Raw genomic sequence first — 56,808 nt, 5'->3', positions numbered from 1 at the left:
TGCCGACTGGCTGGCGGACACCTGGGGACCTGCGTCCCTCCTCGTTGGGCACTCACTGGGGGGCGCCGCCGTCATCGCCGCCGAGGCGCGCATCCCGTCCGTGCAGGCTGTGGCGACCCTGGGCGCTCCGGCCGATACGGCCCATGTGACGCGCCTGCTGAGCGGCGGGATACCTGACGAGGACAGCCTGCTCACAGTCGACATCGGCGGTCGACCCTTCACAGTGAGCCGGCAGTTCCTGGACGATGTCGCGACGCAGCCACAGGCTGCCCGCCTGCGGGCGCTGCGCGGTGCGCTGCTGGTGCTGCACTCCCCCGACGACGACGTTGTCGGGGTGGAGAACGCGAGGACGATCTTCGACCAGGCACGGCACCCCAAGTCCTTCGTCAGTCTCGACGGAGCCGACCACCTGCTCTCCCGCCGGGAGGACTCGCACTTCGCCGCCTCGATGATCGCCGCCTGGGCGCATCGGCACCTGCCTCTGGTCGGCGGGGATGCGACCGGGAAGGGGCAGCTGGTCGCGGACGACGCGCCGAGCCCGCTGGTGACGGTTCGAGAGCAAAGCGAGCAGGGCATGGTGCATGTGGCGAGCATCGGTCGGCACTCGTGGCTGATCGACGAGCCGGTGTCGGCTGGTGGTGAGGACCTGGGCGGTACGCCTTATGACGTCCTGCTGTCGGCACTGGGTGCGTGCACCTCCATGACGATGCGCATGTATGCGCACAGGAAGGGCTGGGAGTACTCGCCGGCCACTGTGACGTTGAGGCACCGGCGCGTCCACGCCATGGACTGCGCCACCTGTGAGACCACGCAGGGGATGGTCGACCAGATCGACCGAGAGATCACGCTCGATCCCCGGCTCAGCGCGGAGCAGCAAGAGGCGCTGCTCGCCATCGCCGACAAATGCCCGGTGCACCGCACCCTCAGCCGAGAGGTCGTCGTCATGACACAGCTGGCAGGCGAGACCTCCCAACCGCAACCAGGACCCGATACGGCCGTCGACCTCGCTGCCTCGTGACCCCCGGACACCCCGACCCGGCCCCGGCTGTCCGGGTGAGGCTCGTCACGGCTCCGGCCACTCTCGGACCGACCCGGTCGACGACGACCTCGATCACCAGCTGCCGGACCACGAACGAGGACGATGACCACCTGCCCGCGTGACGACGCGGAGAGCGAGCCGGGCGCGTCCCGGGGCCTGATGGTCCGAGCTGCGCTCCTGGTCGTGCTGCTTGCAGCGGCAGCAGCGGCGGCGTGGACCGTGGGCAGCCCGGACGTCGCTCGGCTGCGGGCGCAGGTGGACGCAGCCGGCCTATGGGCACCCGCTGTCTTCGTCGCCGGCTACGCCCTGTGGTCCCTGCTGCCAGTGCCCAAGAACGTCGTCACCGTGCTCGCCGGGGGTCTCTTCGGGTTCCTGTCAGGAGCGATGCTGGCCTGGCTGGGAGCCATGCTCGGCGCTGTCGCAGCCTTCGGGGTCGCCCGATGGTTGGGCCGTGATGGCGTCGACGCCCTTCTGCGCGGTCGGCTGCGCCAGGTCGACGCCAGGCTGCGCGACCGTGGGCTGGTCGCTCTGCTCACGGTGCGGCTCGTGCCCGTGCTGCCGTTCACCGTCATCAACTACGGGGCCGGTGTCACCGGGGTCACCCTCCGCGACTATGTCCTCGGCACCGCACTGGGCATGCTGCCCGGGACTCTGGCGTACGCGGCGATCGGCGCCTTCGGGGTGACCCGGCCTTGGGCGGTGTGGGTGGCGGCCGGGGTCCTGGTGGTCCTCGTGGTGGTCGGTGGCGGACTGGCCCGGCGCGGCGCCGGCCGCGCCAGCTCTGCTCCCACAGGGCCGTCCGGTCCGGAGCGCGACGATGTGTGACGCGGCGCTGAGACCTTTGCTCCGGCCGGCCCGAGGTCACGGGGGTGTACGGGCTGGACCTACCGCCACCCGCAAGCACAAAGGGAGAGACGACGACCAGATCTCAGGCCGCGGCGTCGCTGAGGGCGTCGCTGGTCATCGCTGCTCGTCCTCGACGAGGCTGTCGACGAACGACTGCAGCCGCTGCACGGCGGCGTCGTCGTCCACCACGGCACCGGACCACCGGGACAGGGCCTTGTGCAGGATCCGGTGCTCCTCGGCGACCTTGGCGCACGTGTCGCAGATCGCCAGGTGCGCCTCGAGACGGGCGACCTCGCCCGGAGCCAGCGGAGCCGAGGGGTCGGCGTCGAGGTAGCGCTGGATGCGCCGCGCTGACCAGTGGCAGGTGATCATCTGCCGCAGTGACTGCTTCATGCGAACCTTCCAGGGGTGAGAGCCGACGGGCCTAGTCGTCGGCGTATCCGGTCACGGGCCCTGCTCAGCCTGGACATCACGGTGCCCACGGGCACGCCCAGCACCGCCGCTGCATCCGCATAGCTGAGGTCGTGGACATCGACGAGGATGAGCGTGGCGCGGAACTTAGGGTCCAGCGCGGCCACCGCGTCCGCGAGCGGGGGGTTGAGGGTCGAGTCGATCCACGCGTCCTCGGCGCTGGGGTGCTCAGCGGCGCCGAAGGCCGGCCTGGCGTCGCGGATCATCGCCCAGTCGTCGATCGTGTCGGGCCGCCGCCGCCGGTGCATGTTGATGTGCGTGCGGCGCAGGATCGTCAGCAGCCAGGCACGCGGGTACCGACCGTCGAAGCGGTCCACCGCCCGGAACGCCCGGATGAGGGACTCCTGCACCAGGTCCTCGGCGTCGGTGGCGTTGCCGGTCAGGGAGCGCGCCACCCGCAGCATCACCTCGATCTCAGGTTCGACGAACTGCCGGAACGCACGCGTCCGCTCACGGTCGGTCTGTGGGTGCCCGTCCGCCATGGTCAGGGAACCCACCGGGGCCGGCATTCCTTCCTGAGCAGCTCGCTCACGGGTCCGCCCTGAGCACAGACCGGCTACGTGTTTCATTGACGTCAGGATCGGGCCCGGCCAGGCTCGGTCTCAGGTGACCGGGGTGGACGCTCTCAGTGCGGCTGCCCACACCGTTTGGCGTGAGGCTCACATTTGGCCTGCGTCGCCCCGGTCACCGCCAGGGCCGGGAGAGGCTCGAGAGGGGTTTGCCCAGCCGTACGTAGCGGTGCCCTCCCAGCTCGACACGAAGTGCTGTCGAAGCAAGGGAGCAAGGGCATGAACGCAGAGAACCCGCTGGTCGTGATCGGAATGGACCCGCACAAGCGCACCGTGACGATAGAGGTGATGACCAGTCACGAGCAGGTCGCCGGTGGCGGCCGGTTCACCACCGACGCCGAGGGCTACGCCCAGATGCTGGCGTACGCGCGGCTGTGGCCGCAGCGCCTCTGGGCGGTCGAGGGCTGCGCCGGGATCGGCAAGCACGTGGCCTCCCGCCTGGTCGCCGACGGCGAGGCCGTGGTCCACGTGCCGGCGAAGATGTCCGCGCGGGTGCGGGTCTTCGCCACCGGCCAGGGCCGTAAGACCGACGCCACCGACGCCCACTCCATCGCCCTGGTCGGAGTGCGCATGGGCGGGCTGCGCCCGGTCGTCGACGACGATCAGCCGGAGGTGCTGCGCATGTGCGTGGACCGGCGCGCCTCCCTGGGAGCCGAACACACCCGCAAGGTGTGCCAGCTGCACAAGCTGCTGCTTGAGCTCATCCCCGGCGGGGCCAAGCGGTCCCTGTCCGCGGCCCAGGCCAAGGAGCTGCTCAAGAAGGTCCGCCCGACCACCCCGGTGGGCAAGGTGCGCAAGGCCCACGCGACCGAGCTCGCAGAGGACCTGGCCACGATCTCCGCCCGCACCAAGGCCGCCGACAAGGGGCTGAAGTCCCTGCTCAAAGCCACAGGGACCGGCCTGATCGACCTGCACGGCATCGGACCCTCCGGCGCCGCGCGGCTGCTGGTCGAGGTCGCCGACATCACCCGCTTCCCGGACCGCAACCACTTCGCGTCCTGGACCGGCACCGCCCCGGTCGACGCCTCCTCTGGGGACCACACCCACCACCGGCTCTCCCGCAAGGGCAACCGGCAGATCAACCGGGTGCTGCACATCATGGCCGTGGTCCAGCTGCGGCACGTGACCGAGGCCGCGCCTACTACGACCGCAACGTGGCGGCCGACAAGACGCCCATGGAAGCGATGCGATGCCTCAAACGCAGACTCTCGGATCTGGTCTACAAGGCGATGCTCGACGACCTCGCCGGGCACACGGCGACGGGTCCGGGAGGGCAACTGGGTGACGACTCTGACTCCAGCGCGACCGGCTCACAACCCGATGCCGGCTCTTCGGACAAGCCACTTCCCGGACCCGCCACCACCAAGCCTAGAACCACCCTCCCAGCGGCGTCTTGACACAGAGGGGTGCCTTCGCCGGAGGCGCGGACCTCGGCGCGCTGCTGACCTGGAACGTGGTCCCCGCCGGGCTGGGCAACATCGCCGGTGGTGCGATCGCCGTCGCCGCACTCCTGACCTGGGCCCACGCTTCGCGTCCGGCCCAAGCCCACATCGAGGGCTCGCACGCGGCGTGATCCAGTGACCGATGGGGTCGGTCGGATGGCTCATCCCCTCAGCCCCGACAGTGGCGATCCCGTCCACACTGGTGATGTGTGCCATGGAGTCGTCCTGACGGGGTGTGGCCTGTCAGGGTCCGTGCGGAAGCCCCTGGCCCTCCGCGCGGGTTCCCTCTATACCTAGACACAGAGACGGCCAGGAGCACCCTTGTCTGCACGCATCGAGGACTATGCCCTCATCGGTGACACCCACACGGCAGCCCTCGTGGGACTCGACGGCTCCATCGACTGGCTGTGCCTGCCGCGTTTCGACTCCGGAGCGGTCTTCGCCGCGCTGCTCGGTGACTCCTCCCACGGTTCGTGGTCCTTGGCCCCAGCACACACGGTCAGCGTCGAGCGACGCTACCGCGACGAGACGCTGATCCTGGAGACGACGTTCACCGCACCCGGTGGTCGGGTCCGGATCACCGACTTCATGCCCCATCGCCACGAGCACCCGACCCTGGTGCGCATCGTGGAAGGGCTCGAGGGTGAGGTGGACATGCAGCTGCGACTGCGGCTGCGGTTCGACTACGGCTGGGTCGTGCCCTGGGTGACTCGAGACCACACCGGTCTGCACGCCGTGGCCGGGCCTGACGCGATCAGGGTGCAGTCCCCCGTGCCTCTGGTCGGACGGGACATGGCCACCGAGGCCGACTTCACCGTGAGGCGTGGGGAGCGACTGCCGTTCGTCCTCGCCTGGCACCGCTCGGCCGAGAGGCAACCCCCGACATACGACGCAGAACGAGCACTCGACGAATGCGACGCGGTGTGGCGCGAGTGGTCGGGCCACTGCACGTACGAAGGCCCATGGCGCAGCGAGGTCCTCCGGTCACTGATCACCCTCAAGGCCCTGACCTACGACCCGTCCGGTGCCATCGTGGCGGCCCCGACGACCTCTCTTCCGGAGCAGCTGGGCGGCCCGCGCAACTGGGACTACCGCTACTCCTGGTTACGCGACGCCACGTTCTCCCTGATCGCTCTCATGTCCAGCGGGTACCTCCATGAGGCCAGGGAATGGCGCCACTGGCTGCTCCGCGCCGCAGCAGGCGACCCGGCCCAGCTCCAGATCATGTACGGCCTGGACGGTGAGCGCCGCCTGGTCGAGCAGGAGCTGGACTGGCTGCCGGGTTTCGCCGGCTCGCGTCCCGTGCGGATCGGCAACGAGGCCGCTGGGCAGTTCCAGCTCGACGTCTACGGCGAGGTGATGGACGCCATGCACCAGGCTCGCTGTGCCGGCCTCGCCGTCGACCAGGACGCGTGGCGGCTGCAGCAAGCGCTCGTCGGCTACGTCGAGAAGAACTGGACGAGGCCCGACGACGGCCTGTGGGAAGTGCGCAGCGGCCGTCAGCACTTCACGCACTCCAAGGTGATGGCCTGGGCGGCGTTCGACCGAGCGGCCAGCGCGGTGACCGACCACGGCTTGCCTGGGGACGCCGCTCGTTGGCGCGGACTGGCCGACGAGGTCCACGCCCAGGTCTGTGCGGAGGCGTTCGACGCCGAGCTCGGCTCCTTCACGCAGGCCTACGGATCGAAGACCCTGGATGCCAGCGCTCTGCTCATTCCCCTGGTCGGGTTTCTGCCGGCAGACGACCCGAGGGTCCGTGGCACGGTCGAGGCGATCCGGCAGGAGCTGTGCGCGGATGGTCTGGTGGTGCGGTACCGCACCGACCAGACGGTGACCGAGGGCATCGCCGAGGTGGACGGGCTACCCGGCGGTGAGGGCGCATTCCTGCTGTGCTCCTTCTGGCTCGTCGACAACCTCGTGATGCGCGGCGACACGGAGGAGGCGCACGACGTGTTCGAGCGGCTCCTGACGCTGAGCAACGACGTCGGTCTGTTGGCTGAGGAGTACGACCCTGTCGCCGGTCGGCAGCTCGGTAACTATCCCCAGGCCTTCTCCCACGTCGGACTGATCAACTCCGCCTTCCTCCTCAGTCAGACCGATGGGCCGCTGATCAGACGTTCGACACCAGGTAGCGCCTGATCGGCCGCGCCTACACCACCGTGGCCCCCTGGTCACAGCCCCCATTGACCACGCAGCTCGTCCAAGGCCCTCACCACAGCATCCCGGAAACCTGGCACCTCAGCCGATCCCGGAGGCACGGTCACCTGCCATCTCATGTCGTCGCTACCAGGCTGTCTGCGTACCACGACGTGCACAGGACCGTGCCCCCCGTCCAGCTGTACCGTGGCGCTCACCACGATGGTCCACGCGACCCGTTCCCTGGCAAAACGCCCCAGGGTCGCCCCTGCTGGCAGATGGATCACGGTGCGCGTCGCCATGGCATCATCGCCCACCCGGCTCAAGGCCAGGGTCCCGTCACGGTCATGCCAGGTGGCCCGATCGATCCGGTCCCAGTCGAAGCGGGACCAGCGGGTGGGGACAGCGCCGATCCGCACCGCCCCGACCTGACAGTAGAGAGCCTGGTCGGTGGCTGCGACCCAGTCACCGTCGAGTGAGCAGTCCAGGGCGAGAAGGCGTTCCCCCTGCACCAGGGGCAGTGCACCCTCGACGCGGGATCTCAGCCGACCTGCTTGGGCAATCCGGTCGAGCTGCCGGTGCAGACCGGGCAGGAACCGCGAGACCAGACCCGGTGAGACGAAGGCATCGACGTGGGTGACCATGAGCTCCTCCATTCGTGGCGGGCGCCTGACAGGGACTGTCACCGTTCCGAACCCAGCCACTACGTCACTGGAACCCGGTCGGCTCACGGTCGACTTCCCAACCCCGTTCGCGGACCGCTGCCTCAAGCACTCATCCCACCGACGCCCCGGACCGGGCGACCCTCACAGCAGCCGGCAGGGCCACATCACGCATCGGCGACGCACCGTCAACGGGCGACAGGTGCTCGAGCTGGAGATGAACAAGGTCGACCAGCTGTCGCGGCTGCGGGCCCCCGGCATCGAAACCACCGCACCGTAGCCGCCGTGGGTCGCTGGCACATCGTCCAGGCCGCCGCCTCGACTCCCGGACCCTTCGTGGCCAAGCACAACCAGGACGACAAGGGGCTGGGTGCGCGCCGGTTCGGAGACCATGCCGAGCTGACGGACACGCGGCGGTTTCCACCTGTGCCCCACCAACGCCTGCGCCGGCGCGGGCACGAGGAGCGCGTAAGGGAGCTGTCCGCACATGGACGGGAGCGGTACGCCGACCTGCTCGAGCGTCTCGGGCGCTGACCCTTGGAGTACCTGTCTAGCGAGGACCTGCTCGCCTTGGCGGCGGACCTGAGCGTCGGTCCCATCCAGGACCTGGGCCTGCTGGACTGCGCGGCCCATCGCCCAAACGCCAGCGTCGGACGTGGCGCATACCGCGACATCGACGTCAAGGCCGGAGCGCTCCTGGAGTCCATCGTCGTCAACCACCCGCTCATCGATGGCAACAAGCGACTGGGATGGCTCGCGGTGGTCGTGTTCTACGGCCTGAACTACATCGACCTCCCAGCACCCGACGACGACGCCCACGACCTCGTCATCGCCAGCGGCAACACCGACCACCAGGTGGCAGCTCGCCACGTGGCCACGTGGCACTCACCCACGCAAACGCTCGCGGCAGAGGGTGTGGTCATCCTCAGCGGGGTGGGAGCTTGCCGGCGTCAGGTGCTGGCGGTGAGCCGGTGATGCCCCATACAGTCGCCAGAAGCATCACGTGCAATTGGGCCGCAGCACGCCTCACTGGTCAGGTGCCCCACCACATAGGCCGTTCTGATGTCGGGGAACCTCGTGAGCGACTACTGGGGAGTGATGTCCATCGCCACGAACACGGCCACGAAGCCAGCGGTGACGAGCATGAGCAGGCTCCCGAGGATGCCGGCGAGACCACCTCATCGCAGGGTGCTGTCGGCCTGCTGCTCCTTGAGGCGTAGGTCATTCATCCTCGGTCTCCTTCGTTGATGGTTGCGACCCGGCATGGCTGCCGCGCACGGCGATGACGATCTTGGTTCGGGGGTGTTGCTCGGCGAGGTGGCGGATGGCCTCGGCGGTCTCGGCTAACGCGTAGGTGGTCTCGATCACGGGCGTGACCGCCTCGGCTTCGATCAGCGCGGTGAGGGTCTCGAGATCCTGTTGGGACGGCTTTGCCGCGAGCACGCGCAGTCGCTGGGACACGAACGGCGACAACGCAAGCGTCTCGATGTAGCGCCCCAGTGGCCCGAGTACCGGACCGCCGTAGCCGCTCGCCGAGACGAGCGTGCCCGCGCGGGTCAGCGCGCGTCTGTAGGCGGCCAGAGGGTGCCGGCCGGCGAGGTCGAAGATCACGTCGAAGCGCTGCCCGCCGCGGGCAAAGTCCTCACGGGTGTAGTCGATCACGTGATCCGCACCGAGCGAGCGGACCAGCTCGACGTTGCGGGTGCTGCACACTGCGGTGAGGTCGGCGCCCAGGGTCTTGGCGATCTGCACCGCGAACGTGCCGACACCCCCCGACGCGCCGTTGATCAACACCGCCTGGCCGGGCTGCACCCCGCCGACGTCGCGCAGGCCCTGCAAGGCGGTGACGGCAGCAAGCGGCACCGCGGCGGCCTGCTCGAAGGAGAGGTTGGCCGGCTTGAGCGCCAGCAGATGATCGGGGACGCAGGCGAACTCTGCGAAGCTGCCGGTGGTGGTCTCGGCGTAGACGTCATCGCCGGGACGGAACCGGGTCACAGTGGCACCGACCGCTTCGACCCGGCCGGCCAGGTCACGTCCGCAGACGGCAACCCGTGGCCTGCGCAGCCCGAGTGCCGCGCGCATGACGTACGGCCGGCCGGTGGTGACACACCAGTCTGCGTGGTTGACGGAGGCCGCGTGCACGCGGACGAGCACCTCGTGCGGCCCGGGAGTGGGCTTGTCGATGTCCTGCAGTCGCAGGACGCCGCTGGCTCCGTACGCGTGCTGGACGATCGCGCGCATCACACGGTCCTCTCAGTGCGCTGCGGGATGCGAGCTGGCTGGTCGGGTCTCGGCATGCGCGCCCGGGGGTACTGCCGCACCGCCCACCACGCGGTGGGTGATGACGAGAGCCGGCACTGCGTGACCCAGGAAGAAAGCAGGCAAGCAGGCGCGGGACGCCCGGCGTGACGATCGTGGAAAGAGACACGAAGGGGACCGTTCAGCCCGAGGAACCCGGTGACCGAGCCGGGCGCGATCGTGAAGCTGATGCTGTCGACGGCGGTCTTGTCGCCGTTGCGCTTGGTGAGCTCGTGCGCCTCGATCATGACCGGGACCTCTCGGGGGATGGGATGGGGTGGACGGAGAGCTCAGCAGCGAACTGAGGCAGGTGACCGCGACCGCTTGTAGGCCGAGCGAAGCATGGTCGGGAGCGGGACGGGTAGTCACGCCTGCTGCGGCGTGCGCAGCGTCTCGCTGTCGAGGCTGGCCGCCAGGGTCGCCGGCGACGAGGTGCGTGGCCAGGTCCAGGCCAGCCGCAGGATGAGGGCCAGGATCAGCACCTCGAGTCCGATGGAGAAGCCGTAGAAGTAGGAGTAGGTCCAGGACTCCCCGTCCGCGTTGTAGATCGTGGGGAGGATGTAGAGCGTTGCTACCACGAGGTTGATGGTGCGGTTGACACGGGCGGGCAGTGTCGTGGAGAGCAGGATCATGAGGCTCGGGATGGCCATGAGCGTGAGCGCAAGGGCGACAAAGGTTGGGCCGGTGTCGAACTCGTGGACGACGCCGGCCAGGATGTCGTCGACGACGCCGGGCTTGTAGAAGGCCAAGATGTCGACGTAGGCGTACAGGAACATGAGGCTCGTCCAGGCGGCCGCGAGCTGGGCCTGCACCGGTATGCGCAGATCCTCCAGCGCGGTGAGGGGTTGACGTGTTCTCATCAGGGGCTCCGTTGTCGTTGTGAAGATCGGTAGGTCCACGATCGTTGAGTTCGGCGGCGGACACATCGGCCCGGAGGCTGGAGTTCGCCTGACCGACGGCATGGCCTCGGTCTCGTGCTTTCGGCTGGTCCGCAGCTGCTGTGGTGTCCCTCCCACCGGTCCGAAGGTGACGAAGGTGCTCTGCTCACTGAGGGCTGAGCCGCGACCGGCGAACCCCTCGCGACGGGCGTGGCGGGACGGGTGCTCGTCGCGGTCGCGGTCTCCTGCGGCACGTTGACGATCGTCGACATCGTCAGAGTGCTCGCCAGGTCGCCTGGCGGCCTCCTGACGAGCTTGTCCACGCTGTGCCACATCCAGGGCGTCACCCCGGCGAGCTGATCGCGTTCCACGATCCGTGGTCTGCATTCTTCAGGTGACGATCCGCGACGAGAGCGCTTCGGTGTCCGTCGTCAGGTATTGATGCGACCCGTTTCGTAAGCCCACATCGCGATCTCGACGCGGTTCCGGGCGTCGAGCTTGCGCATGAGGCTCGCGAGGTGGGCCTTCACGGTGCTGATGCTGATGTGCAGCCCGTCGGCGATCTCGCTGTTGGTCCAGCCCTGGGCGACCGGGATCAAAATCTCTTCCTCCCGGCTGGTGAGCGGTTCGATGGGCGGCGCTGGTCGGGGTCTCCCATGGGTGTCGGCGAAGGTGGCGAGGAGCCGCGCGGTGATGCTTGGGGCGATGAGGGCGTCTCCCTGGGCGGCCGCGTGGATGGCCTGTGTGAGCAGGGCAGGCCCGGCGTCTTTGAGCAGGAAGCCTCGGGCGCCGGCCTTCAGCGCCCCGTGGACGTACTCGTCGAGGTCGAAGGTGGTGATCACGACGACCGCCAGCGGGTCCTCGACATCGGGGCCGGCGAGTTGCCGGGTGGCCTCGATCCCGTCTACCTCGGGCATGCGGATGTCGAACAGGCAGACGTCGGGGCGCAGCGCGCGGGCAAGGGCGACCGCCTCGCGGCCATCGGCGGCCTCACCGACGACCTCGATGCCGGGCTGAGCGTCGAGGATCATCCTCAGGCCGGCACGGACGATGTCCTGATCGTCGGCGATGAGCACCCGGACGGTGGCGGCCCGGCGCCCTGCCGCTTCGCTGGTCGAGGTCATGTCGTCACGACACCCTTGGGCAGCACCGCGTTGACCGTCCAGCCGCCGTCGGGGTCGGGGCCGGCCTGGAGGGTGCCACCGAGCAGGCTCGCTCGCTCGGCCATGCCGACCAGTCCGTAGCCGGCCGGGGTGTGACCCGTGCCGTTGGCAGCGCCGTCGTCACGGACGGTCAGGCGCACCTGCTCGTCTTCATCGGCGACCTGCACGGTGACCCGGGTCGCGTCGCGCGCGTGGTGTACGGCGTTGGTCACTGACTCCTGGGCGATCCGGTACAGGGTGACCCCCAGACCCGGGCTCAGCGCGGCGAAGTCGCCGGCGACCTGCACGTCCACGCGGGGCCAGCCGCCGACGCTGCGGGCGAGCTGTTGGATGTCGGCCAGTCCCGGTTGCGGGACGAAGTCGGGTCCGGCGCCGTCGCGCAGGAGCCCGACCATGGTGCGCATCTCCTTCAACGTCCGCGACGCGGTCTCCTCGATGGTCTCGAGGGTGCCCAGCGCGCGGTCGGGGTTGGATGCCGCCAGGGCACGTCCGGCCTGGGCCTGGATGACGATGGCGGAGACGTGGTGGCCCACGGCGTCGTGGAGTTCACGGGCCAGCTCGTTGCGCTGACGGAGCTTGGCCTGCTCGATGTCGCGGGTCCGGGCGTGGGCATGGAACCGAATCGACGCGCCGAGCGCGGCGGAGAACAGAAAGAATGCGTACCCGCCGACCACCGTCCCGACTTGCTCAAGGCCGGGCACCCCCACCCGGGCATTTGCCGTCGGATCGGCGACGTGGGTGACGGGGAGCCAGGCGAGGATGATGCCGAGGCCGGCCGCGGCCTCACGGCCGGAGCCCCAGCGGAACAGCGCGTAGGGCAGCATGAGCAAACCCGCGATGGTCAGCAGGTTGGTCGCGTCGATGACGAAGATTTTCGCCACGTCCCACGCGAACATCGTGCCGAAGGCGACGGCTGCCGCGGCCAGGGGATGGGCGCGGCGCCACAACAGCGTGAGTGCCACCAGCACGCTGACGGCGAGCACCAGCGGGGCCCATGCCCGGTCCTCGCGGAGCACCAGCTCGAGCACCGAGCCCGACACGAGCACAGCGACCAGCGCCCAGTCCCGCCACACCCGGACGGGTGCATGCGCCGGACGGGGTTCGGCCCACAGCCCCCGGAGGACGGTTCTCACCATCTCCACAGCGTACGGACACCGCGGCCGCGGCGGACCAGCCGAAAGTACGAAAGGCCACTCGTTCCACCGGCCAGGACACGTCAAGCCTGCAGCCCGATGTGCCCGTCGACATACGCCGTCATCGTGACATCAGGCCAGTCGATCACTGACGCCTCGTCACAGCGGGCAAGCGACTCGCCGGGATAGCCACTCAAGGAGCACACCTGATGTCTGCCAGCGAAACCACCGCCGCCCAGCCGATCCTGTCCGCTCGCGGCGTGACGAAGACATACCGCACGGGGACTCGCGAGGTCCCGGCTCTCAGGGGCGTCGATCTCGACGTTCGACCGGGAGAGCTGGTGATGGTGATGGGGCCGTCCGGCAACGGCAAGACCACCTTGCTCAACTGCCTGTCGGGGCTGGACGACATCGACGCCGGCGTCGTGACGGTGGACGGCAAGGACCTGTTCGCGATGTCCGATGCCGAGCGGACCCGTCACCGCGCGGAGCGCATGGGCTTCATCTTCCAGGCGTTCAACCTCATCCCGGTCCTGTCGGCTGCCGAGAACGTCGAGCTGCCCCTGCTGGTGACCGGCGTGGCGCCGAAGGTCGCACGTAAGCGGTCCCTCCACATGCTCGAGCGCGTGGGTCTCGCCGACCGGAGCCACCACCGCCCGGGCGAGCTGTCGGGCGGCGAGCAGCAGCGCGTCACCGTGGCCCGCGCGCTGGTCGCCGAACCGGCCCTGATCTGGGCCGACGAGCCGACCGGAGCGCTGGACAGCAGGACAGCCGGCGAGATCGTCGAGCTGCTGCACGAGGTCCACGCCGCCGGACAGACCCTGGTCGTCGTCACGCACGACGAGTCGCTGGGTCGTTCCGGCCAGCGCCTCGTCGAGGTGCGCGACGGTCTCGTCCTCGGCGACCAGACCGCCACCCGCGAGCTGCAGCTGACCGCCCCCGCGGTGACCTCGTGACCGCCGTCGCCGTCCTCGCTGCCCTCGTCGGCCTCCTGCTGCTGCCGTTGCTATGGACCGCGGTGCGTCAGCGCGGACTGGTCATCATGGCCAGGCGCAACATCAGTCGCCGACGCGGAGAGGCCGCCCTTGTCGTGGCCGGTGCGCTGCTCGGCACGGCCATCATCACCTCGGCGTTCGTGGTCGGTGACGTGATCGAAGGATCGTTCTCCGACGCCGCACGCACGCAGTACGGACCAGTCGACATCACGCTGACAGCCCCCGCAGGATCCGACGTCACCCAGGTCACCGACAGGGTCGGGGCCGCCGGGGTCGACGGCATCGACGGACTGCTCACCGTGACCACGAGCACCGGGACCTTTGAAGCCCTTGAGGATGCGAGGGCGGTACCACAGGTTGCCGTGGTGGAGCTCGACGTTGCCGCCGCGCGGGGCTTTGGCGCGCACCCGGGCATCACGGGACTTGCCGACAGCGCAGCGCTGCCCCCCGGCAGTGTCATCGTCAACCACGAGACGGCCGAGGAGCTCGGTGTGCAGGCCGGTGACGAGGTCCGTCTCCACGCCTACAACACCAGCATCGACCTCAGCGTCGTCCAGGTCGTACCCGAGGTGGGGCTCGCGGGCTACGGTGGCGCCATCGTGGCTCCCGGAACCTTGCACGACCTGGCCGCGCAGGCGTCCGCTCTGGCTGCCCCGCCCACCACCCAGGTCCTGGTGTCCGTGGATGGGGCCGTATTCGACACGCGAGCGCTGTCCGACGGCGTCGTGACCCAGCTCGAAGCTGCCGTCGCCGGTCTGCCCGGCGTCGAGATCGAGGCCGTAAAGGCCACCGTGCTCGACGATGCTGAGAGCCAGGGGGCCGGCCTGACCCAAATCTTCACGATGATCGGGTCGTTCAGCGTCATGGCCGGCATCCTGCTCCTGATCAACCTGTTCGTCATGCTCGCCGAGGAGCGCAAGGCCGAGCTGGGCATGCTGCGCGCCGTCGGGTTCACCCGCCGGCGACTGACCCGGGCATTCGCGATCGAAGCTTCGCTGTACGCCGTGGTGGCCGCTGCAGCCGGAGCCGTAGCCGGCATCGGTATCGGATGGCTCGTGGCAGTGGTCGCCGTCCCGATCTTCGGGACGGTTGGCCAGGGCGCAGCTCCTCCGCTGGTGATCGAACCGGTCAGCCTTGCGATCGGGGCGGGCACCGGACTGGTCATCTCCCTGCTGACCGTCTGGGCCACCAGCCTTCGGATCGCCCGGCTCAACATCATCCGGGCCATCCGGGACCTCCCCGAGCCGAAGATCAGCCGAGTCCGGACACGCACCCTCGTGCTCGGAGCTGTCGGCATCCTCGCCGGCGCCGCTGTCGGGTTCGCCGGCTACTTCGGTGACCACGCGATCGCGCTGAGCCTGGGCGTGCCAATGGCGGCGTTCTCTGCCTCGCCGCTGTTGCGGCGCCTGCTGCCCGAACGAACTGCGCGACTGATGGTCGCGGGCACGGTCCTGGGCTGGGGACTCGCCGTCTACCTGCTGTTTCCCGAGATCATGGCGGCGGACAACACGATGGTGTTCGTCGTCCAGGGTGTCGTGCTGACCGCCGGCGCCGTGTCGCTCGCGTCGAGCATCGACCGCGTGTGGGCCTTCGCCATCGAGCGTCTCGCTCGAGGCACCCGCGGCCTTGCACCCCGCCTGGGCATCGCTTATCCCCTGGCCCGACGCTTCCGCACCTCGATGCTGCTCGGCATGTTCTCGCTGGTCATCTTCACGGTGACGATCATGACCGCGATGTCGGCGTCGATCGCCGGCAACACCGACGCAACCGTGCAGCGGGTGGCCGCCGGCTTCGACGTCGTGCTCGACACGAACCCGGCCAATCCGGTCGCCCCAGCAGCGCTGACCGAGCGTGCTGACGTTGCCGCAGTCGCCGGGCTGGTTCGCGGCGTGGCGAGATTCGAGGCCGCGCACCTCGACGGTGCCCGCCCCTCGCCCGTCACCTCCTTCGACGCGGATCTGCTGGCGCGCGGCGTTCCCGGCCTGCTCCGGCACGATCCCAAGTACGCCTCGGACGAGGCCGCATACCAAGCGGTGCTCGACGACGCCTCGCTGGCCATCGTGCCGGAGGACTTCCTGCCGGCAGGCATCGATGACGCGCTGATGATCGGCGACGCCTTCAGCTACGTGGACCCGGCCACCGGCCAGGCCCGGGAGCTGACGGTTGCCGGCCTTGGTGCCGCCGATTGGCTTGCCAACGGCGCGCTGGTCAACCGCGAGGTCACCGCGGCACTGTTCGGTGACCAGCAGGTCGTGGACCGCTTCTACCTCGCGGCGACAGACGGCGACGACGCCGACAGCCTGGCCGCAGCCGTGAACGCGGATCTCCTCGCGCACGGCGCAGACGCCCGCACCTTCGCCACGATCGGCACCGCCGGGATGGGTCAGCTGCTGGGCTTCATCGCCTTGCTCCGCGCCTTCCTCGGCCTCGGCCTGCTCGTGGGGATCGCCGGCCTGGGCGTCGTCATGGTCCGCGCGGTCCGCGAGCGCCGGCACGAGATCGGCATGCTGCGGGCGATGGGCTTCAGCACGGGCATCGTGCGGGCTGCCATGCTGTCCGAGGCCGGCCTCATCGCCGTCCAGGGCACGGTGATCGGCGCCGTCCTGGGGCTGGTCACGACGCGAACGTTGCTGTCCGGCTCCGACTCGTTCGGCGCCGTGCCGCCGCCGTTCGTCGTCCCGTGGGTGGGGCTGCTCGTGATCCTGGGCCTTCCCCTGGTTGCCTCTCTGGCAGCCACCGCATGGCCCGCCTCGCGGGCAGCGGCCATCAAGCCGGCGGTTGCCCTGCGCGCGGCCGACTGAGCGTGCCCGGTCGCAGAATGACAGGGCACTCGAGAAGGAGACACGACCATGAACTCACCCGCTGACCCTCAGGCCGCACGACTGACGATCGACGAGGACCGTCACGATGACCAGGTGTCAGGCTGGGGTCGTGGCTTCCGAGGATGGCTCCTACGCGCGCATGTTCCAGCGACACGCTCATCCCGTCAGCGCCTGGTCGAGGCTGCTGAGCGCGCCTGTGCTCTTGGTGCCACTGTGGACCCGGCGCTGGTGGTTGTACGTCCCCATCGGCGCCTGGTTCGCGGTCAACCCGGTGATGACGCCGCCGGCTCACGACACGTCCTCGTTTGCGACACGAGCCATCCTGGGCGAGGAGTCCTGGACTCGGGATCCCACGTCTGAGCCCAAGGTCCTGGCCCTGACGGGCGCAGCCACTGCATCGCTCGTGGGAGCCATGGTGGCCAGCTACCAGCACAAGAAGCTCGCGGCGGTCACAGGCATGGGAAGCGTCGTGGCACTCACGTTGTGGCAGTGGAAGCTGTGGGCGGACCGGTTCACGCGCGAGACAGCTCGCAGGGCCACCTGAGTTCGACCATCGTCGACGGGGATTCCCATCAGCCGACCCGTCCTTACAGCGGCACGACAGTGCGCTCAAGGGGTGTCGTCGTGCTCGAACCCGATGAGCCAGTGCACCCCATATGGGTCGATGACCTGTCCGTCAGTGGCTCCCCAGGGACGAGCCTGGAGGTCATCGACGATCTGGCCGCCTTGGGTGAGCTGGTGGAACCACTCTCGCAGGGTGGCAGGAGGGGCCGCGCCGAGAAGGGAGAGCATCATCCCTTCGCAGCGGAACGGGGCCTGGTCACCGGTCGCGTCGGCAGCGAAAAGGGTGACCGGCCCGTCGGAGAGGAAGCCGTGGGCGATCGCGTCGAGCGGGCCGTCCGTCCTCCCGAAGTCCTCCAGGGTATGCATCTGTGCGGAGCAGCCGAAGACGTCGGCGTAGAAGGTCAGTGCCTCCCGGGCAGTGCCGGGCAGGTAGACGTACGGGGCCAGTGCGGTCATGACCCGAACCATAGGCGTCCGCCATGACGGACACCGGCATGGACAGCGCCCCGCATCCTGCCGGGGCAGTCGCGGATGAAGGCGCGCACGGTATGTGGTCAGTGCTGAAGGCCGGCGCGGCGAACCGTCGGTTCGTCAAGGGTGGTCCGTGGGTGTCGAGGGCGAGCCAGGCGAGTCCCTCAGACCGCTCGAGTCTCCTCTCGCAGCCGCGGCTCGACGCGTAGGTCCGGCCGGAACCCTGCTTTGTCGGCATAGAAGGCTCGGATGCGGTCCATGTCAGCAGTGACATCTCCAGTCATCTCCAGGGTCGGACCCAGACCTGTCGTCATCGTGGTGCGGTCGACATAGCCGAGCGTCACCGGCATACCGCTGTCCCGGGCGATGCGGTGGAACCCGGACTTCCAATGCGTGTGCCCTCCACGGGTTCCGTCGGGAGTGACCACGAGGCCGAAGACCTCGCCCGACCGGACGCGCTCGACCACCTCGTCGACGACACTGCCCGCGTTCGACCGGTCGACGGGAATGCCACCAAGGGCACGCATCAGCGGGCCACGCCAGCCCGTGAAGAGGCTGTGCTTGCCCAACCACCGAATGTCCATGTCCAGGCGCCAGGTGATCCCCAGCATGAGGACAAAGTCCCAGTTGGAGGTGTGGGGTGCACCGACGAGCACCGTGGGCCGCTCCGGTGCGGGCGCAGTGGACAGTCTCCAGCTGCTGAACGACCAGAAGGCGCGAGCCACAAGGCGTCGAAGCATGGGCCTACCGTAGTAGCGGGCCTGATGCAGCTGGGAACCTTCTGGGTGGCGTGCGCGCTGTGCGGTCTCCTCTCCCCCGACGTCACCGAGAACGACCGGCATGGAGCAGGGCCATACATCCCAGACCGGGATGCAGTATGGGATGCTGGGGGCGTGACGACACAGATTGCGGTACGGCTTCCTGATGAGATGGTTCGCTTTCTGGACCAGAGCGTCGCCAGTGGCAAGGCGCCCAGCCGAGCCGCACTGGTGGCCGCGGCCCTCGAGCGCGAGATGCGCCTGCAAGCCGCGCAGCAGGACGCACAGACCCTGAAGGAGAAGGGCACGGCCGATGACCTCGACGAGCTCGTCACGTGGTCCGTGGGCCAGACGACACTGGAAGAGTGACCCTTGCGCGAGATCCGTCTGGCGCGGCTGGACAAGACCCGCCCCGTCCTTGTCCTTACCCGTGACACCGCACGTGCCGTCATGACCAAGGTGACCGTGGCCCCCATCACGTCGACCGTCAAGGGGCTGTCCAGCGAAGTGCCAGTCGGACGTGCCAACGGGCTGGACCACAACAGTGCTGTCTCAGTCGACAACGTCCTGACCATCCCCGTCGACCTCCTGGGACGGACGCTGGGTTTCCTCACACCCGAGCAGGAGCGCCATCTCGCAAGAGCCATTGTGCTGGCCTACGACCTCGAGATCCCCTTGCTTGAGGAGCCGTGGCCGCCCTCAAAGGGGTCCACGGACGACGCGTTCCGATCGAGCTCGATACTAGGGCGACCAGCGGCAGAAGCTGATGCTGACGGCTGACAGGATGTCGCGCAGGTCCGTGACAGCCTCACCGAACTCGCCGCTGGCGAAGCCGAGGTGCTGGGCAAGGGAGAGATCCTCGCGGACGCTTCGCCATCGAGTTCATCTACGGCCCGCTGGCCAGCAACCCGCAAGCCGTCGGCAAGGCGTTGCGCCTCAGTCGTGAAGGGCTCCATAGCGCACGCCGCGGCGACAACCGGATCATCTATCGGGTCGACACGCGCTTCACCATCACCGCGGTCGAGCACCGCGCGGACGTCTATCGATGACACGCCGTCCGCGGTGGATGCGCGTTCCTCAGGCGGGGTCCGCGCGCCGGTGGACAGCCTAGTCATCCTTGACGGGCGGGCCTCTCCGGCCGGGCTGGGACGTACCCCCGCGGGGGAGGTTTGCGTTGTGGACTGACTCTGGCGCGCTCGACGAGGTCCACAAAGTCCCCGATCGTCACACCCCCCTCGACGGGGTGCCGGAACAGCTCGTCGCGGCGCACGATGTAGTTGTTGCGACGGCCGACCCGAAGACGGATGAGCACACCGGCTTGCTCGAGGTCTCCGACGATCTGCTGCACCGCGCGCTCGGTGATCCCGATGCTCGTCGCGACGTCCCGCAGGAGCACCTCGGGGTTCACCGCCAGACACACGAGCACGTGCCCGTGGTTGGTGAGGAACGTCCAGCCGTCCCGGCTCATAAGAACAAAGATACGGCAATCGGCCTTCGCTGGTGCTGGATAGTGACGCACGACTCACCGACTTCTGGATCTAGCACCCTGGCACGTCCGACCCCTGGAGGGGCTCGATCTAGGACTCCTTCAGCCAAGGGCCTGCCACCCTCGGATTCGCGAACCGCGTTTCCCGATTGAGGTTTCTCTTGTGACGAACTTTGCAGCGGTCGTACGTTCCACACATCCGTGACACGAGTCACACGATCGCAGGGGCGAGGTCCGTCATGTCAGACGACAAGACACGCGCAGCCAGTTCCACCACCACGACGGGGATGCTGCTCAGGGTGCCCGCCAGGGCGGGCGCCCTGGTCGCTACCGCACCAGGCACGGGGACGGCGGTCGCTGCGACGCCGGACCCGACGAAGGTGCCGGACTGCTTCGCGCCGTGGCCCAGCCTCAATTCGAAAGGAGCACGACAGTGAAGAAGAACATGGGCATCGCTGTCTTCGCGGCGATCGCCCTGCTACCTATGGGCATGGCCGATCTTCCCGCCGTCACCTCAGCCGGTGTCGCCATCCCTGCGCTCGTTGCGGCGCAGCCCGATGAGCAGGACCGCTTGAAGGACAAGGCCGACAAGGTCAAGGAAAAGCAGGAGAAGAAGATCGACCAGGCTGACCGTGAGTCCGCGGCGGCTCGGGCGCTACAGGACGGCGCTCTCAACCCGCTGATGATGGTGGACGCCGAGATGACCGCCGCCGCTGCCCCGGGAGAGGCGCCCCGCTACTTCAGCCACCCGAACTATGCGAACAGCCCGCTGCCAGAGCTGACAACGGCACCGGGCGACAGTGTTCTGGTCGGCAACGAAACGATCCAGCGGACGGCCCCTACAGACACCGCCACGAACGTCCTCGTGATGAGCCCAGGGGTCTTGTCCGACGGATTCTTGAACGGGTTCCAGACCTACGTCCAGGACGGCTCAGAGAACCGCACCTTCCACGCGTACGTGCTGCGTCCCACAGGGACGACGGGCAGTGAGTACACCGTGGTGTTCGACAGCGGCGCTCTCACCACACCCTCGACGCCCGGGGTGGCCACCTACCCCGTGGCGAACCTCTCGGTTCAGGCAGGCGACCGGATCGCCCACTATGGCCAGGGGATTCCGTACACCGCCGGTTCCGGGACAGACAGCATCTACTACCCCACGAGCGCCGTCCCCGCAGCCGGCTCGCCGATCACCCTCGGAACGGCTCCCTACCCGACGTACACCGCCCAGGCACGGACGTACTCGTTCGCGGCGAGCATGGTTGGTCCGGAGGAGGTGACCGTCACCGGCGGGATCCGCAAGTTCGTCGACCCGCTGCCCGAGATCCCCGCCGCCGTTGCCGACGAGACTTCTTACCCTGGATCTGACTTCTACCGGATCGGACTCGTCGAGTACTCCCAGCAGCTTCACTCGGACCTCCCAGGGACCGGCACGAAGTTGCGCGGGTACGTCGAGCTGAACCCCGACGGAACACCGAAGGGCGAGCCGAGCTACCTGGGTCCCGCCATCGTGGCGCAGAAGGACCGGCCGGTCCGCATCGAGTTCCACAACCTCCTGCCGACCGGCGCAGGGGGCAACTTGTTCCTGCCGGTGGACAGCACGGTCATGGGCGCGGGCATGACGCCTGAGGGTCACGAGATGATGGAGGCCATGCCCGACATGGTGGACCCGCAGGTCCCCATGTGCAACGACCTGGCGACCAAGTCCGGTCTGGTGGCGAGCGGAGACTGCTACTCGGACAACCGGGCGATCATCCACCTGCACGGCGGGATCACCCCGTGGATCTCCGACGGGACCCCGCACCAGTGGATCACCCCGGCGGACGAGGACACCCCGTTCCCCGAGGGAGTGAGCGTCAAGAACGTTCCCGACATGGATCCGGAGGCTGTCGACGACCCGACGGACGGTGTCCAGACCTTCTACTACACCAACGCCCAGAGCGCGCGGCTCATGTTCTACCACGACCACTCGTGGGGCATCACGCGTCTCAACGTGTACGCCGGCTCGGCCGCGCCGTACATCATCCAGGACGAGACGGAGGCGGATCTGATCGCCGCCGGGACCATCCCGGACGCGGCATCGACGATTCCGCTCGTGTTCCAGGACAAGACCTTCGTGCCCAACCAGGCCCAGCTCGACCTCCAGGACGAGACGTGGGACACGACGGCCTGGGGTGATGAGGGCAGCCTCTGGCTGCCGCACGTCTACTCCCCGGCGCAGAACCCGGGCGACGCCTCCGGCGTCAACGAGTACGGTCGCTGGGCCTACGGTCCGTGGTTCTGGCCGCCGACGAACAGTGTGGACTACGGTCCGATCGCCAACCCGTACTTCGACTCTGCCTGTGACCCGGACCTGACGTGGTGCGAGCCGCCACTGATGCCCGGCACGCCGTACAACTCCATGGGCATGGAGGCGTTCATGGACACCCCCGTGGTCAACGGCGCGGCCTACCCGACGACGACCCTGGAGCCCAAGCCCTACCGGTTCCGGATCCTCAACGCCGCCAACGACAGGTTCTTCAACCTGTCGCTGTACCAGGCGGTCGACGCCAACGGTGAGCCGTGCGACGGCACCACCACACCGGTGGCGGAGAGCACCGGTGTCGCGTGCACCGAGGTGGCTCTCAACCCGGACGAGGTCGCGGCAGCGCTCGAGGACCCGACGGTCTTCCCGACCCCGGTCGTCGGCACCGAGGGCCCGGACTGGGTCGTCATGGGCACCGAGGGTGGCTTCCTGCCGGCTCCGGTCGAAGTCCCGGCCCAGCCGACCACGTGGGTCAACGACCCGACCTTGTTCAACGCCGGCAACGTGGACCAGCACTCTCTGCTCGTCGCGCCCGCCGAGCGCTTCGACGTCGTGGTCGACCTGTCGCAGTACGCCGGCCAGACGCTGATCGTCTACAACGACGCACCGGCGGCCTTCCCGGCGCGCGACCCGCGGTATGACTACTACACCGGAAACGGCGACTACCGGGACACCGGTGGCGCGTCAGCGACCCTGCCGGGGTACGGGCCGAACACCCGCACCGTCATGCAGATCAAGGTCGCGGACACGGCTCCGGCCGAGTCGTTCGACCTCGCTGCGCTCAACGCCGCGTTCGCCGGCGGGGACGGGACGGGCGTGTTCGAGTCTGGGCAGAAGCCGATCGTCGTGGGTCAGGGCGAGTACAACAGTGCCTACGGCACGTCGTTCCCGACCAACGGTGCGCTCAACGGCACGGTGCAGATCTACGACACCTCGCTGACGTTCAACCGGCTCGTCGACCCCGACGCGGACACCGCGCCCGGCGCGCCATTCACCACCTCAACGGAGGCCGAACGGCTCACGATGAACCTTAAGCCCAAGATGATCCAGGACGAGATGGGTGAGGCGTTCGAGCCCGAGTATGGGCGCATGAGCGGCTTCCTGGGCGTGGAGACACCCAACGCCCAGGCGGGTCTGCAGAACATGATCCTTTACGGCTTCTCGATGCCACCCACCGAGGTGCTCGACGGCATCGAGCTGCCGCCAGGGATGGAGGCAACCCCCATCGCGGAGGCGGACGACGGAACGCAGCTCTGGAAGTTCACGCACAACGGGGTCGACACGCACCCCATCCACTTCCACCTCTACGACGTCCAGCTGCTGAACCGCGTGGGTTGGGACGGCATCATCCGCAAGCCCGATCCCACCGAGCTCGGCTGGAAGGACACCGTGCGGATCAGTCCGCTGGAGGACACGATCGTCGCCGTGCGCCCGATCATCCCGCCGATCCCGGAGGCCTGGGGCGGACTGCCCAACAGCGTCCGGATGCTCGACCCGTCCATGCCTGCGGGAGCCTACATCGCCAACACGACACAGCAAGAGGCGATGAACCTGCCCCTGATGGCCTTCAACCCCGACGGTGAGCCGATCGACGTGATCAACCACGTCGTCAACTTCGGCTGGGAGTACGTGCTCCACTGCCACATCCTCAGCCACGAGGAGATGGACATGATGCGTACCCAGGCGGTGGCGGTCAACCCGACGGCGCCGACCGAGATCTCGTCCGAGCTGTCAGGCAGCGGCAAGAACCAGATCAACACGGTGAGGTGGACGGACACCTCGAAGAACGAGACCGCCTTCGTCATCGAACGGCGCGTCGCAGGCTCCACGGATCCGTGGTTGGAGATCGCGATGGTCCAGACCGAGGACAGGGTCAACCTGACGACCATGCCCACGGCGGACACCGAGACGGGTGCGGCCACCGGTCCGGCTGAGTACGTCGACCCGATCGGCAACACCAAGACTGTGTACGAGTACAACGTGTACGCGATCAACACGGTCGGGGACACCTGGGACTACTCGGACCCGGCGTTCAACAACATCCCGCCGGGAGGAGGCTTCCCGACGATCACGGTCGACAGCCGTGACACCGGGCAGGTCGCCGGCGACCCGGTCGATGCCCCCACCGCCCTCACCGGGACGCTCACCGTGAAGAACAAGAAGACCTCCACGGTGAACCTCAGCTGGACGGACAACTCGGACAACGAGACCGGGTTCCTCATCCAGCGCACCAACAGCGACGGAACCAACCTCGTGAACGCCACGGTGGGTCCAGACACCACGACGTTCACGCAGACCGTCACCTCCGGGGTGGCCTACCTCTACCGGGTGCATGCCTTCAGTGACACCACCCAGTCGGGCTGGTCCAACACCCTCCCACTGCCGTGACCTGCGGTAGCTGACAGGATCGAGGAGCCCGGGTGGATGCGAAGTCATCCTCCCGGGCTCCTCGACCCGGTGGCACCGGCACGATGGAAGCCCTCGACCTCACCCCTCAGTGACGTACCCCGGTGGCACGAGTCGGGTGGTGGGCGTGAGGGACGGCTCCCAGACTCCGGCAGCGGGGGCGGGGGTGGGCATCCGCCTCCGGATCCGGCGAGGGTGTGTCAGCCCCTGTGTCAGTTCTGTGTGTCAGTTCAGGTGGTCATCTGAGCAGACCCCTGACCACCTCGGTCCCGGACACACGAAACCCCCAGATCCGCGCTGACCTTGCGGAAACTGAGGGCTGACGTGCTACTAAGGTGATGTGGCCCACCACTGTGGTGGAGGTGGCGGGAATCGAACCCGCGTCCGCTGCCGGGGAACCAGGGCTTCTCCGGGTGCAGTGCGCTATGGATTTTCTCGGCCCCAGGGCTCGCACGCACACGTTCCCTGACAGGCCCAGTCGAGTAGGAGTCCCGCGTGATCCCTCGACATGATCACGCAGCAAGTTTCCTAGCTGACGCCAGACACTGAGTCGGAAACTAGCTCAGGCTGACGGACTTCGGAGCTCGCTCAGGCGGCGAGGGCGAAGTCGGTGCGCTTGGAATCGGCACCTATTGGTTTCGCAAGGAGCGTTCACGAGATGACCTTGCATCCTCGACCCGCTTCCCCTGATTGGCCGTACAACGTCGAAACCGATCACCCCCCTGAGGGGGCGGCCACATCACACTATGCAGTTGTCAACTTCCTCATCCTAGTGGTCCAACGCTCGGCGACGCCAACGGATTCCCTGTCGCCTCCCGCCACGCTCAGCCGTGCCGCTTGAGGTGCGCCGACATGGCGCGCTGGGCCTCCATGCGGTCCTGTCGCTCGCGCAGCGTCTGCCGCTTGTCGTGCAGCTTCTTGCCCTTGGCCAGGGCGATCTCCACCTTGGCGCGGCCGTCGACGAAGTAGAGCGACAGCGGGATGATCGTGTGCCCGGCCTGGGCGGCCTTCGACGTGAGCTTGTCGATCTCGTCGCGGTGCAGCAACAGCTTGCGCCGTCGCCGGGCGGAGTGGTTGGTCCACGTGCCCTGGGTGTACTCCGGGATGTGCACGTTCTCCAGGTAGAGCTCACCGCGGTAGTCGGTGCAGTAGCCGTCGACGAGCGAGGCCCGGCCCTGCCGCAGCGACTTCACCTCCGTGCCGGTCAGCACGAGACCGGCCTCCACGGTGTCCTCGATGTGGTACTCGTGGCGGGCCTTCTTGTTGCTCGCGACCAGCTTGCGTCCGGTCTCCTTGGCCATGTCCGTCCCTGTTCGCATCGTCGCTGGGCTGTCGGTCGGCCAGGCGCACACAGGCTGTGCACCCGACCGACCCTCCAGCCTACAGCCAGCTGCGGGGGTCGACCGGTATGCCGTTCTCCCGGGTCTCGAAGTGCAGGTGGCAGCCCGTGGACAGGCCGGTCGTGCCCGTGTAGGCGACGACCTGGCCCCGGCTGACCGGGCCCGAGCGCACGGCATACCCCTGCAGGTGGGCGTAGGTCGTGGTGAGGTTGACGCCACGCTGCACGCCGTGGTCGATGACCATCTTGTTGCCGCCGCCCTCGGTGACGGGGGTCGCGATGATCGTGCCGTCCGCAGCCGCGTACACCGGTGAGCCGCACGCACCGCCGTAGTCGATGCCGGCGTGCAACCGCTGGGTGCCCAGCACCGGATGGGTGCGGTAGCCGTACGAGCTGGTGATGCGGGCCGGCGAGGGGTGCGAGAGGTACCCCGTCGACGCCGGCGCCGGAGGAGGGGGCGGTGGCGGCGGTGGCGGCGGCGGTGGCGGCGGCGGTGGCGGCGGTGGTGGCGGTGGTGGCGGCGGGGGTGGGGGCGGCGGGGGCGCCGGTTCGGGAACCGCCGGACGGTTCGGCGCGCGGCGTGACGCAGCCTCTGCCTCGGCCTGACGAGCCGCCTCCGCCTCGCGCGCGGCTGCCCGCGCCTCCTCCTGGCGCGCCTCTTCGGCCTGACGGGCCGCCTCCGCCTGACGGGCCGCCTCCGCCTGACGGGCCGCCTCGGCCTGACGCGCCGCCTCCTCCGCGGCCAGCCGGCGGGCCTCGGCCTCCGCCCTGCGGCGTGCCTCCTCCTGCGCCAGCCGCTGCTTCTCGGCCTCCTCGGCGACCTCGAGCCCGTGCTTCTCCTGGGCCAGCTGGGCCAGCTGGGCCTGCAGGTCGTCCGACTCGTCCTCGGCCTGGGCGAGCTGGGCCTCGACGGCGGCCTTCTGCTCCTCCAGCGCGGCCTTGTCCTGAGCCTGCTGAGCCTCCAGCGCCTCCAGCTCGGTCGTGGCGCGCTCGGCCTCGTCCCGTGCCTCGGCCTTGCGCAGCACGTTGGCCTCGGCCTCGGCGAGCAGCAGCGCGATGTCGCGCCGCACGCCCTCCAGACGGTCCTGCTCGGCGGTCTCCTGAGCCTGCTGGCTCGCCAGCCGCTGGATCGTGCGGTCCTGCACGCGCATCACGGTGCGTGCCATCGCCATCTCCTGCACGGCGTCACCCTCGCCCGTGAGCATCTCGAACGTCATGGCGACGCTGCCCATGCCACCGTTCTTGTAGGACTCCCGGGCGATCGCCCCCACGGCCAGCCGGCTGTCCTCCTGCTCCTGTGCGTTGTCCTCCAGCGAGGCCTCGATCTTGGCCTCGTTGGCATACGCGACCTCGAGCTCCCCCTCGATGCGCAGCGCGTCCTCCTCCGCTGCCGCCAGCTCGGCCTCGGCGCCGGCGAGCTCGGCCCGCGCGACCTCGACCTTCGCCGTGGTGTCCCGCAGCCGCTCGTCGGCCGCCACCAGCTCGGCGGTGGTCTCGTCGAGGTGCTCGTCGAGCTGGCCGATGCGGCTCTCGACCTCCCCGCGCTCCTCGGCAGCCTGGCGCTCCTGCTCGGCCACGGCGCGCATCTGCTCCCGGATCTCGTCCAGGTCCTGCGCGAGCGCGGGGCTGGTCACCGCGAGTCCTGCCGCCAGGGCCAGGGCCAGGGGAGCCGTCAGCCGTCGCCGCAGCGACCGGCCTGCCGGAAGTGTGGTCATCGCGGGCTCACCTCTTCTACACACGGACATAGCGGCGCAGCGCCAGCCATGAGGTCAGGACGGCCAGCAGCACGGCGCCGCCGACCAGGACAGGGGTGATCAGCCACAGGTCGGCGGTGCCGACGAGGCTGACCAGGCCGCTCTCCCCCGCGAGCAGCTCGGTGAGGAAGCCGGTGATGCCGTACTCCACCATCGCCCACAGCAGCCCCGTGGCGAGGGCGGCGCCGAGCAGGGTGGCCAGCACCGTCTCGACGACGAACGGCGTGTGGATGGTGAAGGCCGACGCACCGACGAGGCGCATGATGCCGGTCTCCCGGCGTCGGGACCACGCGGTGAGCCGGATGGTGGTGCTGATGAGCAGGACGGCGCAGAGCACCATGGCACCGGCCAGCCCCACAGCCGCCACGCTGACGACGTTGAGGAAGGTGAACAGCTTGTCCACCAGCTCGCGCTGGTCCTCGACGCTCTCCACCCCGGGGGCGCCCTGGAAGGCGCCGGCGACGACGTCGTACTTCGTGGGGTCCGCGAGCTGCACCCGGAAGCTCTCGGGGATCGCCTCCTGCGGGATGCTCTCCAGCACCGGCGAGTTGCGGAACTGCTCCCGGAAGCGCTCGTAGGCCTGCGCGTTGGACTCGTACCAGTAGTCCTGGACCAGCGGCTGCAGACCGTCGAGGTCGGTGCGCAGCTGGTCGCGCTGCGTCGCGGTGGCACCGCCGGCCGCACACGAGGCGACCTCGGTGGTGGTGGGCGTGCACAGGAAGATCGAGACCTGGACCCGGTCGTACCAGTAGCCCTTGGCGGTGTCCACCTGCGCCTGCGCCAGCAGGCCCACCCCGAGGAAGAAGAGCGAGACCATCGTCACCAGCACCACGGAGACGAACATCGCGGTGTTGCGACGCAGGCCGTTGGCCACCTCGCCGAGCAGGAAGCCGACCCTCACGGACGCTGCACCCCCTCGACCTCGAGTGAGGCGTACGAGCCGTCGGCCTGGTCACGCACGATCTCGCCGTCGCGCAGCTGGACCACCCGCTTGCGGAACGTGTCGACGATGGTGGTGTCGTGGGTCGCCATGACGACCGTCGTCCCGGAGCGGTTGATCCGGTCGAGGATCGCCACGATCTCCTGGCTGGTCTCCGGGTCGAGGTTGCCCGTGGGCTCGTCGGCCAGCAGGATCGGTGGCTTGTTGACCATCGCCCGGGCGATGGCCACGCGCTGCTGCTCACCGCCGGAGAGCTCGTGCGGCAGCCGCTTGGCCTTGTCCTGGAGCCCGACGAGCTCCAGCGTCTTGGGCACGGTCTGCCGGATGGCGTGCCGCCGGGTGCCCAGCACCTGCAGGACGTAGGCCACGTTCTGGTAGACGTTCTTGCCGGCCAGCAGCCGGAAGTCCTGGAAGACCGTGCCGACCTGGCGACGCAGACGTGGCACCCGACGCTGCGGCATACGGCCCAGGTCGTGCCCGGCCACGAGCACCCGGCCGTGGTCTGCCGTGCGCTCCAGGATGATGAGGCGCAGCAGGGTGGACTTGCCGGACCCTGAGGCGCCGACGACGAACACGAACTCCCCGCGCCGTATGTCGACGCTCACGTCGCGCAGCGCCCAGGGGTCACCCTTGGCATAGCGCACGCTGACGTTCTCGAGGGCGATCATCGCGGTGGTGGGTCACTTCTCGTCGGGGACTCGGTGGCGGCCCGACGAGGCCACCTCACAGGTGGACCGCACCGGTCCACGGTCGAGGTTACGCATGTGACGCCGGTGATTGCGGGACATCGCCGATGCTCGGCGTTGCGTGTCCGGAGAGAGGTGCGTCAGGCGTCCTTGCGCACACCCATCAGGCGGGTGAGCACCCTGTCGTTGACCAGACGCTTCCACCGGGTGGAGGGCGGGTAGAGCATCGCCAGGGTGTCGGGCCGCAGCGGTTTGGAGAGCACCGGCCGCTCGTGGGAGAACTCCTGGATCGAGTGCTCCCCGTGGTAGCGACCGAACCCGGAGCCGCCGACGCCACCGAAGGGCAGCCCGGGCGCGGACTGGTGCGCCACCGGCAGGTTGAAGGCGAGGGCACCGCTGAGCGACTCCTCCTCGAACCGGGACCGGACCTGCGCGTCCTCGGAGAACACGTAGAACGACAGGGGGTGCGGGTTGGCCTCCACGACCTCGAGGGCCTCGGTGACACCCGCGACCCGCAGCACCGGCAGGACGGGACCGAAGATCTCCTCCTGCATGAGCGCGTGGTCCAGCCCGACCCCGGTGACGACCGTCGGCGCCAGGTAGCGCTCGGACCGCTCGTGCTCGCCGCCGATGACGGGGTCGGTGCCCTCGAGCAGGCCGAGCAGCCGGTCGAAGTGCAGGTCGTTGACGACCCGGCCGTAGTCGCTGCTGCGGCGCGGGTCCCGGCCGAAGGCCGCCCGGATCGCCCGGCGCAGCTCGTCGACCAGCGCGTCGTGCACCTCCGGCGTCACCATCACGTAGTCGGGGGCCACGCACGTCTGACCGACGTTGAGGAACTTGCCCCACACCAGCCGCTGCGCCACGGTGCGCAGGTGCACCGACGCGTCGACGAAGACCGGTGACTTGCCGCCGAGCTCGAGGGTGACCGGGGTGAGGTGCTCCGCGGCCGCCCGCATGACGATCCTGCCCACCCGCTGCGAGCCGGTGAACACGACGTGGTCGAAACGGTGGGCCAGCAGAGCCGTCGCCTCGGCGGCACCTCCCTCGACCACCGCGACGGCCTCTGGGTCCAGGTAGCGCGGCACCAGGTCGGCGACGAGCGAGGAGACCGCGGGTGCCACCTCGCTGGGCTTGAGCAGCACCGTGTTGCCCGCGGCCAGGGCGCCGGCCAGCGGCGAGAGCAGCAGCTGCACGGGGTAGTTCCACGGGCCGATGACGAGCAGCACGCCCTTGGGCCGGTGCTGCAGGCGGGCCGTCGCCGGCTGGAAGGTCAGCGGCAGGCGCACCTTGCGCGACCCCGTCCACCGCTCCAGGTTGTCCAGCAGCGCGTCCACCTCCTGCACGACGGTGAACACCTCGGCGAGCTCGGCCTCGGGCCGGGGCTTGCCGATGTCCTGCGACGCTGCCGCCGACAGGGCCTCCCGGTGCTCGGACATCATCCGGCGCAGGGCCTGCAGCTGCTCCCGTCGCCAGTCCAGCCCGTGGGTGCGGCCCGAGCGGAAGGTGGTGCGCAGCGTGTCCAGCGTGACGGCATACGGGTCGTGCACGGCGTCACCGCTGCGGTCGTCCGGCAGCGGCACGCTCAGGCCTCGGCGCGCTCGAGGGAGCGCTTCCAGCGGATGCCGGCCTCGAGGAAGGCGTCGATGTCTCCGTCCAGGACCGCCCCGGTGCTGCCCACCTCGTAGTTGGTGCGCAGGTCCTTGACCATCTGGTAGGGGTGCAGCACGTAGGAGCGCATCTGGTCACCCCAGGACGCCTTGACGTCGCCGGCCATCTCCTTCTTGGCGGCGTCCTCCTCCTGCTTCTTGAGCAGCAGCAGGCGCGACTGCATGACCCGCAGCGCGGCCGCCCGGTTCTGGATCTGGCTCTTCTCGTTCTGCATCGACACGGTCACACCGGTCGGGATGTGCGTCATCCGGACCGCGGAGTCGGTCGTGTTGACCGACTGGCCACCGGGGCCGGAGGACCGGAAGACGTCCACCTTGAGCTCGGACTCGGGGATGTCGATGTGGTCGGTGCTCTCGATGAGCGGGATGACCTCGACCGCGGCGAAGCTGGTCTGACGCCTGCCCTGGTTGTCGAAGGGGCTGATGCGCACGAGGCGGTGGGTGCCGGCCTCCACGGCCAGGGTGCCGAAGGCGTAGGGCACCTTGACCTCGAAGGTCGCGGACTTCAGCCCGGCCTCCTCGGCGTAAGAGGTGTCCAGCACCGAGGTCGGGTAGCCGTGCCGCTCGGCCCAGCGCAGGTACATCCGCATGAGCATCTCGGCGAAGTCGGCGGCGTCGACGCCCCCCGCGCCGGCGCGGATGGTCACGACCGCCTCGCGCTCGTCGTACTCCCCGTTGAGCAGGGTGCGCACCTCGAGCCGGGCCACCTCCTTCTTGAGCGTGGCCAGGTCGGCCTCGGCCTCGGTCATCGTCGCGGCGTCGGACTCCTCCTGGCCCAGCTGGACCAGCACCTCGAGCTCGTCGATCCGGTCGTCCATCTCGACGACCCGGTCGTGCTCGGTCTTGGCGCGCGAGAGCTGGGAGGTCACCCGCTGGGCGTGCTCGACGTCGTCCCACAGGTCCGGCGCGGACACCTGGTCCTCGAGGTCCCGGATCTCGCTCTTCAGGCGCTCCAGGTCGGTCACCTCGCGCACCGTCGCCATCGTCGCGCGCAGGTGCTTGATCTCGTTGTCGAAGTCCACAGCCACGAACCGACAGCCTACGCGAGCCGGGCGGGAGTCACGGGACCACCTTGAGGCCGACGACGCAGCCGACGATGCCGAGGATGAGCAGGACCCGGGCCAGGGAGACCGGCTCGGTGCCGGTGGCCATCGCGTAGGCGACGGTCAGCGAGGCACCGACGGCCACCCACACGGCATACGACGTGCCGACCGGGAGCTCGCGCATCGCGTAGCCCAGGCCGGCCATGCTGATGACGAGCGCGACGGCGAAGACCACGGTCGGGCCCAGCCGGGTGAACCCCTCGGACCGGCCGAGGGCCGTGGCCCACACGGCCTCGAAGACACCGGCCACGATCAGGACGAGCCAGGACATGAGAGCACTCCTTCAGCGCCGTCTTGTCGCACACCGGGTACGGCACCGCTCGTCCGGGAGCCCGTGGAGGCCCTGCACGGGAGTGTGTCAACCACCTCGGGCGCCGGGCAAGTCGGGCGCTGCCCGCAGGCTCAGCCGACGAGCTGGACCTCACGCAGCTGCTCTGCCGGCACGAGGGAGGCGAGCCAGCGCACGGCGGTCTCGGCGGTGTAGCCGGACGGGTGCTCGCCGAGCAGGGTCAGCGCACCGGTGACGTCCTGGCCGAGGGTGACGATGCGGTCCTCCGCGTAGCCGTCCTTGCGGGTCTGGCCCAGGCCGATGTTGGCCATAAGCCCGTTGCACAGGCACTTGCGACCCTCGGTGGCCTCGATCGTGCCGCCCTTCTTCAGGTACATGTCGACCGGCTCGGCGGGGCAGCGGTAGCCGATGCCGCCGCCCTCCTTCTCGTAGGCGGTGCGCAGGTAGGACAGGTCGCACAGCCGGGGGCGGGCCTGGTAGACCGCCTCGTCGCTGGCGGTGCCCTCGAGCGAGGCCACCTTGAAGGGGAAGCCTGTGGGGCTGGCCCGCGGGTCGTTGCGCACGTCGAGGGAGCCGGCGCGGAGCTCCTCGAGCATCTGGGCGCGGGTGCGCTCGGTCAGCCCGCTGTCGTCGGACAGCGCGAAGAGCGTGCCGACCTGCACGCCGGCCGCACCGGCCGCGAGCGCCTCGACGACCTTCTCGGGGGTGCCGTAGGCACCGGCCAGCCAGAACGGGATGTCGAACTGGGCCATCTTGGCCAGGTTGGCGAGGTCGCGCGGGCCGTAGACCGGCTCCCCAGCCTCGTCCAGCTGGAGCTTGCCGCGCGGCGGTGCGCTGTGGCCGCCGGCCGTCGGGCCCTCGACGACGAAGCCGTCGGGTCGGATGGTCGGGTCGCGGTAGAGGTAGTTGGCCAGGGCCTCCGCGGAGACGATGGCGAGGAAGTCGGGTCGGGCGATCGGCGGCAGGTCCGGCCCGAGCAGGTCGACCGGGTCGACCTCGACGTAGTGGGTGATGGTGCCGCCCGCGACGTCGGCCGTGATCCGGCCCACCTCGCCGCGGGAGAGGGAGTTGAGCAGCTGGGGGATCTCCCGCGGGATCCCGGCGCCCATCAGCACGTAGTCGACCCCCGCGAGGGAGGCGCCGAGCAGCGCGGTGGGGGTGGCCATCTGCAGCTTCTCGAGACAGTTGATGCCGACGACCCCGTCGTGGCCCTCCTTGGCCAGCCACACCTCGACGAAGTTGCCCACGACCGCCAGCTCCTGCACGGGGCGGGAGGAGTCGAGGGTCAGCTTCGGCAGGGGACGGTAGGGGGCGTCGGGTGCCTTGCCGCCGGGCACGAAGAACTTGTCGAGGACGCGGGCAGCCATCTCCGGCACGGGGAAGGCGGCCATGGCGCGCCGCATGTCACCGGTGGGGTCGCCGTCCTGCAGGCGACGTGCCAGGACGGCATCCATCGCGGTGCCGGACACCACACCCATCTGACCCGCCAGCGAGACCTCCCGCGCGAGGTGCCAGGAGGAGACGGCGACACCCATGCCGCCCTGGATGATCACGGGCAGGGCGTTCGGAGCCACAGAAGGCCTCCTCGGGGAAGAACGTGTCGAAGACCTACGCGCTCGTAGGTTCCGCTTGCGTAGGTTACGGTACCGTAGCGTTCCGCACCGCGGCCACCTCGACGGCATTCCCCGAGGTCAGGCCAGGCTCAGTGCCACCCTGCCGGAGGTGGTCCCGAAGCGCACATGTGAGAGGTCGGGGACGACCAGGTCGGCCTCGAGCTCGTGCCGCTCCCCCGTCGTCACCACGGCCACAGTGGCACAGCCTGCGGCACGCGCGGAGGTCAGGCCGCTCGGGGCGTCCTCGACCACGAGGCAGTCGGCCGGGTCGGCGCCGACCCGCTCGGCGGCCAGCAGGTAGGGCTCGGGGTGCGGCTTGCCGTGCGTGATGTCCTCAACGGTGACGATGACCTCGGGCAGGGGGATGCCGGCCGCATGCAGCCGCGCCAGCGCGAGGCCGCGCGTCGCCGACGTGGCGATGGCGGCCCTGGGCCCGAGCGCTGTCAGCGCCTCGACCGCGCCCGGCAGGGCGAGGACGTCGGTGGTGTCGGACTCCTCGAGCTCGATGATGCGGGCGAGGGCCGCCTGCTGGTCCAGGTGCGGCGCGACCGCCTGGATGATCCCGGCCGCCGGGACGCCGTGGAAGCCCCGCAGCGTGAGGATGTCGACCCCGTGCTCTGCCGCCCAGGTCGTCCAGGCGCGCACGACCGCCGGAGCCGAGTCGATGAGGGTGCCGTCGTTGTCGAAGAGCACGGCGGCGAAGGTCCGGTGGGTCAACGGCGTCGTCATGCGGCGATTGTCCCCCGGGACCCCGGTGCTCCGTGCAGGCCCGGGCCAGGCCGGGGCGCCGCGCTGCTCACTCGAGGTCGGAACGAGCCGTGGAGCGGACCGTGATCGTCACCCCACCACCGAGGTGGTCGATGGCCGCGCTGACGACCGGGATGCGCGCCTGACCGGTGAGCTGCACCACCGCTGTCCGCCCGTCCGGGGTGCCGGTGTCGCCGGTCAGGGACCAGGACGTCACCCGGGGTGGCCGGCTCCGCGCAGCAAGGTGCCGGGAGGCTGCCGCCTGCACGTCGGCGTCGGTCAACGGGACTCCCGCACCCAGACCGTCGCGGTAGAGGACGTCCTCGGCGACTGCGTCAGCAGCCGCCAGGGCCGCGGCGTCCGCCGCATCCATGAGCTGGATGCGGCTCAGCTGCACGGAGGTCACACCCACCACTCCCATGACGAGGGTGAGCCCGATCGCCACCATGCCGATGAGCAGCACGCTGATCTGCCCGTCCTCACCTGCGCTTTTGGTGCGGGCCGCCCTGCGCGGGCCCCGGACCCGGCCAGCAAGCACGGAGCTCACGGTTCCCGGAACCGGTCGACGGCCTCGGAGTGCCGGGCCGACATGGTGACCGACGTGGGCACCACGCCGGAGAGGAAGTCGGGCACCAACGGCACAGGCACGTCCACCTCGGCCTCCACGCTCACGGTGCCGCCGGGCGCAAGGCAGGGGGTGACCGGGCACGACACGCGCACCGTGCCCTGACCGTCGCCGAAGCCGTGGGCGCCGAAGACCAGCTCCGCGGCAGAGGCTCCTCGGGCGGGAGCCTCAGCGGGGTCCGTCGCCGTCACGTACGCCCGGCCGGCCTCTCGGGCCGCCGCCGAGGCGGCATAGGCACCCGCCTGCAGCCGGCCCAGGGAGCCGGCGAGGAAGAGCAGGGGAAGCATGAGGACCACCATCAGGAAGATGACCTCCACCAGGGCCGAGCCCTGGTCGGAGCGCCAGTCGATGCGCGACCACACGGCGGGGCGGCGTCCTGGGATCACTGGTCCTCCGCGAAGGCCTGACCGGTCACGGTCATGGTGCCCGGCACTCCCCAGGGCCCGACCACAGGCAGAGCGAAATCGGCCGACACCTGGACCACCTGCACGCCTCCGACCACGGCCCGCGTGACCGACACCTGCGGAGCACCGCGTCCGGGCAGCGTGGTGGCGAGCAGCTCCCTCGTCCGCGCCACGCCGTCCCCCGGGCCGGCATCGGCACGCGCGGCCACCCTGGCCCCCTCGATGACGTGTGCGGTGACGGTGTTCCGCACGTGCAGGGCGTAGCCCAGCTGGAGCACGGCACCGAACATCAGGCACACGATGGCGGCCACCAGCGCGAACTCGGCGACTGCGGACCCTGCCTCGCGTCGCTCGAGGAGCCCGCTGGTCACGGACCGGCGACACCCGAGACCGCCGAGGTGAACATCCCCGACAGCAGGGGCTCGGCCACCAGCCACAGTGCTGCCACCAGCCCGGCCGTCATCACTGTGATGAGCACCCACCCGGGGACGTCGCCGCGCTCGGGCTCGTCCTCCCACACCAGGATCCTGCGCCGCATCAGGGCGGCGTGGCGGCGGGACGCGTTGATCAGGGTCATGACCTTCATGTGTTGCTCTCCTCGTTGTGCGTGGGTATGGGATTCGGTGGGTGACGTGGGTCGTGGTGGGCAGGGGGTCAGAGGGCGACGCGCAGCATGGACAGGCCGGGGTACACCGCGAACAGGACAGTCACCGGGAGGACGAGGAAGACAACGGGCACCATCATGGCGATCTCCCGCTTGCCGCCCTCCTCGATCAAGGCCTGGCGCGCGGCCTCCCGGGCGTCCTGCGCCTGAGCTCGCAGCACCTCCCCCAGGGGCGTGCCGCGCTGCACCGCCACGACGATCCCGTCGACGAAGCGCGTCAGTGGCGCAAGGCCGGTGCGCCGGCTTACCCCTTGCAGCGCCTCCACCAGCGGTGTGCCGGTCCGTGTCTGGGCCAGACACAGCTCCAGCTCGGCGGCGAGCTCGCCACCGGAGAGGCGGGTGATCCGTTCCAGCGCCTGGGGTGTGCTCTCCCCGGCGGTCACCGCGAGCGCGAGCAGCTCGGCCAGCGCCGGGAACTCGGCCATCAGGCGACTCTCGCGTCGCTCGGCAGCGCGGCTCAGCCCCCAGTCGCGCACCATGACGCCACCGAGGGTCGCGCAGCCCACGACGACCGCGAGCGCACCCAGGCTCGCGCCACGGGTCCACCACAGCAGGGACCCCGCCGCCGCCGCCAGGATGCCCGCCCCGATGCCCCAGATGACCTGCTGGATCCGGAAACCCTCCACGTCCGGGGCCAGGCCGGCACGCTGCAGGCGCAGGTGCACGGACTCCCTTCCTCCCAGGAGCCGGTCGACCATCGCGGCGGCACGGGTGGCGAACGGTGCGAGCAGGCCGCGGTGGTGCGCAACGGCAGGGTCGAGCAGGAGCCGCGAACGACGCGGAGCCTGGTCGAGGTAGGGCGCGATGCGCTGGGACAGGTCGACGCCGCGGGTGACCGGTGCACCCGCCACCATCAGCAGCACACCGACCCCGAACACGGCACCGGCCAGCGCACCTGCGGCACTGAGGGAGGAGCTCATCGCAGGACCCTCTGCTCTCGCGGCAGCCGTCCGATCCGCACCATCACGCGGTAGGCCACGAGCGACACGGCCGCCCCCAGCGCGAGCACCAGCACACCGCTCGGTTCGCGGTAGGCCACCAGGGCCGAACCTCGGGTGGCCATCAGGGCCAGCACCACCCACGGCGCAGCCATGGCGAGCCGCGCCGCGTTGACCGTCCAGCTCTGGCGGGCCTCCAGCTCGGCACGTGACCGGGCGTCCTCACGCAGGAAGGTGGACAACGTCCGCAGCACGCGGCCGAGGTCGCTGCCTCCGACCTCACGGGCGATGCGCAACGCCTCGACGAGCCGGTCGGCCACGGGGTCCGCCAGGCGTGACTTGAGCCGGTCGAGGGCCTCGGAGAACCTCCCGGTCGCGCGGTAGTCGTCGGCGAAGTCGCAGAAGGGCTGCCGCAGCTCGGTGGGGCCCCTCTCCCCCAGCTGGACCAGCGCCTCCGGCAGCGCAAGACCGGCCCGCACCGCAGAGGCCACGTGGTCGACCACGTCCGGCCACACGTCCCGCAGCTGTGCGCGTCGCTTGCGCGCCCTGGCCCGGACCAGCGCCAGCGGCGCGTAGCCGGCCATCACCGCGAAGGCCAGCGCGATGGCCGGGACCGCCGTCATCGCCAGGACGAGGAGGAAGACGAGTGCCCCTGCGACGCCACAGGCCGCCAGGAGTGCCAGCGGGCCGAGCCCGCGGATCTCGGCCACAGCGATCTCGTCGGCCAGACGCGCGGTGAAGGACCGCCGCACCCGGCCCACCGGCCTGGGCGGGGCGGGCCAGAAGGACCACCAGATGCACGCCAGCCCGACGCCGAGCAGAAGCCCGAGCAGGATGCCGCTCACCCGCGACCTCCCAGGAGGTCGACCAGGTCGAACCCCGCACGGTGGAAGCGGTCCTCGTGGGGCGGGTAGCCGTCGGCCCGGACCAGGTCACCCTCACGCCGGACGAAGAGGTCAGCCGTCTCGACGACCTCGCCTTCGGTGCGGCCCGGCAGAGCCACAATCTCCTGGACCGTGCGGTGACCGTCGGCCTGCAGAGCCACCTGCACCACCACGTCGACCGAGGCCGCGACGGTGGGCACCACGAAGCTGCTGCTGACGTTGGTGCCGGCCAGGAGGGGCAGGGTGCACATCTTCGTCACCGCCTCCCGGGCACTGTTGGCGTGGACGGTGCACATGCCCGGCAGCCCGCTGTTGAGCGCGATGAGGAGGTCCAGGCTCTCCGCCTGCCGGACCTCGCCGACGACGATGCGCGAGGGCCGCATGCGCAGCGCCTCCTTGACCAGACGGCGGAGCGGGATCTCACCCGTGCCCTCGAGCCCGGCCTGACGGCACTGCAGGGACGCGACGTCGCGCAGCGGCAGCTTCAGCTCGAAGACCTCCTCGCAGGTCACGACCCGCTCCTGCTGGGGGATCGCCGAGGCCAGGCAGTTGAGCATCGTGGTCTTGCCGGCCTGTGTGCCACCGGCGACCAGCACGTTGAGGCCACTGGCCACCGCTGCCGCCAGGAACCGCGCTGCCTGCGCGGTGAGGCTGCCCAGGCGCACCAGGTCCTCCAGGTCGTCGGCCGCCACGACGAACTTGCGGATGTTGACGGCCCAGTGGCGCCGGGTGATGTCGGGGATCACGACGTGCAGCCGCGACCCGTCGGGCAGCGAGGCGTCGACGAAGGGGGAGCTGAGGTCGACCCGTCGGCCGGAGGTGCGCAGCATCCGCTCGACCAGGTCGTGCACCTGCGTCTCGGTGAGCAACGTCGGTGTGAGCTCGGAGCGACCGTGTCGGGCCACGAAGACCCGGCTCGGCTCGTTGATCCAGATCTCCTCGACGGACGGGTCGTCGAGATACGGCTGGAGGGGTCCGTAGCCGGCCACGGCGTCCAGCAGCACCCGTCCGGTCTCCTCCGGGTCTGCCAGCGGCGTGACGCCGCCGAGCAGCGCACGCTCCTCGTACTCGGTCACCGCCTCGCTGATGAGGTGGCGCACCGCGACGTCGTCACGTGCCGGGTCGAGCCGGCGTCGCCGGATGAGCTCGCGGACGTCGTCCTCGAGCAGGGCGACAGCGCTCGCAGACATGGACGGTCCCTCCTCCTGACGTTGGGGGGTGGACCGCCCCCTCCGGCCGTCCACCCGCGGGTATCAAACCCGACCCGCACAGCCAGAAAAGCAGACTTGACCAAGATTTTGCCTGGTGCTGACCGAACCTGTGGACAACCGCAATCGTGCTGAGACCTGTGGACGAGAGACTGCCGTGTCCGCGCTGCGAGAGCACGGCCACGGCAGCTGCCGGTGAGGATCCCTGGGGTGTGTCAGCCCTCGCGGCGTGCGGCGTCGTTGGCCTGCACGGTCGCCACGCACAGGCCCTGGTTCTTGAACTCGAACGCCGCGAAGCCGCCGTCCTTGCAGCCCTCGGCCGTCCTGGGGGCGGTCAGCACCGGAGACACCGCGAGGTCGAAGTCGACACCGACGTCCGGACCGTCGCCGGCGTTGTACGACGTGTCCCACCCCGGGTGCGCGCCGCTGCCCAGCTCGGTCTCGACGACGATGTCGGTGGGCACGATGGTGCCGTAGGAGTCCGTGACAGTCTGCCCGTTGACGTCCAGCGTCATACAGCCGTCGGCGGTGGCCGCGTCCGCCGCGTCACTGGCACAGTCGGCCGGGTCCAGGGTGCCGTCGACCGTGAACCGGACGTTTAGCATCCCGTCCGCGAGGTCACCGGGGGACAACCTGACGAACCGCTGCACGTTCTCACCGCCGCCGGCGTCACCGTCGGTGACGCCCACGGTGTAGTAGGTCCCGTCGAACGCCACGTAGATGCCTACGGCTGCCTTGTCACCACGGTCACCCGCCATCAGGGCGTCCGCGTCGTGCAGGCCGATGACCGCCACCTGCCCGGCTTCCGTCATGTCGGAGACGTCGAGAGCTCCTCGCATCGTCACCGGCCCGTCCTCCGGGGACTCGGTGAGGATGTAGGGACTGCCCCACTGGTACCACGGCGAGTAGCCGTCCGGCGCGGGGTCCCCGACGTAGCGCAGGTGCCGTCCGTCGTAGCCGTCCGTGGTGCTGACGTTCTCCCCCGCCGTGCCGCTGATCGTCGCGGACGGCCCCGTAGCCCAGGCGGCGGGGGCCAGCAGGCCGACCGCAGCGATACCCGTGACAGCCAGAAGTGTGCGCCTCATGAAGATCTCCTCGGTGTAGGTGTGTTCTTGCGCACACTGGCACAGGTCGCGACCGGAACGAGTGCCGTGAGCAGCAAACTGTCGCAGCTCCGGCTGATTCATGCGAATCGCCGACTCCGACACGGGCACAAGGAGACCCACGTCTTGCCCCATTCTTCGCAGCGATCCCGACCAGGCTTCAGACGGCTCATCGGGGTCCATTCCTGCGGCGCCCTTCGCCCGGCAGCTCAGCGGTTGGCGATGCCCTCCGGCGCACAGACGAAGTGGGCGACCAGGGCCGTCCACCCGGTCTGGTGCGAGGCGCCCAGGCCGGTGCCGTCGTCGCCGTTGAAGTACTCGCTGAACGTGGGGTGGGCGTCCCACAGCGGCCCGCTCGGGTGGTGTCTCGGCGTGCTCGGCCGTCGCCCGTCCGGACCGGCCCGGAAGAGGCCGACCAGCCGCTGCTCGAGCTCCCGGGCGACGTCGGTGACGTGCAGCTGCCGGCCCGACCCCGTCGGCAGCTCCAGGTGTGCCGTGGCACCGGCGCCGCGGCCGTAGGTGCGCAGGGCGTCGGTGAGCAGGGCGTTGACCGGCAGCCAGACGGGGCCGCGCCAGTTGGAGTTGCCACCGAACATGTACGACCGCGACTCCGCCGGCTCGTAGGCCAGGCTGAGGCTGCGCCCGCCCAGGTCGGTCTGCACGCCGCCCCGGTGGGCCGCCGAGAGCGAGCGGATGCCGTGCGGGGACAGGAACTCCTCCTCGTCGAGCAGGGCCCGCATCAGCGCGAGCCACTGGTCCCGCGAGACCAGCGAGAGGGTGCGCAGGGTCTGGCCCTGGTGGCTGGTGTGGATGAGGCTGTCGGCCAGCTCGGGCCGGCGCTCGGTCCAGCCCTGGAAGAAGTCGGTGAGGTCGGGCAGCTCGGAGGCCACCCAGTCGGGCACGAGCATCACCCCGGCCAGCGGCAGCAGGCCCACCATGGAGCGCACGGGCAGCCGGTGGGCGGTGCCGTGCTCGTCGACCAGGATGTCGTGGAAGAACTCGTCGCCGCCGTCCCACAGCGACTCATGGGCGCTGCCGAAGTCGTCCATCGACTCCGAGATCGCCAGGAAGTGGGTGAGGAACTTGGTGGCGACCTCGTCCCACGCGTCGTCCTCGCGGGCCAGCTCGACCGCCATCCGCAGCATCCGCAGGCAGAACATGCCCATCCACGCGGTGGCGTCGGCCTGCTCCAGGCGCTGGCCGTCCGGCAGCGGCTGGCTGCGGTCGAACAGCCCGATGTTGTCCAGCCCGAGGAAGCCGCCCTCGAAGACGTGCGAACCCTCGGCGTCCTTGCGGTTCACCCACCACGGGAAGTTGAGGAGCATCTTGAGCACGACTCGCTGCAGGAACCCCCGGTCCCGGCACCCGTCGATGGCGTACACCTGCCACGCGGCCCAGGGGTGCACCGGCGGGTTGACGTCGGAGAAGTTCCACTCGTAGGCCGGTAGCTGGCCGTTGGGGTGCATCGCCCACTCCCGGCACATCAGCAGCAGCTGCCACTTCGAGAACGCGGGGTCGACGTGCGCCAGGGCCACGCAGTGGAAGGCGGTGTCCCAGGTGGCGAACCACGGGTACTCCCACTCGTCGGGCATGGAGATGACGTCGCTCAGGTCGACGTGCCGCCAGTCGGTGTTGCGACCGACGTGCTGCGCGGCGCGCTGCGGCGGTGGCGGCGGCCCGGCCGGGTCGCCTGCGAGCCACTGGGCGACGTCGTAGATGTAGAGCTGCTTGCCCCACTGCAGCCCGGCGAACGCGCGCCGGGCGATGAAGGCGTCCTCGGCCGGGGTGTCCTCGGGGAGGACGGCGGCGTAGAACGCGTCGGCCTCCGCTCGCCGGGTCGCCAGCACCTGCTCGAAGTCGGCGACCGGGTCGGGCGCTCCGTCGGTGTCGGTCAGCCGCAGCCGCACCGACACGCTCTCCCCCGGCGGCACGGAGTCGAAGGACCACCACAGGGCGGCCTTCGTGCCGGTCAGCGCGGGGTTGCCGGCGTCCTCACCGTGCACCACGGCCCGGTCGACCGCGTCCTTCGGGTATGCCGTGCGCTCACCGGCCTCGGCCTGCTCGCCCCACAGCGCGCTCGCGTTGGACTCGTTGTCGCAGAACACCAGCCGGGGGTCGCCCTCGTGCGGGTGGCGCTCGGCGACGAGGCGCACCCGGCCGAGCTCGTGGTGGTCGGCGTGCAGCGCGACATACCCCTCCGTGTCCGGGGCCACGCTCAGGCGCGGCCGCCTGTCGTCCAGCCCCCACGACCAGGTGTTGCGGAACCAGATCTGCGGCACGAGGTGCACCGGAGCCGCCTCGGGCCCGTGGTTGGTGGCCGTGACCTCGATGCAGATGTCCGAGGGCGAGGCCTTCGCGTGGGTCACCTCGACGTCGAAGAAGCGGTCACCGTCGAGCACCCCGGTGTCGGCGAGCTCGAACTCCTCGTCCTGCTTGCCGCGGGCAGCGTTCTGCGCCACCAGCCCGGCATACGGGAACGGGGCCTGCGGGTAGCGGTAGAGCCAGCGGGCGAAGCTGTGCGTCGGCGTGCCGTCCAGCGCCCACCAGTGCTCCTTGACGTCCTCGGCGTGGTTGCCCTGCGGCCCGGTGAGCCCGAACAGCCGCTCCTTGAGCCGGTCGTCGCGGCCGTTCCACAGGGCCACCCCGACGTTGAGGTGGCCGTCGAGGTCGCAGAGGCCGGCGAGCCCGTCCTCCCCCCAGCGGTAGGCCCGCAGGTGAGCGTGGTCGAAGGGGAAGTGCCGCCAGGCGTCGCCGTCGGCGGAGTAGTCCTCGCGGACCGTGCCCCACTGCCGGGCAGAGACGTAGGGCCCCCACTGCCGCCAGGCGGCGCGCGGGTCGTCGGACTCTGCCAGTCTGCGGTGCTCAGCGGTCACGCAGCACAGCCTGACACAGCGGCCCTGGTGAGCGGTGCGGTCAGCGGCCCCGGACCCCTGCCAGCAGATGGGGGTGATGGGCCTCGACAACGTTGGGGTGTGCCCGCACCCGGCTCTTGAGCGCGTTCTCGCCGTAGACGCCGAGGATCGGGTTGTCCGGGTCCAGCGTGATGCCCGGCGCCTGCGCCGCGAGCTCTGCGGGCAGGGTCAGCTTGGGGAAGACCGCATCGAGCGCCGGGTTGTGGAAGTAGGGCACCGAGACCCGGTCGGTGCCCGGCTCCGGGTCCAGCACACGGTGGTGCGTCGCCTTGAGGTAGCCGTCGGTCGCCCACTCGAGCATCTCGCCGATGTTGACGATGAGCGCGCCCTCGACCGGCGGCGCGTCCAGCGGCCGGCCGTGCCGCTCGACCTGCAGGCCGCGCTTGCCCGGCTCGACCAGCAGCAGGGTGAGCACGCCGAAGTCGTTGTGCCAGCCCACACCCTGCTCGGTGCCACCCTCGACCCGCCCGGGGTAGCGGATGAGCTTGGTCAGGGTGGCGGGGTGCTCGCCGAAGGTGGCGTCGAAGACGTCACGCGCCTGGCCGAGGGACTCAGCCCACTCGGCGAGCAGCCGGGTGGCGACGCCGGTCAGGGTCGCGTTCCACTCCTCGACCACCGTGCGCAGCCGCGGCAGCGCGGCAGGCCACAGGTTCGGCCCCTGCAGCACCCCGTAGTCAGGCCCCTCGGGGAGCACCGGCAGCTCGGGCCCGATGTCGATCTGCTCACGCCAGTCGACCTGGCCCTGGGTGAGCTCGCCCCCCACCCGGGTGTAGCCCCGGAAGTGCGGGCTGCGGGTGTTCTCGATCGACAGCTTGTCCCGCTCGGGGAGGGCGAAGAGCTCACGGGAGACGGCGACGATGTCGTCCATCAGGGCTGTCGGGATGCCGTGGTCGACGAGGTAGAAGAAGCCGTAGTCGTGGGTGGCCTGCCGCAGGTCCGTGCGGAACTGCGCGGCGGTGGCGGGGTCCGAGGCCCGGGCGAGGGACAGGACGGGCAGGGACTCGGTGCTGGTGGTCATGGCGAGGTCCTTCGGGTATGCGGTGACGCGAGCACGTGGTCGACGACGTGCCCACATATCGCTAATGCTGAGTGATGATATGCATAACCCGTTGAAGCAGCACAACCTTCCCAGCTGTCTCACGGCCCTCGGGGACCGGTCTACGGCACGAGTCGGACGTCCACCCCGTCCAGCTCGGCACGGAAGCCGTCGTCCTGGACGGCGACCTCCTGCAGCACCAGGCCCGATGGCAGGCCCTCGATCTCGTGCTCGATGGTGACCAGCCGGCGCACGACCGCCGCCGTGCCCTGCGACAGGAAGTCGGGGCCACCCAGGTCGATCGAGCGCGGCTCGACGAGGAGCCGGCCGTCGACGACCTCGACGGTGCCGGTGGCCACGGCACGCAGCTCCCTGCCGAGGACCTCGACGGTGCGCACCACCATGGCCTGGCCCCCTTCGGTGGCGCTCACCACCGTGTCGTCGCCGAGCTCGGCGGCGACGACCTCGAAGGGCACCGTCGCGTCCACGGTGACGGTGGCTGCGACCAGCCCGGCCGGACCGGTGACCACGTCCTGGGCGAGCGCACGGACGTCGCGCAGCCTCGACTCGGGCGTGACCACCGTCCCGGCGTCCAGCACGAGGTCGGCCAGCCAGACGTCGTCCTCCCCGAGGTCGTCGGGTGGCTGCCTGCCGGGCGCAGTGCCGGCATCCCCCGGTGACGGCTGCACAGGTCCGCCTCCAGCGTCGTCCGCCGGGTCGCTGAGCACCCACCACAGGACCACCACAGCGGCTACCAGGAGGAGCAGCATCCCCACCGCACCGGTCAGCCAGTCCTTCACACGAGAGCGTTCCACCCGGACAGTGTGCGCCGTCCTGACCCGCCAGGCGGCGTGACGGGTCCGGCCCTCCCGCCGAGACCGGGGTCGGGCGGGCGTAGGGTGGCAGGTGGAGCCACTCGGCTTCCGAACTGAGGAGCCTCGTATGGCCGACAAGTCACCCCGCCAGTCCATGTCCAAGAAGTCCGGCAAGTCCCTCAAGGAGAAGCGGGCGGAGAAGCACGCCAAGGACGCCGCGAGCACCCACATCGAGATCGACTCACGCGGCAAGAAGCGCTGACACGCGGCGCGGCCTGGCGCACTCGCGTCGCTCGGCCAACCCGGACGATGTCGCTTCCGATCACCTGGCACGCCTCGGCATCCCGTGCTCGGCGACCCACCGCCGTGACAGCCGGGCGACACTCCTCCAGGCACGGTAAGCGTGGGACGGCGCCCTTTTCTGCAACTGAATCCTTCGCCTTCTCTGAGTCTCAGCGCGCTTTTTGCTTGTCTCGGCGACGAACGGGTTGACAGGATGGGGCCGTGAGCCAACAGCCGGGCACCCCCACCCCTGTCCTCGACGACGTGTCGCTGTCCATCATCGAGCAGCTGCGGGAGGACGGCCGGCGCTCCTACGCCGCCATCGCCACTGCGGTGGGGCTCTCGGAAGCAGCCGTGCGGCAGCGTGTGCAGCGCCTCCGGGACCGGGGACTCGTCAAGATCGTGGCCGTGACCGACCCGTCACACCTGGGCTTGACCCGTCAGGCGATGGTCGGCATCCGTGCCCGCGGCCCACTCGACCCGGTGGCCGACCTCATCGCCGAGATGCCGGAGAGCGAGTCCGTCGTGGTCACGGCGGGCTCGGTGGACCTGCTGGTGGAGGTGGTCTGCCACAGTGACGCGCACCTGGTGGAGGTCCTCGGCCGCATTCGCGACATCGAGGCGGTGGTCGCCACGGAGACCTTCGTCTACCTGCAGCTGCGCAAGCAGTCCTACGCGTGGGGCTCGCACTGACCGGCAGCGGCCGGCCGGTGCGAGCTCAGACGGCGTAGCTGCCGAGCAGACCGTGCAGGTCCGGTGACACCTTCGCCGTGAGGCGGGTGCCCTCCCCGTTGTGCTCCTCCACGACGACCTCGCCCTCGGCGTGCACCCGGCTCACCAGGTCGCCGCGGTCGTAGGGCAGCAGCACGTCCACCAGGATGTCCGGCCGGGGCAGCTGTGCCTCCACGGCCTGGACGAGCCCCGCGACGCCCGCGCCGGTGCGTGCGGACACCAGCACCGCGTCGGGGTAGGCGCGCGCCAGCCGGTCGAGTGTGTCCTGCTCGGCCAGGTCGACCTTGTTGACCGCGATGATCTCGACCATGTCGGTCGCCTCCACCTCGGCCAGCACCTCGTGCACCGCGGCCACCTGACCCTCCGGGTCGGGGTGCGACCCGTCGACGACGTGCAGCAGCACATCGGCGTCGGCGGCCTCCTCCAGTGTGGAGCGGAAGGCCTCCACGAGCTGGTGCGGCAGCTGGCGCACGAAGCCGACGGTGTCCGCGAGCGTGTAGGGCCGGCCGTCCTGGGTCTCGGCCCGTCGCACGGTCGGGTCCAGCGTGGCGAAGAGCTGGTCCTCGACCAGCACGCCGGCACCGGTGAGCCTGTTGAGCAGAGAGGACTTGCCGGCGTTGGTGTAGCCGACGATCGCCACGGACGGCACATGGTGCGCCCTCCGGGAGGACCGCTTGGTGTCCCGGGTGGTCTTCATCCCGGCGATGTCCCGGCGGAGCTTGGAGATGCGCTGGTTGATGCGTCGGCGGTCGAGCTCGATCTTCGTCTCGCCCGGGCCGCGCGATCCGATGCCCTCACCTCCGGCCACGCGTCCACCTGCCTGGCGGGACATCGACTCACCCCAGCCGCGCAGCCGTGGCAGCAGGTACTGCAGCTGCGCCAGCTCCACCTGGGCACGGCCTTCGCGTGACTTGGCGTGCTGGGCGAAGATGTCCAGGATCAGGGCCGTGCGGTCGATGACCTTGACCTTGACGACGTCCTCCAGCGCACGGCGCTGCGACGGGGCCAGCTCGGTGTCGCAGACCACGGTGTCGGCGCCCTCGGCCAGCACGATGTCGCGCAGCTCCATCGCCTTGCCGGAGCCGAGGTAGGTCGCGGGGTCGGGCTTCTGCCGGTGCTGGAGCACACCGTCGAGCACCGTCGAGCCGGCGGTCTCGGCGAGCGCCGCGAGCTCGAGCATCGAGTTCTCGGCGTCCTGCAGGGTGCCGTCTGTCCAGACCCCGGCGAGCACGACACGCTCGAGCCGCAGCTGGCGGTACTCGACCTCGGAGACGTCCGCGAGCTCCGTGGACAGGCCCGCGACGCGGCGGAGCGCTGCGCGCTCCTCACGGTCGAGCTGGTCGCCGTCGTAGGACCGGTGGTCCTCGGCGAGGTGGTGGTCGTGGACGGTCTCCTGGTCGTGGTCCGTCCCGTCTACCAGAGTGGTGCGGGCGGTGTCGTGGTGCGAGGTCATGGTCTCCTTCGGGTCGACCCTCAGCGTCTCACCAGTAGAACGCCTGCGGCCACTGATTTCCTCCCGGCCGTAGAATCCGCGGGTGACCGGCGACCACTACTTCACCGCCCGGCCCGCCTCGGACGGGGAGCTGCGCGAGCGCACCGTCCACCTCGCGGGTCGGTCGGTCGAGGTGCTCACGGCAGGGGGCGTCTTCTCCCCCGAAGGTCTCGACAAGGGCACCGCGGTGCTGCTGCGCTCCGTGCCCTCCCCCCCGGAGCGCGGCACGTTCCTCGACCTCGGCTGCGGCTGGGGACCGCTGGCGCTCACCCTGGGGCTGGCGTCACCCCAGGCCCGGGTGTACGCCGTGGACGTCAACCACCGCGCGCTCGACCTGGCGCGACGCAACGCCGAGCGCCTCGGCTGCTCCCGGGTGCTCGCCTGTGAGCCCGGGGAGGTGCCCGACGACGTGCGCTTCGACCTCATCTGGGCCAACCCGCCCATCCGGGTGGGCAAGGCGGCCCTGCACGAGATGCTGCAGCACTGGCTGCCACGGCTGGCGCCGGGCGGCACGGCATACCTGGTGGTGAGCCGTCACCTCGGCGCCGACTCGCTCCAGGCCTGGCTCGCGACGACCTTCCCGCGCATGGAGGTGTCCCGCACCGCGAGCGCCAAGGGCTTCCGCGTGCTGCAGCTGGCAGCCTGAGCAGCTGCAGCGCATGGGTGGATGCGCACCGGGCCCCACCCCCGCAGGCCTGGTGCGACGCACCCGCCCCACAGCATGAGACAGATCACACATTCAGGTAAGGCTGTCCATGACCACACCCCCGGTGGGATCGTGGAGTATGGGCAGGAAGCCGGCCTGGATGCTCGCGGCAGTGGTGGCCGTGATCGTGCTGGTGGCTGTCGTCGCCGCGATCGTGCGCGCCACCCAACCCTCAGCCGACCTGGACCTCTCGACCCCCGAGGGCACGGTCCAGACCTTCCTGGAGGCGACCTTCGCCCACGACTACGAGCGGGCCGCTGCGCTCCTCGACCCCGAAGGACGCTGCACTCTCGAGGACCTGGAGCGTGGCTACCACGACACGTCCGGCACCGTCGCTCTGATCGAGACCACCACGACCGACACCGGTGCCCGGGTGCAGGTCGAGATCACCTGGACGGACGGACCGTTCGGCATCGGAGGCTACTCCGAGCCGCAGACCTACCGCCTCACCCCGGACGGCGACGGCTGGGTGATCCTGGGGGTCCCCTGGCCCCTCTGGAGCTGCGGAGCTGACCTCTGATGGAGGTGCGCCGCTTCTTCCAGTACCTCCTCCTCCTCGGCCTGCTGGTGGTCGCCTCACTCGGTGTCGTCGGTCTGCTCGGACCCGTGCTGGAGACCTCGGCGGTCGTCGCAGCCCCGTCGGAGACGGCCCGGTCCATCACCTTCGCCGCCATCGGCGTGCCGCTGCTCGTCGGTCTGGCCTGGTGGACCAGGAAACGGCTGGCCGAGGACCCTGCTGAGGCGCGGTCCTTCGGCTGGACCGCCTACCTCGTCCTCGCCACGGTGGTCTCCCTGGTCACCGCTCTGGTGGCCCTCGTCGGGGTCCTGGGCTGGGTGGTCGGTGTGGAGGCCTACTCCGGTCGGACCCTGGCCTCGCTCCTCGTCTGGGGCGCCCTCTGGTGGTTCCACTGGTGGGTCGGCCCTCGGGTGACAGCCCCCGAGAACCTGGTGCTCCAGGACTTCGTGGGCTCCCTGATCGGTCTCGGCGTCGCCGCCTCGGGCCTCGTGGGTCTGCTGACCGCGTCCCTCGACACCTTCACGGGCATCTCGGACGACGTGGTCGTCACCGCCTCAGGCGACCCGCTGCGGCGGGGTGCCGTGCTCCTGCTCACCGGCGCGCTCGTCTGGGGTGTCTACTGGCTGGCCGGCCTGTCACGTCGGCATGGTCCCCTGCACCTGGTCTACGTGCTGCTGGCAGGCGTGGGCGCCGGCCTGGTGGCGACCCTGGTCTCCCTGAGCGTCGCGGGCTGGACCGTGCTCGTCTGGCTGGTCGGTGACCCGAGGACGAGCAGCGCCGCGGAGCACTTCTCCGGGACCTCCTCGGCGGTGGCGACCGCCGCGGTGGGACTCGTGGTGTGGTGGTACCACCAGGCCGTGCTGGCACAGCAGCGCACGACGGAGCGCACGGAGGTGGAGCGCGTCTACGACCACCTCATGTCGGGGCTGGGTCTCGGGGCCGCCGCCGTCGGCCTGACGATGGTGGTCGTCGCCCTGGTCGAGGCTCTGGCGGGGCGGTCGGACCTGCTGGTCGGCAGCACCGTGGTCAACACGCTGCTGGCAGCGATGACGCTGCTGGTCGTCGGCACACCGGTGTGGCTGCTGCACTGGCGTCGCGCCCAGCGGGCGGCCTCCGCCTCGACCGCGGAGGTGGCCTCGCCGGTGCGCCGTGCCTACCTCGTGGTCCTCGTCGGTCTCGGCGGCGTCACCGCCGTGGTCGCGCTGCTCACCGGGGTCTACCTCGTGCTCGACGACCTCCTGCGGGGACAGGTCGGCGCGGCGACGCTGCGGGAGACCGGGTTCGCCATCGGCATGCTGGTCACCGCCGGCGCCGTCTCCGCCTACCACGGACAGGTCTTCCGCGCCGACCGCGCCCGGCTGCCGCACCGTGACCGGCACCGGCGCACCAGGTGGGTGCTGCTCGCCGGGCCTGCCGACGCGACACTCGGCCGAGCCGTCGCCGCTCGCACCGGCACGGCGGTGCAGATCGTGCACCGGACCGACCTGGAGGGCCAACGGCCGTGGGACGTGGAGGACGTCGTGCGGGCGGTCGAGTCGGCCGGGCAGAGCGACGTGCTGGTGCTGGACGAGGCCGACGGGCCACACGGCATCCCTATCCAGCGCGTATGAGCGCCAGCGCTCGGCCGACCCGGTCGGGCGCGTCGTGCTCCACCCACCGGATCCGCGGGTCGGCGCCGAACCACGCCTCCTGGCGCCGTGCGAACCGTCGGGTCGCGAGCACGGTCTGCTCCTGCGCCTGCTCCTCCGTCAGTATCCCGTCCAGCTGAGCCAAAGCCTGGGCGTAGCCGAGCGCACGCGCGGCGGTGCGACCCCGGCGCAGCCCCAGCGTGTCGAGGTGGGCGACCTCCTCCAGCAGTCCGTCACGCCACATCCGGAGCACCCGCCCGGCGATGCGCGCAGCCAGCACCGGGCGGGGAGCCCGCAGCCCGACCATGACGGTCGGCTGCAGCAGCTCGCGCGTGGGCAGGGTCGCACTGAACGGCCGCCCGGTCAGCTCGACCACCTCCAGGGCTCGCACGATCCGCCGCCCGTTCCCGGGCTCGACCCGGTCGGCCGCGACGGGGTCCCGCTCGCGCAGCACGGCATACAGCTCCGCCACCCCACGCTCGGCGAGGGCCGCCTCCCACCGCGCCCGCACCACCGGGTCGGTCGGGGGAATCTCAAGACGGTCCAGGAGGGCCCGGACGTAGAGGCCGGACCCACCGACCACGACCGGCCGTCGTCCGGCCGCGCGGACCCCCGCCAGGTCGGCCCTGGCGTGCATCTGGTAGGCAGCCACGCTCGCCTCGTCGGTCACCTCCAGGACGTCCAGCTGGTGGTGCGGGATGCCGCGGCGCTGCCCGACGGGAGTCTTGGCCGTGCCGATGTCCATGCCCCGGTAGAGCTGCGAGGCGTCGGCGTTGACGATCTCCCCGTCCAGCGTCTCGGCCAGGTCGAGCGCCAGGTCACTCTTGCCGGTCGCCGTCGCGCCGACGACGGCCACGACGGGTGGCCCCTGGGCTGACACTGACACGCGGGCAGTCTGGCACGCATACTGGCCGGATGACCGGCACCCCGATCGAGCTGCACGTCCTTGCCGACAGCACCGGCGACACCGCCGCCCGGGTGGCGCGCGCCACGGCAGCGCAGTATGCGGGGTGGGACGTGCGGATCATCCGGCACCCGCGCCTGTCGTCGGCCGAGAGCGTCGAGGGGGTCCTCTCCCGGCTGGACCCCTCGCGCATCAGGACGGTGGTCTTCTCGACGATCGTGGAGGAGTCGCTGCGGCATCTCGTCGTCGCTCGCTGCGAGGAACGACGCATCCCGCACGCCGACCTGCTCGACTCCGCCGTCACCGCCATGCAGCAGGCGACCGGAGCCGACCCTGAGCGGGTCGTGCGCCCCGTGGGGGTCGGTGAGGACTACTTCAAGCGCATCCACGCCATGGAGTTCGCCGTCGCCAACGACGACGGACAGCTGCACAACTCGATCCACGAGGCCGACATCGTGCTGATCGGGGTCTCCCGGTCGGGCAAGACACCCTTGTCGATGTACCTCGGCTACCTCGGCTACCGCACGGCCAACATCCCGATCGTCGCCGGGATCGCGCCGCCACCCCAGCTCTTCGAGGTCGAGCGATGGAAGATCGTGGGCCTCACGATCGACCCCGAGCGGCTCCAGGCAATCCGTGCCCGCCGGGTGCAGACGCTCGGGTCACGGGCCAACCGGGACGGCTACAGCGAGCTGGGACGCATCTTCCACGAGCTCGACGAGGTCGCCGCGCTGCAGCGCCGTCTGGGGTGCCCGGTGATCGACACCACTGCGCTGGCCCTGGAGGAGGCCGCAGGCAGAGTGATCGAGATCATCGAGCACCGGAAGGACACCGCGACGGCCTGACCGATAGCCTCCGAGTACAGCAATGGAGCTAGGAGTTGTGATGACCACGCCTGCCGCGTCTACGTCCCCTGTCCGCTACCTCTACGACCTCGCCGACGGGGACGCCAGCATGCGTTCCCTACTGGGGGGCAAGGGGTCCAACCTGGCCGAGATGACCCGCCTGGGGATCCCGGTGCCCGACGGGTTCACCGTGAGCACCGCGGCCTGCATCGCCACCATGAAGGCCGGAGGGACGTGGCCCGAGTCGCTGTGGGACGAGACGCTGGCCGCCCTCGACCGGCTCGAGCAGCGCACCGGCCGGACCCTGGGCTCCCCCGACCGGCCGCTGCTGCTCTCCGTGCGCTCGGGTGCGGTCTTCTCGATGCCGGGCATGATGGACACGATCCTCAACCTGGGCATCAGCGACGAGACCGTGGACGCCCTCGGCGCCGAGTCGGACAACCCGCGCTTCGCCTGGGACTCCTACCGTCGGTTCATCCAGATGTACGGCGACGTCGTCGAGGGTGTGCCTGCCTATGCCTACGAGGACGCGCTGAGCGCGATGAAGCGCCAGCGCGGCGTCGAGCAGGACACCGACCTGACCACCAAGGACCTCAAGGAGCTCGTCGAGCAGTTCAAGGCGGTCTCCCGTGAGCACATGGGCACCGAGCTCCCGAGCGACCCCAAGGACCAGCTCAGGCGTTCCATCGGGGCCGTCTTCGACTCGTGGCTGACCCCTCGGGCCGGCGTCTACCGCCGCGCCCACGGCATCCCGGACGACCTCGGCACCGCTGTCAACGTCATGCAGATGGTGTTCGGCAACCGGGGGGACACCTCCGCCACCGGCGTGTGCTTCACCCGCAACCCGTCCACCGGTGCGAGGGAGCTCTACGGCGAGTTCCTGCTCAACGCCCAGGGGGAGGACGTCGTCGCCGGCATCCGCACGCCGCGGCCGCTGGCCGAGATGGAGGAGACGCTGCCGCAGGCGTTCGGCGAGCTGGTGGCCACCATGGAGCGGCTGGAGCAGCACTACGGCGACATGCAGGACATCGAGTTCACCGTGGAGGAAGGCACCCTCTACCTGCTGCAGACACGCACCGGCAAGCGCACCGCACCGGCCGCCTTCAAGGTGGCCCGAGACCTCGTGGAGGAGGGGGTCATCACGCGCGAGCAGGCGCTGCGCCGCATCGAGCCGGCCCAGCTCGACCAGCTCCTGCACCCTGCCATCGACCCCGACCACGGGCAGAGCCCCATCACCAGGGGGCTCAACGCCTCCCCCGGTGCTGCCGTGGGCGAGATCGTCTTCGACGCCGACACGGCGGAGGAGCGTGGCAAGGCGGGTGACGCGGTGGTCCTCGTGCGCTGGGAGACCACCCCCGACGACATCGCCGGCGTCATCGTCGCGCAGGGCGTGCTGACCACCCACGGCGGCATGACCTCGCACGCCGCCGTGGTGGCACGGGGCATGGGCAAGCCCTGTGTCGCCGGCGCCGCCGGCATCAAGATCGACACCGCCGCAAAGCAGGTCACCGTCGGTGACCTCGTGCTCGAGGAGGGCGACGTGATCACCCTCGACGGCACGACCGGAGAGGTCTACGCCGGAGCGCTCGAGCTGGTGCCACCCCAGGTCAACGAGGACTTCGAGGCCGTCGTCGGCTGGGCCGACGACGTGCGCCGGATGTCCGTGCGCGCGAACGCCGACACCGGTGAGGACGCCGCCAAGGCCCGTGAGTTCGGGGCCGAGGGCATCGGCCTGTGCCGCACCGAGCACATGTTCATGGCCGAGGACCGGCTCCCCGCGGTGCGCAGGATGATCCTGGCCGACGACGAGACCGAGCGGCACGCAGCGCTGGAGACCATCCTGCCGATGCAGCAGGAGGACTTCCAGGCCATCTTCACCGCGATGTCAGGCCTGCCGGTGACCATCCGTCTGCTCGACCCCCCGTTGCACGAGTTCCTGCCCGACCTCGTCGAGCAGTCGCTCACCGTGCAGCGGCTGGAGCTGCAGGGCGGCTCGGAGGAGCAGCTGAAGCACGAGCGCCACCTGCTGGCCCAGGTCAAGAAGCTCACCGAGATGAACCCCATGCTCGGCACCCGAGGGGTCAGGCTGGCCCTGCTCTACCCCGAGATCCCGCAGATGCAGGTGCGGGCGATCGCCCGCGCCGCGTTCGCGGTCAAGGACGCCGGCGGTGAGCCGGTCGTGGAGATCATGGTCCCGCTCGTGGGATACGCCGAGGAGCTACGGCGCATGCGCGAGCTGGTGGAGGAGACCCTCGCCGAGGAGTTCCAGACCGCCGGTCATCGCTTCGACTACACCGTCGGCACCATGATCGAGCTGCCCCGGGCAGCGGTCGTCGCCGAGCAGATCGCCGAGCACGCCGACTTCTTCTCCTTCGGCACCAACGACCTGACCCAGACCGGCATCGGCATCTCCCGTGACGATGCCGAGGGCAGCTTCCTTGCCGCTTACGTCGACTCCGACGTGCTCCCCGACAACCCCTTCGCCACCATCGACGTCGAGGGTGTCGGCGGCCTGGTGCGCCTCGGCGTCGAGGGCGGGCGGGCCGCCAAGCCGGACCTCAAGCTGGGCGTCTGTGGCGAACACGGTGGTGACCCTGCCTCGATCGGCTTCTTCGAGTCGCTCGGCATGAGCTACGTGTCCTGCTCGCCCTACCGCGTCCCCATCGCGCGGTTCTCGGCCGCGCGGGCCGTCCTCGACGGGCAGGGCTGACCTGCATCACCGGAGGCGGCCCGGCACCCCTGCGGTGCCGGGCCCGCCTCCGTCACGTCCGGGACGGTGGACCTCAGCCGTCGCGGTGCCCGTGCCGCAGCGTCACGGACCCCTCGGCCGTGTCCCAGAGGGTGACCACGACGACCACCGCGAGGACCACCGCGACAGTGGTGTCCCACCACCCGGTGCCGGATGTCACGCCGACCGCGTCGGTGATCTGCCCCAGCGACTCGCCCAGGCCGGGGTCGAGCAGGTCGTCACCCACCCACAGCACCCCCACGACCCCCAGGAACGCCAGGTCCACCGCCGCGTTGGCGACGGCCAGCGGCCAGGTCCACCGTCCGGTGACCAGCTTGACCATCTCGACGGCGAGGGAGGCGAGAAGCACGTCGACGAGGGCGGCCTTCCAGCCGGGCGTCATCCCGGCGTCGAGCACCTGGACGAAGTCGGTGCCGAAGGACACACCGGCCAGGTGGTCCGGGACGAAGAGCAGCAGGCTCAGGAACACCAGACCGAAGGCCGACTCGACCCGGCCGACCTGCTGTCCTGGGGGGATGTCTGGCAGGTGCTCGGGAGTCCACTCGACCAGGGGCTTCTCGCGTTCGGTCTCAGGCCGGGTCCGCTCGACCACGACGAAGACGAGCGTGACCCAGAACAGCAGCTGCACCGAGGCGTTCCACACCAGGGCGAGCCCGTCGACCACTGCCTCACCCCACCGAGTCGACCTCGTCGACCACGAGACCCAGCACCCACACCGCTCCGAGCACCGCGAGCATGACGGGCGCCAGCACTCGCAGCAGCCGCACGGAGTCGGCATAGAGGGTGGGACCGATGAGCGCCCCTGGACGGTGTCCTCGATGGTGGCCCGCAGCGCCCGAGCCACGTCGGCCTGCTGGTCTGCCGGGAGGTGGTGGGTCACCGCCCACACGTAGCGGTCGGTGAGGGTGGGTGCGGCCGCACCGGTCTTCATGGTCACTCCTCTGCAAGGGCCCGGATCGACGCGTCGAGACCGCCCCACTCGTCCAGGAGTGCCTGCAGGACGGCCTCGCCCTGCGCGGTGACGCGGTAGAGCTTGCGCGGGCGTGGCTCCTCGGTGTTCCACTCCCTGGTCAGCAGCCCCTGCTTCTCCAGCCGGCGCAGCAGCGGGCAGAGGGTGTTGCCCTCGACGCCGAAACCCGCCGCCTCCAGCGTCTCCAGCAGGGCATACCCGTAGCGCGGGGTGTCCAGGGTGGCCAGACACGCCAACCACGGTCCCCCGCCGCAGCTCCTGGAGGTGCCCGGCCAGCACGTCGTCGTCCACGATCGCGACGCGAGTGTGTGTCACACAGTGTTGTCAACAGCACAGGCACCAGCAGCCGGGCCCCCAAAGAGGCCCGGCCGCGTGCAGGGGGGTGGTCGGTGTCAGCGGGGAACGACGGTCCCGGTGCCCGCTGCCTCGTCGTAGGAGTAGACCTCCCGGCCGGAGACCCACACGCGCAGTGCGCGGGAGGTGAAGTCGAGCGGGTCGCCGGACCACAGCACCAGGTCGGCGTCCTTGCCGACGGCCAACGACCCGACGCGCTCGGACACCCCCATGACCTCGGCCGGGTTGATCGTGACCGCACGGAGGGCCGCGTCGGGTTCCATCCCCTCCTTGACGGCCAGGGCGGCCTGGGTGACCAGGTAGTCGATCGGCACCACGGGGTGGTCAGTGATGATCGACACCTTCACGCCGGCGCGGTCGAGGATGCCGGGCGCCTTGGCCGAGCGCTCGCGCACCTCGACCTTGGAGCGCGAGACGATCATCGGGCCGTAGAGCACCGGGATCCCTCGCTCGGCCAGCAG

Annotated in this window: 54 protein-coding genes, 1 other RNA gene, 1 pseudogene and 1 riboswitch (2 of these 57 running past the window's edge); of the genes and pseudogenes, 19 read left to right on the top strand and 37 right to left on the bottom strand. The window is 70.1% G+C overall.

Translation table 11 applies throughout. The features are described 5' to 3' along the window. On the top strand, positions 1-1,018 hold the 3' portion of the coding sequence (locus LVO85_RS06790; protein WP_232746643.1) for a bifunctional alpha/beta hydrolase/OsmC family protein. Its footprint begins 299 nt before the window's first position; the window shows 1,018 of its 1,317 coding nt (coding positions 300-1,317); the start codon falls outside the window, past its left edge; the stop codon is at positions 1,016-1,018. 123 nt (positions 1,019-1,141) lie between these two features. Beyond that, positions 1,142-1,864 carry a TVP38/TMEM64 family protein gene (locus tag LVO85_RS06785; RefSeq protein WP_232746642.1) on the top strand — a complete coding sequence of 241 codons (723 nt, stop codon included), beginning with the start codon at positions 1,142-1,144 and terminating at the stop codon, positions 1,862-1,864. Positions 1,865-1,999: 135 nt separating this feature from the next. Here LVO85_RS06785 and LVO85_RS06780 read toward each other — a convergent pair whose 3' ends face one another. Further along, the gene (locus LVO85_RS06780) at positions 2,000-2,278 is read right to left on the bottom strand and encodes a zf-HC2 domain-containing protein (protein WP_232746641.1); all 279 of its coding nucleotides are present in this window, start codon (positions 2,276-2,278) and stop codon (positions 2,000-2,002) included. Next, the gene (locus LVO85_RS06775) at positions 2,275-2,853 is read right to left on the bottom strand and encodes a sigma-70 family RNA polymerase sigma factor (RefSeq protein WP_232746640.1); all 579 of its coding nucleotides are present in this window, start codon (positions 2,851-2,853) and stop codon (positions 2,275-2,277) included. The genes LVO85_RS06780 and LVO85_RS06775 overlap by 4 nt, the downstream gene beginning before the upstream one ends. A 291-nt stretch (positions 2,854-3,144) precedes the next feature. On the opposite strand from LVO85_RS06775, the gene LVO85_RS06770 reads away from it, so the two are divergent. Next, on the top strand, positions 3,145-4,506 hold the full coding sequence (locus LVO85_RS06770) for an IS110 family RNA-guided transposase (RefSeq protein ID WP_232746639.1): 1,362 nt from the start codon (positions 3,145-3,147) through the stop codon (positions 4,504-4,506). Between the two features lie 182 nt (positions 4,507-4,688). Next, entirely contained in the window at positions 4,689-6,506 is a 1,818-nt protein-coding gene (locus LVO85_RS06765) for a glycoside hydrolase family 15 protein (RefSeq protein WP_232746638.1), read from the top strand. A 32-nt stretch (positions 6,507-6,538) separates the two neighbouring features. On the opposite strand, the gene LVO85_RS06760 is transcribed toward LVO85_RS06765, so the two are convergent. Further along, positions 6,539-7,147, bottom strand: coding sequence for a hypothetical protein (locus LVO85_RS06760; RefSeq protein WP_232746637.1), 609 nt, complete (start codon positions 7,145-7,147; stop codon positions 6,539-6,541). Positions 7,148-7,450: 303 nt separating this feature from the next. On the opposite strand from LVO85_RS06760, the gene LVO85_RS06755 reads away from it, so the two are divergent. Continuing rightward, positions 7,451-7,699, top strand: coding sequence for a hypothetical protein (locus tag LVO85_RS06755; protein ID WP_232746636.1), 249 nt, complete (start codon positions 7,451-7,453; stop codon positions 7,697-7,699). Between the two features lie 3 nt (positions 7,700-7,702). Next, positions 7,703-8,140: a type II toxin-antitoxin system death-on-curing family toxin gene (locus LVO85_RS06750; protein WP_232746635.1), complete on the top strand. Its 438-nt coding sequence runs from the start codon at positions 7,703-7,705 to the stop codon at positions 8,138-8,140. 246 nt (positions 8,141-8,386) lie between these two features. Here the strand turns inward: LVO85_RS06750 and LVO85_RS06745 are convergent, their stop codons facing one another. The 5 genes and pseudogenes from LVO85_RS06745 to LVO85_RS06725 form a co-directional block, all read right to left on the bottom strand. Next, the gene (locus LVO85_RS06745; RefSeq protein ID WP_232746634.1) at positions 8,387-9,406 is read right to left on the bottom strand and encodes an NAD(P)-dependent alcohol dehydrogenase; all 1,020 of its coding nucleotides are present in this window, start codon (positions 9,404-9,406) and stop codon (positions 8,387-8,389) included. Positions 9,407-9,600: 194 nt separating this feature from the next. Continuing rightward, positions 9,601-9,711 (bottom strand): annotated as a pseudogene (locus LVO85_RS06740) (ABC transporter ATP-binding protein); the annotation flags it as partial. Between the two features lie 117 nt (positions 9,712-9,828). Continuing rightward, on the bottom strand, positions 9,829-10,323 hold the full coding sequence (locus LVO85_RS06735; protein WP_232746633.1) for a DUF6326 family protein: 495 nt from the start codon (positions 10,321-10,323) through the stop codon (positions 9,829-9,831). 449 nt (positions 10,324-10,772) lie between these two features. Next, positions 10,773-11,465, bottom strand: a complete 693-nt coding sequence (locus LVO85_RS06730) for a response regulator (RefSeq protein WP_232746632.1) — start codon at positions 11,463-11,465, stop codon at positions 10,773-10,775. After that, positions 11,462-12,640 (bottom strand): sensor histidine kinase, encoded by a 1,179-nt coding sequence (locus tag LVO85_RS06725; protein WP_232746631.1) that lies wholly within the window; start codon positions 12,638-12,640, stop codon positions 11,462-11,464. Before LVO85_RS06725 ends, LVO85_RS06730 begins: the two co-directional genes overlap by 4 nt. A 206-nt stretch (positions 12,641-12,846) precedes the next feature. Between LVO85_RS06725 and LVO85_RS06720 the strand changes: the two genes are divergently transcribed. The 3 genes from LVO85_RS06720 to LVO85_RS06710 all read left to right on the top strand — a co-directional run bounded on the left by LVO85_RS06720 (position 12,847) and on the right by LVO85_RS06710 (position 16,998). Beyond that, complete coding sequence (locus tag LVO85_RS06720; RefSeq protein ID WP_232746630.1) at positions 12,847-13,593, top strand: ABC transporter ATP-binding protein; 747 nt, start codon at positions 12,847-12,849, stop codon at positions 13,591-13,593. A 338-nt stretch (positions 13,594-13,931) separates the two neighbouring features. Then, a complete protein-coding gene (locus LVO85_RS06715; RefSeq protein ID WP_232746629.1) occupies positions 13,932-16,433 on the top strand; it encodes an ABC transporter permease in 2,502 nt (833 codons plus the stop codon). Positions 16,434-16,563: 130 nt separating this feature from the next. Beyond that, positions 16,564-16,998 (top strand): DUF6653 family protein, encoded by a 435-nt coding sequence (locus LVO85_RS06710; protein WP_232746628.1) that lies wholly within the window; start codon positions 16,564-16,566, stop codon positions 16,996-16,998. A 65-nt stretch (positions 16,999-17,063) separates the two neighbouring features. Here LVO85_RS06710 and LVO85_RS06705 read toward each other — a convergent pair whose 3' ends face one another. Beyond that, on the bottom strand, positions 17,064-17,474 hold the full coding sequence (locus LVO85_RS06705; protein ID WP_232746627.1) for a VOC family protein: 411 nt from the start codon (positions 17,472-17,474) through the stop codon (positions 17,064-17,066). Positions 17,475-17,653: 179 nt separating this feature from the next. Beyond that, the gene (locus LVO85_RS06700) at positions 17,654-18,229 is read right to left on the bottom strand and encodes a 1-acyl-sn-glycerol-3-phosphate acyltransferase (RefSeq protein WP_232746626.1); all 576 of its coding nucleotides are present in this window, start codon (positions 18,227-18,229) and stop codon (positions 17,654-17,656) included. Positions 18,230-18,382: 153 nt separating this feature from the next. On the opposite strand from LVO85_RS06700, the gene LVO85_RS06695 reads away from it, so the two are divergent. Both LVO85_RS06695 and LVO85_RS06690 read left to right on the top strand, forming a co-directional pair. Beyond that, positions 18,383-18,616 carry a ribbon-helix-helix domain-containing protein gene (locus LVO85_RS06695; protein WP_232746625.1) on the top strand — a complete coding sequence of 78 codons (234 nt, stop codon included), beginning with the start codon at positions 18,383-18,385 and terminating at the stop codon, positions 18,614-18,616. Positions 18,617-18,619: 3 nt separating this feature from the next. Beyond that, positions 18,620-19,027, top strand: a complete 408-nt coding sequence (locus LVO85_RS06690) for a type II toxin-antitoxin system PemK/MazF family toxin (protein WP_269813046.1) — start codon at positions 18,620-18,622, stop codon at positions 19,025-19,027. Positions 19,028-19,358: 331 nt separating this feature from the next. Here LVO85_RS06690 and LVO85_RS06685 read toward each other — a convergent pair whose 3' ends face one another. Then, positions 19,359-19,715 (bottom strand): helix-turn-helix transcriptional regulator, encoded by a 357-nt coding sequence (locus tag LVO85_RS06685; RefSeq protein WP_232746624.1) that lies wholly within the window; start codon positions 19,713-19,715, stop codon positions 19,359-19,361. A gap of 451 nt (positions 19,716-20,166) precedes the next feature. Here LVO85_RS06685 and LVO85_RS16980 point away from each other — a divergent pair, with 451 nt between their 5' ends. After that, on the top strand, positions 20,167-24,423 hold the full coding sequence (locus LVO85_RS16980; protein WP_232746623.1) for a multicopper oxidase domain-containing protein: 4,257 nt from the start codon (positions 20,167-20,169) through the stop codon (positions 24,421-24,423). Positions 24,424-24,795: 372 nt separating this feature from the next. On the opposite strand, the gene ssrA is transcribed toward LVO85_RS16980, so the two are convergent. The 21 genes from ssrA to LVO85_RS06575 form a co-directional block, all read right to left on the bottom strand. Then, positions 24,796-25,163: a transfer-messenger RNA gene (ssrA, locus tag LVO85_RS06675) on the bottom strand. A gap of 102 nt (positions 25,164-25,265) precedes the next feature. After that, positions 25,266-25,742 (bottom strand): SsrA-binding protein SmpB, encoded by a 477-nt coding sequence (smpB, locus tag LVO85_RS06670; protein WP_232746622.1) that lies wholly within the window; start codon positions 25,740-25,742, stop codon positions 25,266-25,268. Between the two features lie 79 nt (positions 25,743-25,821). Next, entirely contained in the window at positions 25,822-27,495 is a 1,674-nt protein-coding gene (locus LVO85_RS06665) for a M23 family metallopeptidase (RefSeq protein ID WP_232746621.1), read from the bottom strand. A gap of 16 nt (positions 27,496-27,511) precedes the next feature. Then, on the bottom strand, positions 27,512-28,435 hold the full coding sequence (gene ftsX, locus LVO85_RS06660; protein WP_232746620.1) for a permease-like cell division protein FtsX: 924 nt from the start codon (positions 28,433-28,435) through the stop codon (positions 27,512-27,514). Continuing rightward, entirely contained in the window at positions 28,432-29,142 is a 711-nt protein-coding gene (gene ftsE, locus LVO85_RS06655) for a cell division ATP-binding protein FtsE (protein ID WP_232746619.1), read from the bottom strand. Before ftsE ends, ftsX begins: the two co-directional genes overlap by 4 nt. Positions 29,143-29,300: 158 nt before the next feature. After that, positions 29,301-30,740: an aldehyde dehydrogenase family protein gene (locus LVO85_RS06650; protein WP_232746618.1), complete on the bottom strand. Its 1,440-nt coding sequence runs from the start codon at positions 30,738-30,740 to the stop codon at positions 29,301-29,303. Between the two features lie 2 nt (positions 30,741-30,742). Next, on the bottom strand, positions 30,743-31,855 hold the full coding sequence (gene prfB, locus LVO85_RS06645) for a peptide chain release factor 2 (RefSeq protein ID WP_232746617.1): 1,113 nt from the start codon (positions 31,853-31,855) through the stop codon (positions 30,743-30,745). A gap of 31 nt (positions 31,856-31,886) precedes the next feature. Further along, a complete protein-coding gene (locus LVO85_RS06640) occupies positions 31,887-32,201 on the bottom strand; it encodes a DMT family transporter (RefSeq protein WP_232746616.1) in 315 nt (104 codons plus the stop codon). 12 nt (positions 32,202-32,213) lie between these two features. Beyond that, a riboswitch (guanidine-III (ykkC-III) riboswitch) is annotated at positions 32,214-32,277 on the bottom strand. A 55-nt stretch (positions 32,278-32,332) separates the two neighbouring features. Then, on the bottom strand, positions 32,333-33,793 hold the full coding sequence (locus LVO85_RS06635) for a nitronate monooxygenase (protein ID WP_332875414.1): 1,461 nt from the start codon (positions 33,791-33,793) through the stop codon (positions 32,333-32,335). Positions 33,794-33,910: 117 nt separating this feature from the next. After that, complete coding sequence (locus LVO85_RS06630) at positions 33,911-34,561, bottom strand: HAD-IA family hydrolase (RefSeq protein WP_232746615.1); 651 nt, start codon at positions 34,559-34,561, stop codon at positions 33,911-33,913. A 67-nt stretch (positions 34,562-34,628) separates the two neighbouring features. Next, on the bottom strand, positions 34,629-35,117 hold the full coding sequence (locus LVO85_RS06625; protein ID WP_232746614.1) for a pilus assembly protein TadG-related protein: 489 nt from the start codon (positions 35,115-35,117) through the stop codon (positions 34,629-34,631). Between the two features lie 5 nt (positions 35,118-35,122). Beyond that, complete coding sequence (locus LVO85_RS16975) at positions 35,123-35,590, bottom strand: pilus assembly protein (protein WP_232746613.1); 468 nt, start codon at positions 35,588-35,590, stop codon at positions 35,123-35,125. Further along, the gene (locus LVO85_RS06615; protein WP_232746612.1) at positions 35,587-35,979 is read right to left on the bottom strand and encodes a TadE/TadG family type IV pilus assembly protein; all 393 of its coding nucleotides are present in this window, start codon (positions 35,977-35,979) and stop codon (positions 35,587-35,589) included. The genes LVO85_RS16975 and LVO85_RS06615 overlap by 4 nt, the downstream gene beginning before the upstream one ends. After that, a complete protein-coding gene (locus LVO85_RS06610) occupies positions 35,976-36,194 on the bottom strand; it encodes a hypothetical protein (protein ID WP_232746861.1) in 219 nt (72 codons plus the stop codon). The genes LVO85_RS06615 and LVO85_RS06610 overlap by 4 nt, the downstream gene beginning before the upstream one ends. Before the next feature lie 68 nt (positions 36,195-36,262). Continuing rightward, positions 36,263-37,192 (bottom strand): type II secretion system F family protein, encoded by a 930-nt coding sequence (locus LVO85_RS06605; protein WP_232746611.1) that lies wholly within the window; start codon positions 37,190-37,192, stop codon positions 36,263-36,265. Beyond that, positions 37,189-38,055: a type II secretion system F family protein gene (locus tag LVO85_RS06600; protein WP_232746610.1), complete on the bottom strand. Its 867-nt coding sequence runs from the start codon at positions 38,053-38,055 to the stop codon at positions 37,189-37,191. Before LVO85_RS06600 ends, LVO85_RS06605 begins: the two co-directional genes overlap by 4 nt. Next, complete coding sequence (locus LVO85_RS06595) at positions 38,052-39,284, bottom strand: CpaF family protein (RefSeq protein ID WP_232746609.1); 1,233 nt, start codon at positions 39,282-39,284, stop codon at positions 38,052-38,054. Before LVO85_RS06595 ends, LVO85_RS06600 begins: the two co-directional genes overlap by 4 nt. A gap of 233 nt (positions 39,285-39,517) precedes the next feature. Beyond that, on the bottom strand, positions 39,518-40,387 hold the full coding sequence (locus LVO85_RS06590; protein ID WP_232746608.1) for a hypothetical protein: 870 nt from the start codon (positions 40,385-40,387) through the stop codon (positions 39,518-39,520). 227 nt (positions 40,388-40,614) lie between these two features. Next, positions 40,615-43,278 (bottom strand): MGH1-like glycoside hydrolase domain-containing protein, encoded by a 2,664-nt coding sequence (locus tag LVO85_RS06585; RefSeq protein WP_232746607.1) that lies wholly within the window; start codon positions 43,276-43,278, stop codon positions 40,615-40,617. Positions 43,279-43,318: 40 nt separating this feature from the next. Next, positions 43,319-44,335 carry an isopenicillin N synthase family dioxygenase gene (locus LVO85_RS06580; RefSeq protein WP_232746606.1) on the bottom strand — a complete coding sequence of 339 codons (1,017 nt, stop codon included), beginning with the start codon at positions 44,333-44,335 and terminating at the stop codon, positions 43,319-43,321. Positions 44,336-44,475: 140 nt separating this feature from the next. Next, positions 44,476-45,168, bottom strand: a complete 693-nt coding sequence (locus LVO85_RS06575) for an LmeA family phospholipid-binding protein (RefSeq protein ID WP_232746605.1) — start codon at positions 45,166-45,168, stop codon at positions 44,476-44,478. Between the two features lie 127 nt (positions 45,169-45,295). Here LVO85_RS06575 and LVO85_RS16700 point away from each other — a divergent pair, with 127 nt between their 5' ends. Both LVO85_RS16700 and LVO85_RS06570 read left to right on the top strand, forming a co-directional pair. Next, a complete protein-coding gene (locus LVO85_RS16700; protein ID WP_269813045.1) occupies positions 45,296-45,430 on the top strand; it encodes a hypothetical protein in 135 nt (44 codons plus the stop codon). Positions 45,431-45,672: 242 nt separating this feature from the next. Further along, complete coding sequence (locus tag LVO85_RS06570; RefSeq protein ID WP_232746604.1) at positions 45,673-46,143, top strand: Lrp/AsnC family transcriptional regulator; 471 nt, start codon at positions 45,673-45,675, stop codon at positions 46,141-46,143. 25 nt (positions 46,144-46,168) lie between these two features. On the opposite strand, the gene hflX is transcribed toward LVO85_RS06570, so the two are convergent. Further along, positions 46,169-47,635 (bottom strand): GTPase HflX, encoded by a 1,467-nt coding sequence (hflX, locus tag LVO85_RS06565; RefSeq protein ID WP_232746603.1) that lies wholly within the window; start codon positions 47,633-47,635, stop codon positions 46,169-46,171. Between the two features lie 82 nt (positions 47,636-47,717). On the opposite strand from hflX, the gene LVO85_RS06560 reads away from it, so the two are divergent. From LVO85_RS06560 to LVO85_RS06550, 3 genes are all read left to right on the top strand, one after another. Then, on the top strand, positions 47,718-48,320 hold the full coding sequence (locus LVO85_RS06560) for a class I SAM-dependent methyltransferase (RefSeq protein WP_232746602.1): 603 nt from the start codon (positions 47,718-47,720) through the stop codon (positions 48,318-48,320). Between the two features lie 139 nt (positions 48,321-48,459). Then, positions 48,460-48,900, top strand: a complete 441-nt coding sequence (locus LVO85_RS06555; RefSeq protein ID WP_232746601.1) for a hypothetical protein — start codon at positions 48,460-48,462, stop codon at positions 48,898-48,900. Then, entirely contained in the window at positions 48,900-50,507 is a 1,608-nt protein-coding gene (locus LVO85_RS06550; RefSeq protein WP_232746600.1) for a DUF5671 domain-containing protein, read from the top strand. Before LVO85_RS06555 ends, LVO85_RS06550 begins: the two co-directional genes overlap by 1 nt. Here the strand turns inward: LVO85_RS06550 and miaA are convergent. Then, positions 50,491-51,411 carry a tRNA (adenosine(37)-N6)-dimethylallyltransferase MiaA gene (gene miaA, locus LVO85_RS06545; RefSeq protein ID WP_408637674.1) on the bottom strand — a complete coding sequence of 307 codons (921 nt, stop codon included), beginning with the start codon at positions 51,409-51,411 and terminating at the stop codon, positions 50,491-50,493. The genes LVO85_RS06550 and miaA overlap by 17 nt on opposite strands. Before the next feature lie 29 nt (positions 51,412-51,440). Between miaA and LVO85_RS06540 the strand changes: the two genes are divergently transcribed. Next, positions 51,441-52,274: a pyruvate, water dikinase regulatory protein gene (locus tag LVO85_RS06540; RefSeq protein WP_232746599.1), complete on the top strand. Its 834-nt coding sequence runs from the start codon at positions 51,441-51,443 to the stop codon at positions 52,272-52,274. A gap of 40 nt (positions 52,275-52,314) precedes the next feature. Next, positions 52,315-54,984 (top strand): pyruvate, phosphate dikinase, encoded by a 2,670-nt coding sequence (ppdK, locus tag LVO85_RS06535; protein WP_232746598.1) that lies wholly within the window; start codon positions 52,315-52,317, stop codon positions 54,982-54,984. A gap of 73 nt (positions 54,985-55,057) precedes the next feature. Here the strand turns inward: ppdK and LVO85_RS06530 are convergent, their stop codons facing one another. From LVO85_RS06530 to LVO85_RS06520, 3 genes are all read right to left on the bottom strand, one after another. Next, positions 55,058-55,687 (bottom strand): hypothetical protein, encoded by a 630-nt coding sequence (locus tag LVO85_RS06530; RefSeq protein ID WP_232746597.1) that lies wholly within the window; start codon positions 55,685-55,687, stop codon positions 55,058-55,060. Between the two features lie 269 nt (positions 55,688-55,956). Further along, positions 55,957-56,229: a PadR family transcriptional regulator gene (locus LVO85_RS06525; RefSeq protein ID WP_332875413.1), complete on the bottom strand. Its 273-nt coding sequence runs from the start codon at positions 56,227-56,229 to the stop codon at positions 55,957-55,959. A gap of 156 nt (positions 56,230-56,385) precedes the next feature. Then, positions 56,386-56,808: the 3' portion of an amidohydrolase gene (locus LVO85_RS06520; protein ID WP_232746596.1), read on the bottom strand. 768 nt of this gene lie beyond the right edge of the window; 423 of the gene's 1,191 nt are visible here — the last part of the coding sequence; its start codon lies off the right edge, out of view — the gene reads right to left on this strand; the stop codon is at positions 56,386-56,388.

Origin of the sequence: Ornithinimicrobium sediminis, from assembly GCF_021272345.1 — a bacterium.
In the GTDB taxonomy this organism is placed as follows: domain Bacteria; phylum Actinomycetota; class Actinomycetes; order Actinomycetales; family Dermatophilaceae; genus Ornithinicoccus; species Ornithinicoccus sediminis_B.
Note: the sequence above shows the minus strand (reverse complement) of the source record. Positions and strands in the feature narration are given on the sequence as shown.

Bases quoted from the DNA above. Each gene is read 5' to 3' on its own strand.
- LVO85_RS06555 (WP_232746601.1), top strand. From the start codon at position 48,460: ATGGGCAGGAAGCCGGCCTGGATGCTCGCGGCAGTGGTGGCCGTGATC.
- LVO85_RS06770 (WP_232746639.1), top strand. From the start codon at position 3,145: ATGAACGCAGAGAACCCGCTGGTCGTGATCGGAATGGACCCGCACAAG.
- LVO85_RS06665 (WP_232746621.1), bottom strand. From the start codon at position 27,495: ATGACCACACTTCCGGCAGGCCGGTCGCTGCGGCGACGGCTGACGGCT.
- LVO85_RS06550 (WP_232746600.1), top strand. From the start codon at position 48,900: ATGGAGGTGCGCCGCTTCTTCCAGTACCTCCTCCTCCTCGGCCTGCTG.
- smpB (WP_232746622.1), bottom strand. From the start codon at position 25,742: ATGGCCAAGGAGACCGGACGCAAGCTGGTCGCGAGCAACAAGAAGGCC.
- ftsE (WP_232746619.1), bottom strand. From the start codon at position 29,142: ATGATCGCCCTCGAGAACGTCAGCGTGCGCTATGCCAAGGGTGACCCC.
- hflX (WP_232746603.1), bottom strand. From the start codon at position 47,635: ATGACCTCGCACCACGACACCGCCCGCACCACTCTGGTAGACGGGACG.
- LVO85_RS06640 (WP_232746616.1), bottom strand. From the start codon at position 32,201: ATGTCCTGGCTCGTCCTGATCGTGGCCGGTGTCTTCGAGGCCGTGTGG.
- LVO85_RS06730 (WP_232746632.1), bottom strand. From the start codon at position 11,465: ATGACCTCGACCAGCGAAGCGGCAGGGCGCCGGGCCGCCACCGTCCGG.
- LVO85_RS06705 (WP_232746627.1), bottom strand. From the start codon at position 17,474: ATGACCGCACTGGCCCCGTACGTCTACCTGCCCGGCACTGCCCGGGAG.
- LVO85_RS06595 (WP_232746609.1), bottom strand. From the start codon at position 39,284: ATGTCTGCGAGCGCTGTCGCCCTGCTCGAGGACGACGTCCGCGAGCTC.
- LVO85_RS06720 (WP_232746630.1), top strand. From the start codon at position 12,847: ATGTCTGCCAGCGAAACCACCGCCGCCCAGCCGATCCTGTCCGCTCGC.
- LVO85_RS06725 (WP_232746631.1), bottom strand. From the start codon at position 12,640: ATGGTGAGAACCGTCCTCCGGGGGCTGTGGGCCGAACCCCGTCCGGCG.
- LVO85_RS16700 (WP_269813045.1), top strand. From the start codon at position 45,296: ATGGCCGACAAGTCACCCCGCCAGTCCATGTCCAAGAAGTCCGGCAAG.
- LVO85_RS06760 (WP_232746637.1), bottom strand. From the start codon at position 7,147: ATGGTCACCCACGTCGATGCCTTCGTCTCACCGGGTCTGGTCTCGCGG.
- LVO85_RS06605 (WP_232746611.1), bottom strand. From the start codon at position 37,192: ATGAGCTCCTCCCTCAGTGCCGCAGGTGCGCTGGCCGGTGCCGTGTTC.
- LVO85_RS06590 (WP_232746608.1), bottom strand. From the start codon at position 40,387: ATGAGGCGCACACTTCTGGCTGTCACGGGTATCGCTGCGGTCGGCCTG.
- LVO85_RS06780 (WP_232746641.1), bottom strand. From the start codon at position 2,278: ATGAAGCAGTCACTGCGGCAGATGATCACCTGCCACTGGTCAGCGCGG.
- ppdK (WP_232746598.1), top strand. From the start codon at position 52,315: ATGACCACGCCTGCCGCGTCTACGTCCCCTGTCCGCTACCTCTACGAC.
- LVO85_RS06630 (WP_232746615.1), bottom strand. From the start codon at position 34,561: ATGACGACGCCGTTGACCCACCGGACCTTCGCCGCCGTGCTCTTCGAC.
- LVO85_RS06685 (WP_232746624.1), bottom strand. From the start codon at position 19,715: ATGAGCCGGGACGGCTGGACGTTCCTCACCAACCACGGGCACGTGCTC.
- LVO85_RS06735 (WP_232746633.1), bottom strand. From the start codon at position 10,323: ATGAGAACACGTCAACCCCTCACCGCGCTGGAGGATCTGCGCATACCG.
- LVO85_RS06610 (WP_232746861.1), bottom strand. From the start codon at position 36,194: ATGAAGGTCATGACCCTGATCAACGCGTCCCGCCGCCACGCCGCCCTG.
- LVO85_RS06540 (WP_232746599.1), top strand. From the start codon at position 51,441: ATGACCGGCACCCCGATCGAGCTGCACGTCCTTGCCGACAGCACCGGC.
- LVO85_RS06700 (WP_232746626.1), bottom strand. From the start codon at position 18,229: ATGCTTCGACGCCTTGTGGCTCGCGCCTTCTGGTCGTTCAGCAGCTGG.
- LVO85_RS06785 (WP_232746642.1), top strand. From the start codon at position 1,142: ATGACCACCTGCCCGCGTGACGACGCGGAGAGCGAGCCGGGCGCGTCC.
- LVO85_RS06580 (WP_232746606.1), bottom strand. From the start codon at position 44,335: ATGACCACCAGCACCGAGTCCCTGCCCGTCCTGTCCCTCGCCCGGGCC.
- LVO85_RS06745 (WP_232746634.1), bottom strand. From the start codon at position 9,406: ATGCGCGCGATCGTCCAGCACGCGTACGGAGCCAGCGGCGTCCTGCGA.